This window comes from Sodalis sp. C49 (assembly GCF_046352915.1).
Lineage (GTDB): Bacteria > Pseudomonadota > Gammaproteobacteria > Enterobacterales > Enterobacteriaceae > Acerihabitans.
In genome coordinates this window covers 5411413-5469083 of the sequence record NZ_CP163303.1, presented here as the reverse complement: position 1 = coordinate 5469083, position 57671 = coordinate 5411413, and the positions used below count along the sequence as shown (strand labels likewise).

At 59.7% G+C, this 57671-nt stretch carries 52 protein-coding genes and 1 tRNA gene (1 of these 53 running past the window's edge); 27 read left to right on the top strand and 26 right to left on the bottom strand.

The window, feature by feature from the left end; all coding sequences use genetic code 11:
• The 4 genes from ABUK12_RS24775 to mepS all read left to right on the top strand — a co-directional run.
• Positions 1-663: the end of a mannitol dehydrogenase family protein gene (locus ABUK12_RS24775; RefSeq protein WP_410014301.1), read on the top strand. The gene continues 828 nt to the left of window position 1, outside the view; only the last 663 of its 1491 coding nucleotides appear in the window; its start codon lies off the left edge, out of view; its stop codon occupies positions 661-663.
• Positions 660-1640, top strand: a complete 981-nt coding sequence (locus ABUK12_RS24770) for a CobW family GTP-binding protein (protein WP_410014300.1) — start codon at positions 660-662, stop codon at positions 1638-1640. The genes ABUK12_RS24775 and ABUK12_RS24770 overlap by 4 nt, the downstream gene beginning before the upstream one ends.
• Positions 1641-1693: 53 nt before the next feature.
• On the top strand, positions 1694-2407 hold the full coding sequence (locus ABUK12_RS24765) for a phosphatase PAP2 family protein (protein WP_410014299.1): 714 nt from the start codon (positions 1694-1696) through the stop codon (positions 2405-2407).
• Between the two features lie 405 nt (positions 2408-2812).
• Positions 2813-3421 carry a bifunctional murein DD-endopeptidase/murein LD-carboxypeptidase gene (gene mepS / locus ABUK12_RS24760; protein ID WP_410014298.1) on the top strand — a complete coding sequence of 203 codons (609 nt, stop codon included), beginning with the start codon at positions 2813-2815 and terminating at the stop codon, positions 3419-3421.
• 352 nt (positions 3422-3773) lie between these two features.
• On the opposite strand, the gene ABUK12_RS24755 is transcribed toward mepS, so the two are convergent.
• Positions 3774-4604, bottom strand: a complete 831-nt coding sequence (locus ABUK12_RS24755) for a sugar phosphate isomerase/epimerase family protein (RefSeq protein ID WP_410014297.1) — start codon at positions 4602-4604, stop codon at positions 3774-3776.
• A gap of 168 nt (positions 4605-4772) precedes the next feature.
• Between ABUK12_RS24755 and ABUK12_RS24750 the strand changes: the two genes are divergently transcribed.
• The 4 genes from ABUK12_RS24750 (at position 4773) to yejF (ending at position 10366) form a co-directional block, all read left to right on the top strand.
• The gene (locus ABUK12_RS24750) at positions 4773-6593 is read left to right on the top strand and encodes an extracellular solute-binding protein (protein WP_410014296.1); all 1821 of its coding nucleotides are present in this window, start codon (positions 4773-4775) and stop codon (positions 6591-6593) included.
• Between the two features lie 66 nt (positions 6594-6659).
• Positions 6660-7754, top strand: a complete 1095-nt coding sequence (locus ABUK12_RS24745) for a microcin C ABC transporter permease YejB (RefSeq protein WP_410014295.1) — start codon at positions 6660-6662, stop codon at positions 7752-7754.
• Positions 7751-8773 (top strand): ABC transporter permease, encoded by a 1023-nt coding sequence (locus ABUK12_RS24740; RefSeq protein ID WP_410014294.1) that lies wholly within the window; start codon positions 7751-7753, stop codon positions 8771-8773. Before ABUK12_RS24745 ends, ABUK12_RS24740 begins: the two co-directional genes overlap by 4 nt.
• Before the next feature lie 3 nt (positions 8774-8776).
• Entirely contained in the window at positions 8777-10366 is a 1590-nt protein-coding gene (gene yejF, locus ABUK12_RS24735; protein WP_410014293.1) for a microcin C ABC transporter ATP-binding protein YejF, read from the top strand.
• A 24-nt stretch (positions 10367-10390) separates the two neighbouring features.
• Here the strand turns inward: yejF and ABUK12_RS24730 are convergent, their stop codons facing one another.
• From ABUK12_RS24730 to rsuA, 6 genes are all read right to left on the bottom strand, one after another.
• Positions 10391-10732 (bottom strand): YejG family protein, encoded by a 342-nt coding sequence (locus tag ABUK12_RS24730; RefSeq protein ID WP_410014292.1) that lies wholly within the window; start codon positions 10730-10732, stop codon positions 10391-10393.
• Between the two features lie 370 nt (positions 10733-11102).
• Positions 11103-12389, bottom strand: a complete 1287-nt coding sequence (gene efeB / locus ABUK12_RS24725) for an iron uptake transporter deferrochelatase/peroxidase subunit (RefSeq protein WP_410014291.1) — start codon at positions 12387-12389, stop codon at positions 11103-11105.
• 13 nt (positions 12390-12402) lie between these two features.
• Positions 12403-13542: an iron uptake system protein EfeO gene (gene efeO / locus ABUK12_RS24720; protein ID WP_410014290.1), complete on the bottom strand. Its 1140-nt coding sequence runs from the start codon at positions 13540-13542 to the stop codon at positions 12403-12405.
• Between the two features lie 37 nt (positions 13543-13579).
• Entirely contained in the window at positions 13580-14410 is an 831-nt protein-coding gene (gene efeU, locus ABUK12_RS24715) for an iron uptake transporter permease EfeU (protein WP_410014289.1), read from the bottom strand.
• A gap of 1821 nt (positions 14411-16231) precedes the next feature.
• Complete coding sequence (locus ABUK12_RS24710; protein ID WP_410016770.1) at positions 16232-17437, bottom strand: Bcr/CflA family multidrug efflux MFS transporter; 1206 nt, start codon at positions 17435-17437, stop codon at positions 16232-16234.
• Between the two features lie 70 nt (positions 17438-17507).
• Positions 17508-18218 carry a 16S rRNA pseudouridine(516) synthase RsuA gene (gene rsuA, locus ABUK12_RS24705; RefSeq protein WP_410014288.1) on the bottom strand — a complete coding sequence of 237 codons (711 nt, stop codon included), beginning with the start codon at positions 18216-18218 and terminating at the stop codon, positions 17508-17510.
• A 204-nt stretch (positions 18219-18422) separates the two neighbouring features.
• Here rsuA and ABUK12_RS24700 point away from each other — a divergent pair, with 204 nt between their 5' ends.
• Together ABUK12_RS24700 and rplY are read left to right on the top strand one after the other, a co-directional pair.
• On the top strand, positions 18423-20183 hold the full coding sequence (locus ABUK12_RS24700) for a DEAD/DEAH box helicase (RefSeq protein ID WP_410014287.1): 1761 nt from the start codon (positions 18423-18425) through the stop codon (positions 20181-20183).
• Positions 20184-20310: 127 nt separating this feature from the next.
• A complete protein-coding gene (rplY, locus tag ABUK12_RS24695; protein ID WP_410014286.1) occupies positions 20311-20595 on the top strand; it encodes a 50S ribosomal protein L25 in 285 nt (94 codons plus the stop codon).
• A 612-nt stretch (positions 20596-21207) separates the two neighbouring features.
• On the opposite strand, the gene yejK is transcribed toward rplY, so the two are convergent.
• Positions 21208-22215 carry a nucleoid-associated protein YejK gene (gene yejK, locus ABUK12_RS24690; RefSeq protein ID WP_410014285.1) on the bottom strand — a complete coding sequence of 336 codons (1008 nt, stop codon included), beginning with the start codon at positions 22213-22215 and terminating at the stop codon, positions 21208-21210.
• Positions 22216-22395: 180 nt separating this feature from the next.
• On the opposite strand from yejK, the gene ABUK12_RS24685 reads away from it, so the two are divergent.
• The 3 genes from ABUK12_RS24685 to ABUK12_RS24675 all read left to right on the top strand — a co-directional run bounded on the left by ABUK12_RS24685 (position 22396) and on the right by ABUK12_RS24675 (position 24574).
• Entirely contained in the window at positions 22396-22623 is a 228-nt protein-coding gene (locus tag ABUK12_RS24685; protein ID WP_410014284.1) for a YejL family protein, read from the top strand.
• Between the two features lie 20 nt (positions 22624-22643).
• Positions 22644-24419 carry an LPS biosynthesis-modulating metalloenzyme YejM gene (gene yejM, locus ABUK12_RS24680; protein WP_410014283.1) on the top strand — a complete coding sequence of 592 codons (1776 nt, stop codon included), beginning with the start codon at positions 22644-22646 and terminating at the stop codon, positions 24417-24419.
• 78 nt (positions 24420-24497) lie between these two features.
• Positions 24498-24574: transfer RNA gene (locus ABUK12_RS24675), tRNA-Pro, on the top strand.
• 109 nt (positions 24575-24683) lie between these two features.
• Here ABUK12_RS24675 and ABUK12_RS24670 read toward each other — a convergent pair.
• Together ABUK12_RS24670 and ABUK12_RS24665 are read right to left on the bottom strand one after the other, a co-directional pair.
• Entirely contained in the window at positions 24684-25625 is a 942-nt protein-coding gene (locus ABUK12_RS24670) for an SDR family NAD(P)-dependent oxidoreductase (RefSeq protein ID WP_410014282.1), read from the bottom strand.
• Between the two features lie 215 nt (positions 25626-25840).
• On the bottom strand, positions 25841-26686 hold the full coding sequence (locus ABUK12_RS24665) for a metal ABC transporter substrate-binding protein (protein ID WP_410016769.1): 846 nt from the start codon (positions 26684-26686) through the stop codon (positions 25841-25843).
• A gap of 283 nt (positions 26687-26969) precedes the next feature.
• Here ABUK12_RS24665 and ssuE point away from each other — a divergent pair, with 283 nt between their 5' ends.
• The 4 genes from ssuE to ABUK12_RS24645 all read left to right on the top strand — a co-directional run bounded on the left by ssuE (position 26970) and on the right by ABUK12_RS24645 (position 31133).
• The gene (ssuE, locus tag ABUK12_RS24660; protein ID WP_410014281.1) at positions 26970-27533 is read left to right on the top strand and encodes an NADPH-dependent FMN reductase; all 564 of its coding nucleotides are present in this window, start codon (positions 26970-26972) and stop codon (positions 27531-27533) included.
• A gap of 118 nt (positions 27534-27651) precedes the next feature.
• Positions 27652-28638: an ABC transporter permease gene (locus tag ABUK12_RS24655; RefSeq protein WP_410014280.1), complete on the top strand. Its 987-nt coding sequence runs from the start codon at positions 27652-27654 to the stop codon at positions 28636-28638.
• Entirely contained in the window at positions 28635-29477 is an 843-nt protein-coding gene (locus tag ABUK12_RS24650; RefSeq protein WP_410014279.1) for an ABC transporter permease, read from the top strand. Before ABUK12_RS24655 ends, ABUK12_RS24650 begins: the two co-directional genes overlap by 4 nt.
• A 6-nt stretch (positions 29478-29483) precedes the next feature.
• Complete coding sequence (locus ABUK12_RS24645) at positions 29484-31133, top strand: ABC transporter ATP-binding protein (protein ID WP_410014278.1); 1650 nt, start codon at positions 29484-29486, stop codon at positions 31131-31133.
• A 57-nt stretch (positions 31134-31190) separates the two neighbouring features.
• Here the strand turns inward: ABUK12_RS24645 and ABUK12_RS24640 are convergent, their stop codons facing one another.
• Genes ABUK12_RS24640 through ABUK12_RS24615 form a run of 6 tightly spaced genes read right to left on the bottom strand, consistent with a single transcriptional unit; the run spans position 31191 to position 38920 of the window.
• The gene (locus tag ABUK12_RS24640) at positions 31191-32003 is read right to left on the bottom strand and encodes an SDR family oxidoreductase (RefSeq protein WP_410014277.1); all 813 of its coding nucleotides are present in this window, start codon (positions 32001-32003) and stop codon (positions 31191-31193) included.
• A gap of 11 nt (positions 32004-32014) precedes the next feature.
• Positions 32015-33247 (bottom strand): acyl-CoA dehydrogenase family protein, encoded by a 1233-nt coding sequence (locus tag ABUK12_RS24635; RefSeq protein WP_410014276.1) that lies wholly within the window; start codon positions 33245-33247, stop codon positions 32015-32017.
• A gap of 9 nt (positions 33248-33256) precedes the next feature.
• Complete coding sequence (locus ABUK12_RS24630) at positions 33257-34609, bottom strand: LLM class flavin-dependent oxidoreductase (protein ID WP_410014275.1); 1353 nt, start codon at positions 34607-34609, stop codon at positions 33257-33259.
• On the bottom strand, positions 34606-35961 hold the full coding sequence (locus ABUK12_RS24625; RefSeq protein WP_410014274.1) for an LLM class flavin-dependent oxidoreductase: 1356 nt from the start codon (positions 35959-35961) through the stop codon (positions 34606-34608). The genes ABUK12_RS24630 and ABUK12_RS24625 overlap by 4 nt, the downstream gene beginning before the upstream one ends.
• Positions 35962-36003: 42 nt before the next feature.
• On the bottom strand, positions 36004-37266 hold the full coding sequence (locus ABUK12_RS24620) for an acyl-CoA dehydrogenase family protein (RefSeq protein ID WP_410014273.1): 1263 nt from the start codon (positions 37264-37266) through the stop codon (positions 36004-36006).
• Between the two features lie 49 nt (positions 37267-37315).
• Positions 37316-38920: an ABC transporter substrate-binding protein gene (locus tag ABUK12_RS24615; protein WP_410014272.1), complete on the bottom strand. Its 1605-nt coding sequence runs from the start codon at positions 38918-38920 to the stop codon at positions 37316-37318.
• Between the two features lie 299 nt (positions 38921-39219).
• Here ABUK12_RS24615 and ABUK12_RS24610 point away from each other — a divergent pair, with 299 nt between their 5' ends.
• The 7 genes from ABUK12_RS24610 to ABUK12_RS24580 all read left to right on the top strand — a co-directional run bounded on the left by ABUK12_RS24610 (position 39220) and on the right by ABUK12_RS24580 (position 47156).
• Positions 39220-40821: an ABC transporter substrate-binding protein gene (locus ABUK12_RS24610; RefSeq protein WP_410014271.1), complete on the top strand. Its 1602-nt coding sequence runs from the start codon at positions 39220-39222 to the stop codon at positions 40819-40821.
• Between the two features lies 1 nt (position 40822).
• Positions 40823-41608 carry a class II aldolase/adducin family protein gene (locus ABUK12_RS24605; protein WP_410014270.1) on the top strand — a complete coding sequence of 262 codons (786 nt, stop codon included), beginning with the start codon at positions 40823-40825 and terminating at the stop codon, positions 41606-41608.
• Entirely contained in the window at positions 41601-42812 is a 1212-nt protein-coding gene (locus tag ABUK12_RS24600) for an acyl-CoA dehydrogenase family protein (RefSeq protein WP_410014269.1), read from the top strand. Before ABUK12_RS24605 ends, ABUK12_RS24600 begins: the two co-directional genes overlap by 8 nt.
• 8 nt (positions 42813-42820) lie before the next feature.
• Positions 42821-43966: an LLM class flavin-dependent oxidoreductase gene (locus ABUK12_RS24595; protein ID WP_410014268.1), complete on the top strand. Its 1146-nt coding sequence runs from the start codon at positions 42821-42823 to the stop codon at positions 43964-43966.
• A gap of 27 nt (positions 43967-43993) precedes the next feature.
• Positions 43994-45571, top strand: a complete 1578-nt coding sequence (locus tag ABUK12_RS24590; protein ID WP_410014267.1) for a rhodanese-like domain-containing protein — start codon at positions 43994-43996, stop codon at positions 45569-45571.
• Positions 45572-45791: 220 nt separating this feature from the next.
• Positions 45792-46214: a DUF2000 domain-containing protein gene (locus ABUK12_RS24585; RefSeq protein ID WP_410014266.1), complete on the top strand. Its 423-nt coding sequence runs from the start codon at positions 45792-45794 to the stop codon at positions 46212-46214.
• 117 nt (positions 46215-46331) lie between these two features.
• Complete coding sequence (locus tag ABUK12_RS24580; protein ID WP_410014265.1) at positions 46332-47156, top strand: helix-turn-helix domain-containing protein; 825 nt, start codon at positions 46332-46334, stop codon at positions 47154-47156.
• A 99-nt stretch (positions 47157-47255) separates the two neighbouring features.
• Here ABUK12_RS24580 and ABUK12_RS24575 read toward each other — a convergent pair whose 3' ends face one another.
• On the bottom strand, positions 47256-47453 hold the full coding sequence (locus ABUK12_RS24575) for a hypothetical protein (RefSeq protein WP_410014264.1): 198 nt from the start codon (positions 47451-47453) through the stop codon (positions 47256-47258).
• A gap of 48 nt (positions 47454-47501) precedes the next feature.
• Positions 47502-47729, bottom strand: a complete 228-nt coding sequence (locus ABUK12_RS24570; protein ID WP_410014263.1) for a YgdI/YgdR family lipoprotein — start codon at positions 47727-47729, stop codon at positions 47502-47504.
• A gap of 272 nt (positions 47730-48001) precedes the next feature.
• Here ABUK12_RS24570 and ABUK12_RS24565 point away from each other — a divergent pair, with 272 nt between their 5' ends.
• Complete coding sequence (locus ABUK12_RS24565) at positions 48002-48889, top strand: class I SAM-dependent methyltransferase (RefSeq protein ID WP_410014262.1); 888 nt, start codon at positions 48002-48004, stop codon at positions 48887-48889.
• Positions 48890-48950: 61 nt separating this feature from the next.
• Here the strand turns inward: ABUK12_RS24565 and pagP are convergent, their stop codons facing one another.
• Positions 48951-49484, bottom strand: a complete 534-nt coding sequence (gene pagP, locus ABUK12_RS24560; protein WP_410016768.1) for a lipid IV(A) palmitoyltransferase PagP — start codon at positions 49482-49484, stop codon at positions 48951-48953.
• A gap of 478 nt (positions 49485-49962) precedes the next feature.
• Here pagP and ABUK12_RS24555 point away from each other — a divergent pair, with 478 nt between their 5' ends.
• On the top strand, positions 49963-50601 hold the full coding sequence (locus tag ABUK12_RS24555; protein ID WP_410014261.1) for a nitroreductase family protein: 639 nt from the start codon (positions 49963-49965) through the stop codon (positions 50599-50601).
• A gap of 109 nt (positions 50602-50710) precedes the next feature.
• On the opposite strand, the gene ABUK12_RS24550 is transcribed toward ABUK12_RS24555, so the two are convergent.
• The 6 genes from ABUK12_RS24550 to ABUK12_RS24525 all read right to left on the bottom strand — a co-directional run bounded on the left by ABUK12_RS24550 (position 50711) and on the right by ABUK12_RS24525 (position 55279).
• Positions 50711-51493, bottom strand: coding sequence for an anti-sigma factor family protein (locus ABUK12_RS24550; protein ID WP_410014260.1), 783 nt, complete (start codon positions 51491-51493; stop codon positions 50711-50713).
• Positions 51490-52011 carry a sigma-70 family RNA polymerase sigma factor gene (locus ABUK12_RS24545; RefSeq protein ID WP_410014259.1) on the bottom strand — a complete coding sequence of 174 codons (522 nt, stop codon included), beginning with the start codon at positions 52009-52011 and terminating at the stop codon, positions 51490-51492. Before ABUK12_RS24545 ends, ABUK12_RS24550 begins: the two co-directional genes overlap by 4 nt.
• Before the next feature lie 25 nt (positions 52012-52036).
• Complete coding sequence (locus ABUK12_RS24540) at positions 52037-53485, bottom strand: YncE family protein (RefSeq protein ID WP_410014258.1); 1449 nt, start codon at positions 53483-53485, stop codon at positions 52037-52039.
• A gap of 31 nt (positions 53486-53516) precedes the next feature.
• Entirely contained in the window at positions 53517-53957 is a 441-nt protein-coding gene (locus ABUK12_RS24535) for a DUF305 domain-containing protein (RefSeq protein WP_410014257.1), read from the bottom strand.
• A gap of 600 nt (positions 53958-54557) precedes the next feature.
• A complete protein-coding gene (locus tag ABUK12_RS24530; protein ID WP_410014256.1) occupies positions 54558-54881 on the bottom strand; it encodes a DUF202 domain-containing protein in 324 nt (107 codons plus the stop codon).
• Positions 54878-55279 (bottom strand): YidH family protein, encoded by a 402-nt coding sequence (locus ABUK12_RS24525; protein WP_410014255.1) that lies wholly within the window; start codon positions 55277-55279, stop codon positions 54878-54880. The genes ABUK12_RS24530 and ABUK12_RS24525 overlap by 4 nt, the downstream gene beginning before the upstream one ends.
• A 282-nt stretch (positions 55280-55561) precedes the next feature.
• Between ABUK12_RS24525 and ABUK12_RS24520 the strand changes: the two genes are divergently transcribed.
• Positions 55562-56089 carry a hypothetical protein gene (locus ABUK12_RS24520; protein ID WP_410014254.1) on the top strand — a complete coding sequence of 176 codons (528 nt, stop codon included), beginning with the start codon at positions 55562-55564 and terminating at the stop codon, positions 56087-56089.
• A gap of 88 nt (positions 56090-56177) precedes the next feature.
• On the opposite strand, the gene ABUK12_RS24515 is transcribed toward ABUK12_RS24520, so the two are convergent.
• Positions 56178-57461 (bottom strand): MFS transporter, encoded by a 1284-nt coding sequence (locus ABUK12_RS24515; protein ID WP_410014253.1) that lies wholly within the window; start codon positions 57459-57461, stop codon positions 56178-56180.
• Between the last annotated feature and the right edge of the window lie 210 nt (positions 57462-57671).

Genomic DNA, 57671 nt, shown 5'->3' with positions numbered 1-57671 from the left:
GCACAGTTTGTCCCCAACGTCGCGCCGTATGAAGAAATGAAGCTGCGCATGCTGAACGGCAGCCATTCCTTTCTGGCCTGGCTCGGCTATCTGGCCGGCTACCAGCATATCAGCGACTGCATGGCGGACCCGGGCTACCACGCCGCCGTGGCCGCGATGATGGCGCAGGAACAGGCGCCCACCCTGCGCCTGGGCACCGGGGAAGTGGACCTCGCCGCCTACGCCGCGCAGTTGCTGGCGCGCTTCGCCAATCCGGCGCTGAAACACCGCACCTGGCAGATTGCCATGGACGGCACGCAAAAGCTGCCGCAGCGCATGCTGGACCCGGTGCGCTGGCATATCGCCCACGGCGACGGCTATCCCCTGCTGGCGCTGGGCATCGCAGGCTGGATGCGTTATGTGGGCGGCCGCGACGATCTCGGCGCGCCTATTGATATCCGCGATCCGCTGAGCGATGAGCTGCGGCGCATCGTCGACCACAGCCCCGACGGCGAGCCGCGGGTGCTGGCGCTGTTGGCGCTGCGTTCGGTATTCGGCGCGGATCTGTCCGCCAGCCCCGCCTTTGCCGCCGCCGTCACCGCGGCTTATCTCGCGCTGGCGCGGGACGGCGCCAAAGCGACGGTGGCCGCCGCCCTCTCCCCGGCCGCCCGGGGACGACCATGACCGCCCGCACCACCCTGATTACCGGTTTTCTCGGCAGCGGTAAAACCACTACCCTCTTGCATCTGCTGGCGCAAAAACCGGCCGGCGAACGCTGGGCGGTCCTGGTGAATGAATTTGGCGAGATTGGCGTCGACGGCGCGCTCCTAGCCGACAGCGGCGCAGTGCTCAAGGAAATTCCCGGCGGCTGCATGTGCTGCGTCAACGGCCTGCCCATGCAGGTGGGATTAAATACCCTGTTGCAGCGCAACACCCCCGATCGGCTGCTGATCGAGCCGACCGGGCTTGGCCATCCCAAGCAAATCCTCTCTTTGCTCACCTCGCCGGTATATGAAAACTGGCTGACCCTGCGCGCCACCCTGTGCCTGCTGGACGCGCGCCAGCTCGGCGACGCACGTTACCGCGACAATGAAAACTTCCGCGACCAGCTGGCCGCCGCCGATGTCATTATCGCCAACAAGCAGGACAGCTACCAGCCGCAGGATCGCGTGCTGCTGGACGAGTGGGCCGCCGGGCACGGCGATGGACGCCAAATAGTCGACGCCGTCCAGGGCCGGGTGCCGCTGTCATTGCTGGACCTGCCGCGCCTGAACGCGCGCGAACTGCCCGACGGCGCCCACCATCACGCCCCCCCGGCGCCCAAGGCGGGACTCGCGGCGCTGCGGCTGCCGGGCAATACCGGCTGGCGGCGTGCGCTGAACCAGGGCCAGGGCTACCAGTCCTGCGGCTGGATTTTTGACGGCGCCACCACCTTCGATACCATCGGCCTGCTGGAGTGGGCGCGGCTGGCGCCGGTGGAACGGGTCAAGGCCGTGGTACGCATCCCCGAAGGCACCCTGCAGGTCAACCGCCAGGGCCAGGACTTGCGCATCGAGACTCTGCCCGCACCGCCGCCCGACAGCCGGATTGAATTGATCAATCCCGCCCCGGCGGATTGGAACGCGCTGCAAACGGCTTTGTTGAAGATTCGTTTAAATTAGCAGGAATACTATAATCACCTTAATTTAGTCACTTGTTTTATAGGTGCTGAGTCATGCGTCGCTTACCTGCCGTTATTTTGCTCAATATCCTGGGCATCGCGCTTTTTGTCTCATGGTACCTGCCTTCGCACCACGGATTCTGGTCGCGACTGGATACGGCGATCTTCCTGTTTTTTAATCATATCGCCGCCAGTAGCCATAGTTATGCCGTATTCCTGGCCGTCACCAACTATCGCGCGTTCGATATCACCTCCCTGCTGGCGATGGGCCTGCTTTACCTCCGCTGCCTGTTGCGCACCCCGCCGGATCGGCGCTATCAATTGATAAGCCTCGGCATCGTCATGCTGCTTTCGGCGCTGGTGCTTAACCAACTGGGGCACCTGCTGCCGGTCAGCCGCCCCAGCCCGACGCTGTTTTTCCAAAATGAGGACGGCGTGGTGCGCGTGTCGCAAGTTAGCCGCATCCCCACCAAGGACGCTTCCATGGATAGCTTTCCGGGCGACCACGGCATGATGCTGATGATTTTTGCCGCCTATATGCTGCGCTATTTCGGCGGCCGGGTGTTTGCCTGCGGCATGGCTATCGTGGTGCTGTTCTCCCTGCCCCGGGTGATGATTGGCGCGCACTGGTTCAGCGATATCGCGGTGGGATCGCTGTCGGTGGTGCTGGTCGGCCTGAGCTGGTGGCTGATGACGGATGCCAGCGATAAGGCGGTGAGCTGGTTTAACCAGCGCTTGCCGGGCGTGCGCGACCGGCGATATCAATAGGAATTAATTATAGCGGGGGCGGGCTGTGACGGCGTCCGGCGGTCGCCACGTTACGGGAAGGTTGCGGGATCGCCGGCCCACGGGCAACGACAATGCCCGCCCGCCGCCATTCCCGGCAAACGGCGGGGCTTTTTGATCCAATTCTTAACGTTTAATTTAATACTATTTCACATCACCAAAAGTTATAAAATAGTCGATAAAAGTCCTCGCTTTCCCTTATTCATTACGGTACCCTCGAATTCGCTGTACTTATACACTGATATTTTCCCGCTAATAAAAATGTGTGAGTAATACCACACAATGCAGGAATAACGGTTGGTCAATCAGTATTTGCGCATTATTCTCGATTCGCTCGGTATTTTATAGCGGCACCGTCGCTAAGGACTTTAAGGGATAACACTTATAATGGTCAAATCTCAACCTATTTTGAGATATGTGCTGCGGTTAATCCCCGCAGTGGCGGCGGCAGTTATGCTTTCCGCCTGTAGTTCTCATGGCAGTCAACAAACAGCTGAGATGCATGCAGTCAACGATAAAAGTGATTTTTTACTGCAAGCCTCTCAGGATCAATTCGAAGATATGGTCCGTAATGTCGATGTGAAGACAAAAATTATGGATCAATATGCCGTATGGAAAGGCGTCAGGTATCGCCTGGGCGGCAGCTCTAAACGTGGTATAGATTGTTCGGCTTTTGTACAGCAAACGTTTCATGAACAGTTTGGCCTGGAATTGCCGCGCTCAAGCAGCGAGCAGCAGGGTATGGGCGCTAAAATCCAGCGCACCAAGCTGCGTCCAGGAGATCTGGTCGTGTTCCATGCCGGTTCCACCGGGCGCCATATGGGGATTTACCTGGGCAACGATCAGTTTGTCCACGCATCCACCACCAGCGGCGTCACCATTTCCAGCCTATCGGAAACCTACTGGAACAAGCGTTATCGGGAAGCACGGCGGGTATTAACCGGCGGCGCCAAGGGGCAGATGACCACGGCAATGCGCGGCAACAGCAACTCCTGATAATTAACGGTTATTATTTAAATGTCCTGAATGCCGAACGAGATAAAAGCCGCCTGCCCGGGCGGTTTTTTTTTGACCATTATTAAAGATTTGTATATCTGTTTTTTTGCTTAATACATATTCTTCGAAGCTCATCACTATTCTCGCCGCTATATTCCCAGCTCCTTAACATATTTGCCTGCATGTTATCAACATATTAATTATTATAATCCGCGTCATTTGTCCGTTTGCCGTTATGCTACCGGCGGCCAGCCCGCCCGCGATTGCGCCATATCGGCTAATTATTAAGCACGATAATATATCAGTTAAGGCAATATATGGGCGCAACATCCCATGCCCGCGGGCACGCTAATTATGGCCGGCGCGCCGTTATCTCCCGTTCCAGCCACGCCAGCGAGGCAAACCCCTCGGCGGCGATGCGCTGCGGCGTTTCCCGCTGATACCGGTCGCTGAAAATTTCCAGCGACCAGATGCCCCGGTACCCTGCCGCCGCCACTTGGCGCGCAAAACCGGCGACATCCAGGATGCCCTGGCCCGGAAAACAGCGATGATGCCGGCTCCAGGCGTCTACCGGCTGCGACGGCCGCGGGCGCGGCGCGGCATCGGCCATCTGCACGTAAAAGATTTTTTCCGCCGGGATGTGCGCCAGGCCGTCGAGGTTATCCGCCAGGGCCAGGATATGAAAGCTGTCCAGCGCCAGGCCCAGGTTGGGCATGGCGACGGTGCTGACCCGCTCCCAGGCCTGGCGGTAATGATGCACATGGCGCCCCCAGGCCAGGGCCTCATAACAGATGGCGCAGCCATAACGCTGCGCCAACTCGGCCAGGCGCAGCAGATCGCCGTTTTGCGCCTCTTCGTCCGCCAGGGCATCCTGGTCCACCGAACTGCATACCAGCAATTGCCGGCATCCCAGTTCTGCCATGGCGTCAAACATGCGCCCGGCCTCGGCCAGCACGCCGGCGCGGCCGGCCGCGGGCGCCCCGTCGGCGTTGCGCAGCGGCTGCAGCAGCACCGCCTCAAGATCGAGCGCGTCGAGCAGCCGTTTAACGTCGCGCGCGGTACCGGGGAAGCGTTGCAGATCGTCGTCAAACAGTTCCACGGCGTCAAACCCCGCCCGGGCGATGGCCTCAAGCTTTTCCGGCAGGCTGCCGGCCATGGATAGGGTAGCAATGGACTTGCGCACCGTCGTCCTCCTGATTAAAGGGTGTATGGCTTAATAATCTGATTGATAATTTTGACATTAATGGCAAAAAAACCGTTAATGGCATTGTTTTAGGCATTAGTATAATAGACAGCCTTCAGCGGCTTGCCCTTTCAATACTATTTGGTGTTATCCCAGGAGCGTAACCTGATGTTTCCACGTGTTTGGATTGCGCTGATTCTCAGCGTCGTCTGCCTCGGCCCGCGCGCCGACACTATTGACACTATTAATGAAAGCTACGCTTTTGCGCTATTGGGCCAACCGAAATACCCCAGCGACTTCAGCCATTTTGATTACGTCAACCCCGCCGCGCCCAAGGGCGGCGCCATAACCCTGGCGGCCATCGGCACCTTTGACAATTTTAACCGTTTTGCCCTGCGCGGCTCGGCGGCGATGCGCACCGACCAGCTCTATGACGGTTTATTTATCACCTCGGACGATGAGATGGGCAGCTATTATCCCCTGGTGGCGGAATCGGCGCGCTATCCCAGCGATTTTTCCTGGATGGAGGTGTCCATCAATCCCCAGGCGCAGTATCACAACCATCAGCCCATCACCGCCCGGGACGTGGCCTTCACCTTCGGCAAATTCATGACCGAAGGGGTGCCGCAATTTCGTATTTATTACAAAGGCGTCACGGTAAAAGCCATCGCGCCGCTCACGGTACGCTACGAGTTTCCCAAACCCGATAAAGAGATGCTGCTGGGCCTGCTGACCTTGCCGATTATGCCGGAAAGCTATTGGCAGCATCACAAACTCGGCGACCCGCTGACCTCGCCGCCGCCGGCCAGCGGGCCTTACCGCATTACGTCCTGGCGTACCGGGCAGTATGTCACCTACTCGCGTGTCCGCGATTATTGGGCGGCCAACCTGCCGGTCAACCGCGGCCGTAATAATTTTGACAGCATCCGTTATGATTATTACCTGGACGACAACGTGGCGCTGGAAGCGTTTAAAGCCGGCGCGTTTGATTTGCGCATCGAAAGCTCGCCCAAGCTGTGGGCCACGCAGTACCACGGCGGCAACGTGGAACGCGGCTATATCATCAAGCAGGAAATACCCAACGATGCGCCGGTCGCAACGCCCTGGCTGGCATTTAATATCCAGCGCCCGCTGTTCGCCGACCGGCGGGTGCGCGAGGCGCTGACGCTGGCGTTTGATTTTGAATGGATGAACAAGGCGCTGTTTTACCAGGGGTACCAGCGGGTCGACAGCTATTTCATCAATACCGACTATGCGGCGCGGGACTATCCCGGCGTGGACGAACTGGCGGTGCTGGCGCCCCTGAAAGGCCAGGTGCCGCCGGAGGTGTTTACCGAACGCTACCAGCCGCCGGTATCGGACGGCAGCGGTTATGACCGCAAAAACCTGCTTAAGGCGCTTGGGCTGTTAAAGCAGGCCGGCTGGGAATTAAAGGACCAGCAATTGGTCAACGTCAAAACCGGCAAGCCGTTTGCCTTTGAAATGATGCTGATGAGCGGCAGCAACAGCAGCAATTACATCCTGCCCTTCCAGCACAACCTGCAGCGCCTGGGCATACAGATGACGCTGCGTCAGGTGGACAGCGCGCAGTTTACCAACCGTCTGCGCAAACGTGATTTTGATATGATGCCGTCAAGCTATGCCGCCTTCCCCTACCCCAGCGGCGATTTGCAAATCCTGTGGGGCAGCGCCTATGTGGAATCCAGCTATAACCGCCCCGGCGTCAAGGATCCGGCGGTTGACCGCCTGATCAACGAAATCGTGCGCCACCAGGGCGACGAAAAAGCGCTGCTGCCCCTGGGGCGGGCGCTGGACCGGGTGCTGACCTGGAATTATTTTATGATTCCCCAGTGGTTTTCCCACCAGACCCGTCTGGCCTATTGGGATAAATTCGCCATGCCGGCCGTTAAACCCACCTATGCGCTGGGTTTCGATACCTGGTGGTATGATGTCAACCGGGCGGCCAGGCTGCCCGCGGAACGACGCTGACGCCGGCCGCGGCCGCCCGGTGCGTCCTGCGTCTGACTATCGACAAAGCTCTAAGGGAGGAGCCGCTTGCTAACCTATTTGTTACGCCGTTTATTGCTGGTGATCCCGACGCTCTGGGCCATCATTACCCTGAACTTCTTTATCGTGCAAATTGCCCCCGGCGGACCGGTGGATCAGGCCATCGCCGCCATTGAGATGGGCCAGCAAAGCGGCTTCAGCGCCGGGCACAGCGACCCCGCCGCCCGCGTGCAAACGCTGCACGGCGGCCAGATCGGCGACAGCCAGTACCGCGGCGCGCGGGGCCTGGATCCGGAGGTGATTGCGGAGATTACCCGGCGCTACGGCTTCGATAAACCGCTGCATGAGCGCTATTTCACCATGCTGTGGAACTATGTGCGCTTTGATTTTGGCGACAGCCTGTTTCGCGGCGCCACGGTAATGCATTTGATCAGGGAAAGCATGCCGGTCTCCATTACCCTCGGCTTGTGGAGCACGCTTATCATCTATCTGGTGTCGATCCCGCTCGGCATCAAAAAAGCGGTGCGCAGCGGCAGCGCCTTCGACGTCTGGAGCAGCACGCTTATCATCATCGGCTACGCGATCCCGGCCTTCTTGTTCGCCATCCTGCTGATTGTGCTGTTCGCCGGCGGCAGCTATCTGGACTGGTTCCCGTTGCGCGGTCTGGTCTCGAGCCATTTCGACAGCCTGCCGTGGTATAAAAAAATCACCGATTATCTTTGGCATATCACGCTGCCGGTGCTGGCCACGGTGATTGGCGGATTCGCCACCCTGACCATGTTGACTAAAAACGCGTTCCTGGACGAGATCCGCAAGCAATACGTCACCACCGCGCGCGCCAAGGGGCTGACGGAAAACCAGATCCTCTACCGCCATGTGTTTCGCAACGCCATGCTGCTGGTGATAGCCGGTTTCCCCGCCACCTTTATCAGCATGTTTTTTACCGGTTCGCTGCTGATTGAGGTGATGTTTTCCCTTAACGGCCTGGGGCTGCTGGGGTACGACGCCACCCTGCAACGGGATTACCCGGTCATGTTCGGCACGTTATATATCTTTACCCTGATCGGCCTGCTGCTCAATATCCTCAGCGATATGACCTATACGCTGGTCGACCCGCGCATTGATTTCGAGGGCCGCCAATGAGACTGAGTTCCGTCAACCAGGCGCGCTGGGCGCGTTTTCGCCGCAACCGCCGGGGCTACTGGTCGTTATGGCTATTTCTGCTGCTGTTTATCCTGAGCCTCGCCTCGGAGCTGGTGGCTAACGACAAGCCCCTGCTGGTGCGCTACCAGGGACAATTTTATTCGCCGCTGCTGTTTAACTACAGCGAGACCACCTTCGGCGGCGAGCTGGCGACCAGGACCGATTACCGCGATCCCTATATCGCCGGGCGGCTGGCCGCGCACGGCTGGGCGATATGGGCGCCGGTACGCTATGACTACCGCACCATTAACTTCGCCACCGCCCGGCCCTTCCCGTCGCCGCCAAGCCGGCAGAACTGGCTGGGTACCGACAGCACCGGCAAGGATGTGCTGGCCAACTTATTGTATGGCTTCCGGCTGTCGATGCTGTTCGGCCTGGCGCTGACTCTGCTCTCAAGCGTTATCGGCATAATCGTCGGCGCCAGCCAGGGCTATTACGGCGGCCGGCTGGACCTGTGGGGACAGCGCTTTATCGAGGTCTGGTCCGGCATGCCGACGCTGTTTTTGATTATTTTATTATCAAGCGTGGTGCCGCCGGACTTCGGGTGGCTGCTGGCCATTACCGTGCTGTTCGGCTGGATGGGCCTGGTGGGCGTGGTGCGCGCCGAATTCCTGCGCGCCCGTAATTTCGACTATATCCGCGCCGCCCAGGCCATGGGGGTCAGCGATCGGATGATCATGCTGCGCCATATGCTGCCCAATGCCATGGTGGCGACGCTGACCTTCCTGCCCTTTATCCTGTGCGGGTCCATTACCACGCTGACCTCGCTGGATTTTCTCGGTTTCGGCCTGCCCATCGGCTCGCCGTCCCTGGGCAACCTGTTGCTGGAAGGCAAAAACAACCTCCAGGCGCCGTGGCTCGGCATTACCGCTTTTGTTACGCTGGCCCTGGTGCTGTCATTACTGATTTTTATCGGCGAAGCGGTGCGCGACGCCTTTGACCCCAGCAAGGCGCATTAACCTATGACCACGCCATTGTTAGAAATCAAGGAACTGAGCGTCGCCTTTCGCCAGGGCAATCAAACCCGGCAGGTGGTGGATAAGGTGACGCTGGCGCTTAACGCCGGCGAAACGCTGGCGCTGGTGGGCGAATCCGGCTCGGGCAAAAGCGTTACCGCCCTGTCGGTCCTGCGCCTGCTGCCCCAGCCGCAGGTGTGCTACCCCCACGGCGATATCCTGTTCGCGGGCAAGAGCCTGCTGCATGCCCCAGACGCAACGCTCAGGCGCGTGCGCGGCAATGACATCGCCATGATCTTCCAGGAACCTATGTCGTCGCTCAACCCGCTGCACAGCGTGGAAAAACAGCTGCTGGAGGTGCTGGCGCTGCATCGGGACTTGCGCGGCGCCGAAGCCCGCGCCGAAGTGCTGGCCAGCCTCGATCGGGTGGGTATCCGCCAGGCCAAATCCCGGCTGCGGGATTTCCCGCACCAGCTCTCCGGCGGCGAACGCCAGCGGGTGATGATCGCCATGGCCCTGCTCACCCGGCCCAAACTGCTGATTGCCGACGAGCCGACCACCGCGCTGGACGTAACGGTACAGGCGCAGATCCTGACGTTGCTGACCGATCTGCGCCGGGAGATGGGCATGGCGCTGTTGTTTATCACCCATAACCTGAATATCGTGCGCCGTCTGGCGGACAACGTGGCGGTGATGCAGGAGGGCAAATGCGTGGAAATCAGCGACCGCGACGCCCTGTTCAGCGCGCCGCAACACCCTTACACCCGCCGTCTGCTGGCGGCGGAGCCGGGAGGCGAGCCGCTGCCGGTGCCGCCGGGGGCGCCGGCGTTGCTGCGGGTCGCTAATCTGGGCGTGACCTTTTCCGGGCGCCAGGGGCTGTTTCGCCGCCAGGCGGGACAAAAAAGCGCCGTGCGCGGGGTGTCATTTAGCCTGCGGCGCGGCGAAAGCCTGGGCTTGGTGGGCGAATCCGGCTCAGGCAAAAGCACCACGGCGCTGGCGGTGCTGCGGTTGCTGAAATCCGACGGCGAGATCTGGTTTGACGGCCAGCCGCTGCATCAGTTTAACCGGCGCGGCATGCTGCCGCTGCGCCGCCGTATCCAGGTGGTGTTCCAGGACCCGAACTCGGCGCTGAATCCCCGGCTGACGGTGGCGCAAATCGTGGTGGAGGGGCTGCGCGTGCATCATCATTTTTCGCCGGAGGAACAGGACCGGCGGGTGATTGCCGCGCTAAGCGAAGTGGGGCTCGATCCCGACACCCGCCATCGCTACCCCGACGAATTTTCCGGCGGGCAGCGCCAGCGCATCGCCATCGCCCGGGCGCTGATTTTGCAGCCGGACGTGGTAATCCTCGATGAACCCACCTCGTCGCTGGACAGATCGGTACAGGCGCAGATCCTGCAATTGCTGAAATCACTGCAGGAAAAACACCAGCTGACCTACCTGTTTATCAGCCACGATCTGCAGGTGGTGCGGGCAATGTGTCATCAGGTGATGGTACTGCGGGAAGGGGAAGTCGTGGAACAGGGCGCCTGCCGGCAGGTGTTCGACGCGCCCTCGGCGGAGTATACCCGCCAGTTGCTGCTGGCGGCCGGGTAAGCGCGGCGCGCCCGGGTACTGGTCTTAAGAATAGTACGATGCCGACGCGGGCTCGGCGATGGCCACGCCCATGTTTTTCAGCCGGCACAGGCCGGTGCATTCATCGTCACGGTGCAAAAACAGGCAAGGCTGCCCTTCGCATTCCAGCACCGAGCAGGTGACCTGGATTTCCACCAGGGAACGCGCCAGTTCCCGCATCACTTCCCACGCCGTATCGCCTTCATGGCTTAACAGCGTCAGGCCAATCAGGTCGTTATCGTCGCAATCACCGGCGGATATCGGTTCGACTTTGATGCCGCTAAACCCATTCAGCCAGCGGTAATATTGTGGCAAACGATGCACCACGGATAACTGTAGATTTGTCACTCCACGTCCCCAGACGATTAAACTACTTAGTAACAATTTTATCACAATACTATAATATTAGCGTGACATTAGCAGTCAATATGTTCATAAAAACAGCATAGATAACTTTGAAATGAGAGACAGATCTCTTTTCGGCCTATATGTACCGCGTTAAACGCCGCAGCACAACTGTTTTTTATGCATTTGCATAACTTTAACTGAGCTTATTATTTACATTTTGCGAACAAAAAAATGCCATGGGAGGAAGGATAGGATGCGCTCCCGCCGTCGCGGCGGGTAAAGGGGACGGCGGTTCACAGGAAAATCGACATGCACGCCGGCGCAGGGCAGCCGCGCCGGCAAAGCGGCAGAAGGGGGAAAACCGCCGGCGTTATGCCAGCAGTGACTGCGCCAGATAGCCGTCCTGGCGCTCGACCCCCGGCAGGGCAAAAAAGTAGCCCCCGCCGATGGGCTGGATGTATTCTTCCAGCGCCTCGCCGTTAAGCCTGCGCTGCACTGCGAGAAACCCCTGCTCCAGATCCTGCTGGAAGCAGACGAACAACAATCCCATATCCAGCTGGCCGGAGCGGGAAACGCCCAGGGAATAGCTATAGCCCCGGCGCAGCATCAGGTTGCCTTGGGTGGCGGGCGTACGGGGATTGGCCAGGCGCATATGGGCGTCGAGCGGGATGACCTTGCCCTGCGGATCGCGGCTGTAGTCGGGCACGTCATGTTCATTGGCCATGCCCAGCGGCGCGCCGGTGCGCTTATCACGGCCGAAGATGGTCTGCTGCTCATGCAGCGGCGTACGATCCCAGGACTCGACGTGAAAGCGGATAATGCGCACCGCCTGGTAACTGCCGTTTACCGCCCAGGCGGGTTCATCCGTACCGGCGCCGACCCAGATCACCCGATCCATCAGGCCGGGGTCGCGGGTATCCGGATTGCCGGTGCCGTCCTTGAAGCCCAGTAAATTAATCGGTGTCTCCTTGCCCCGGCTGCGCGCCGCGCTGGCGGAAATAAAGCCTTCGCGCTTCCAGCGCACGCTCAGCAGATCCGGGGTATGTTTAATGATATCCCGCAGCGCATGAATCACCGTGTCGCTGCCGTTGGCGCAAATTTGCAACAGCAGATCGCCATGGCATAAATCAGCGTCCAGCGCATCGTTGGCAAAACGCGTCATCTTTTGCAGCCGCCGGGGTTTCAGCGCGGCGAGGCCGAAACGATCGTCAAACAACGAGTCGCCCACCGCCACCGTGATGGTCAGGTTATCCGGGGCGATATGCTCGCCCAGAATGCCGGAGTCCATCGGCGGCAATTTATCATCCACCGCCGGCGCCTGCCCGCCGGTGGTTAAAAATGCAATCCTCTCGGTCAGCACGCGAAACAACCGCCGCAGATCGTCCTTATCTCCGGCCAGCACGTCAAACGCCACCAGCATCATGGCCGCCTGCTGCGGCGTGGTGATGCCGGCCTGCCGGGGTCCGTAAAACGGCTGGCGCTGCCAGCGCTCGTCGGGTGACAAGGTGCCGGGGGAATGCTCATCGGGAGCAGGAGCCGGCGCCGCCGCCGCGCCGCGCAACGCCAGGGCGCCGCCGAGGGCGCCAAGCCCCTTCAGCCAGCGGCGCCGTGATGGCGACGCCGCCTTACCGCTGTTTTTATCTTTATCAGCACTCATCAGGCGCTCAACCCTACTCCAGCCCCAGCACGCCGCGCAGCAGCGCCAGATCTTCCGCCAGGGCGGTGATCGGGCCTTTGAGCGCGGTGCGATCGGCATCGGTCAGCTTGTCATAAGACGCAAAGCCGTCTTTATTACGGTATTTCATCAGGACGTTATCCACCTTGGCAAAGTTACCGTCAATTTTCGCCAGCAGCGGCGCATCGGCTTTTTGCAGCAGCGGGCGCAGCAGGTTGACGATTTTTTGCGATCCGTCGATATTGGCCTGGAAATCGGAAAGATCGGTACGGCTGTAACGGTCTTCCTCGCCGCTGATCTTACTGGAGGCCACTTCCTCAATCAGTCCGGCGGCGCCGCCGACCACTTTACTCGGCGGGAAGGTCAGGTCGCCGATGCGTTTTTGCAGATCCTGGGTATCTTTATACAATTGATCGGCAAACGGGGCGGTGCCGGCCGTGGTTTTATCGCTGAAGAGGATTTTTTCCAGCCGGTGGAAACCGGTGAATTTCGGGTCGGCGGATTTCTGCTCGAAATCATCTTCGCGGGCATCAATACTGCCGTCCAGATCCGAGAACAGTTCGGCGATAGGCTCGATACGCTCGTAATACACGCGGGTGGGGGCAAACAGCTTCTGCGCGGTGGCCAGATCGCCTTTCTTCACCGCATCGGTAAAGGTCTTGGTATGGGAGACAAGCTCGCCGACCTGTTGCAGCACATAGACTTTATAATCGGCAATCGGCCCCACCAGCGCCATGGCATCCGGTTTCGCCGCGCCCGCGCCGCCGTCCGCCGAAACCGTCAGCTTGCCCTTCGGATTGCTCAGCAGGCCGCAGGTCATATCGTATTCCCCCGGCTCCAGGGTGGCGGTCATCTTCTGGGTAAAGCCCGGCGCCACGTTCTCGCGCTCCTCGACCACCATCACGCCCTTGAGGATTTCCCACTCCAGCCCTTTCTGGCTGGCGTTATGAATAATAAACTGCGTTTTGCCCGGTTTAACGTTCAGCGCCATCGGATCGCACTGCTTATCGTTAACGGTAATCTTGACCTGAGGAATATCGGCCGCCAGCGCGGGCCAGCCCCATGCCGACAGCACCGGCGCCACCAGTAAGGCGGCAGGAAGAATGCGGCGACGGAAGCGTTGCATATTGGACATTTTTTTTACCCTGAATAGTGGAACAATTTAATGGATTTTATCCGGCGACACGTGTCGTCCGGTTGCCCCGCGCAGGCAGGAAAAACATCACCAGGGCCGGCACCAGGTATAACAAATACACGGCCACTTCACTGACGGTGGGCGCTTCCTGATAACCCAGCAGCCCCTCAAGCAAGGTGCCGAACAACGATTGGGTGGATAGGGTGGCGCTGAAATCAAATGCGATTGCCTGGAAACCATTCCATAATCCCGCTTCGTGGAAAGCGCGAATTGCCCCGGCCGCCAGCCCCGCGGCCACAAACAGAATAAACAGGCTGGTCCATTTGAAAAACTTCTCCATGCGCAGGCGGATGCCGCCGTAATACATCAGCATCCCCAAGACGATGGCGCAGGCCAATCCCAACACCGCGCCGATGGGCGCCTCGATGCCTACGTCCTGCTGAAACGCCGCCAGCAAAAAAAACACCGATTCCAACCCCTCGCGGGCCACGGCAAAAAACACCATGCCCACCAGCGCCCAGCCCTGCCCGCGGGCATTGCTGAGCGCCTGATCGACGGCGCTTTCCAGCTGGGCTTTAATCGAGCGGGACATCTTGCGCATCCAGAACACCATCCAGGTCAGGATGAGGACCGCCAGCACCGCCACGATGCCCTCGAACAGTTCCTGTTGCTTTTGCGGAAATTCGCCGGTGGTTTCGTTAATGACGACACCCACCGCCAGGCACAACAGCGCCGCGCTTAGCACGCCCACCCACACCGCTTTTAGCCAGCGGCCGCGGCCGGTCTTTTTCAGATAGCCGGCGATAAGGCTCACGATCAGCGCCGCCTCGAGACCCTCACGCAGCATAATCAGAAAAGGCACAAACATACCCATCACCTCGATGCTTTTGGGGGCGAGAAAAAGTAAAGAAACGTCAATTAAAACGATATTGATTATCATTACGAGGAAAAGAAAAACAAGCGCAGATTTGCGACTATTTGTAACCGATGCGCTACAAAAGGTTTCAGGATAAATAAAAGGTAAAGGGGGCGTCAGGGGTTAAGTGGTCTCGGTGAGGGTTTTGTTTGCTGTGCCTTGGTTTGCCTTATGGCAGGGTTTATGTCGCCTCGGCGAGGGTTTCGCTTACTGTGTCTTGTCTTGGCTTGTGGCAGGGTTTATGTCGCCTCGGCGAAGGTTTCGCTTGCTGTGCCTTGGCTTGCCTTGTGGCAGGGTTTATGTCGCCTCGGCGCGGGTTTCGCTTACTGTGTCTTGGCTTGCCTTGTGGCAGGGTTTATGTCGCCTCGGCGCGGGTTTTGCTTGCTGTGCCTTGGCTTGCCTTGTGGCAGGGTTTATGTCACCTCGGCGCGGGTTTCGCTTGCTGTGTCTTGGTTTGCCTTGTGGCAGGGTTTATGTCGCCTCGGCGCGGGTTTCGCTTGCTGTGTCTTGGCTTGCCTTGTGGCAGGGTTTATGCCGCCTCGGCGAAGGTTTCGCTTGCCGTGCGTGAGATGCTCATAGGTATTGCCGGGTGCCGGCAAGCGACAAAGAGGCCGTACCGCGACGGCCTCCTTGACCTCCGCGCGTCCGGCAGATCGTGCGCCGCTGCGCGGTTCCCGGCATCACGCATCCCGGCTTTGGGACCGCACGGGACGCGCTCCCGGCGCGGCCCTTAGCTTTCGCCGCTCCCGGCGGCTCATCCAGCCAAGATGCGCGCTGCCGGCGCACTCTATGCCGGCACCACGTCAACACCATCGTCTGTGGGTAAAATAGCGTTTTTGGTAGTAAGTGATATGCACGTACCGGGAAAAATATCGTTATTAATTTTGGGTTAACTTAGACTAGCTTGGCTTAGTTTAGCTAAGATTCGCGGCCAGCTACCTACTCTCACTGTGGCGGGTTTATGCCCGGCTACGTGGTTGTATGGTTGCATGACTGTAATTGCCGACGGCATGACATACTGGCTATATGACCGCTGACTATGTGAATGCTGGCAGCATTGCATGATGTATGACTGATAATTACCCGCTGCCGACTGCATGTATATTTGCATGTATGACTGACCTGTCGCGGTGCCTTTTGCATTGCGCAATGATTAGCCGCTTCTCTGTCTGCTGTACCACCTTCCACTAAACCCAAAGCGGCGCCGATGCCCTATACATCACAGCGCTGGCCGCGACAGATATCCCGGCATAAAGCGCGCTGACGGCGCCGGTGGCCCCGGCATGAGCCGCCGGGAGCGGCGAAAGGCCCGTTGCGCCGGGAGCGCATAACGGGCCGGTGCATCACGGGGACATTGGCGGCGGAAGGCATCGCGCAGCGACGCGCGACCTGCCGGGCGCGCGGAGGTCAAGGAGGCCGTCGCGGTACGGCCTCTTTGTCGCTTGCCGGCATCCGGCAATACAGATAACAACCTCACGCACGGCAAGCGAAACCTTCGCCGAGGCGACATAAGCCCTGACGCACGCTAACGCAAAGCAGGCGAAAACCTCGCCGGGGCGACATTTATCTTCACGGAAGCCCAAGATTGCCAGGACGGCGATCATTAAACCTACACAAGATGTGTAAAAGGGAGAGCGTGCCAATGGGGTCGAATCGGCGTGGTGTTCCCGCCCGACAGAGCACCCCATGGCACGGTAAGCCCGCCAACACCAAACCCAAAACAGAAGTGTTAAGGGAGAACGTGCCAACGCCCGGCGTGTGAAAAGGAAAACGCTATGACGCGGTACGCGCCGCCCGCCGCGGACGGCTGGCATACAGATAACACAACATCGCGCTGATGGTGCAAAACGCCATGGACAATACCATCGGCCAGGCGCTGGAAAACGTCGCCAGCGACAACAACGCACCGATTACCGCGCCCACGCCGAACCGCAGCGTTCCCGCCAGCGACGAGGCGGTACCGGCCATATGCGGAAAATCATCCAGGATCACGGCCATGCCGTTGGACGTCACCATCGCCACGCAGCCGACAAACACCGCCACGCCGATAACCAACGGCCAGAACCCCAGGTTCATGCCGCAAACGATCAACAGCCAGATACCCATCAGCAACTGGATAAACAACCCGAAACGGAACATCTTCTGCGCCCCGAAATGCCTCACGCTCCGGCTGTTGATAAGCGTCATGATAAACAAAAACAAGACGTTAAGGGCAAAATAATAACCGAAATTCTGCGGCGAAACGCCGTTAAGATTGATATAGACAAACGGCCCGGCGCTCAGGAACGAAAACATCCCGGCAAAGGAAAAACCGCTGGCCAGCATATAGCTGAACACCCGCTTATGGCGAAATAACGCGCCGAAGTTGCCGATGGTGGTGCGCAGATTAAACTTTTGCCGCCGCTCCCTGGGCAGCGTTTCCCGGATATACAGCATCACCAGCACGGTGGCCACCAGCGCCGTCAGGCTCATGATCCAGAAAATGGCATGCCAGTTAAACACCACCAGCAGCACGCCGCCGATGATGGGAGCCAGCAGCGGCGCCACCGTCATCACCAGCACCACAAACGACATCATGCGTGAAAAATCATCCTTGGTGAACATATCGCGCATCAGCGCATTGATCACCACGCTCGCGGCGGCGGCGGACAGACCATGCAAGAAACGCATATTGATCAGCTGCTCCACCGATTGCGACAGCGCGCAAGCCGCGGCGGCGACGGCAAAAAAGAACGTGCCGAACAGAATCACCGGCTTACGGCCCAGGCTATCGGCCAACGGCCCGTAAAACAGCTGGCCGATGGAAAACCCCAGCACATAGGCGCTCAGGGTCATCTGCACGCTCCCCGCGCCGACGCCGAACTCCGAGGCAATCAGCGGCATGGCCGGCAAATACATATCGATAGCCAATGGCATCAGCATCGACAATAAACCCAGGATGACGATTAAACCGATATGGGATGTCCGGTCTGCTTGCACGTTGTACGACTCCTCGTTCATGCCTTTATCAATCCTGCACGGCCGGCGGACCCACCGCCCGCCGTTGTTGTCACGGACGTGCCGGCGCGCCTATGCCGGCGATTTCATCGGCGGTCAGTGCGCGGTATTGGCCGGGTTCCAGATCCGCATCCAGCACGATGGCGCCGACACGTTCGCGATGCAGCGCCACCACATGGTTACCCACCGCGGCGAACATTCTTTTCACCTGATGATAACGCCCTTCGCTGATGGTCAGGCGCACTTCACGCTCGGCAAGTTGCTCAAGCTGTGCGGGCCGGGTCGGCAGTTTTTCGCCGTGAAGCATCACCCCTTCGGTAAACTGACGCGCGATATCCCCGTCCAGCGGATCCTCAAGCGTCACCAAATAAGTCTTTTCACAGTGATGTTTAGGCGAGGTGATCCAGTGGGACCACTGGCCGTCGTCGGTCATCAACACCAGGCCGGTGGTATCGATGTCCAGGCGTCCGGCGGCGTGCAGCTTGTCCGGCACCGGTTCGTCCATAAAATACAGCACGGTGGGATGATCGGGATCGTCGGTTGAGCACACATAGCCCTGGGGTTTGTGCAGCATAAAATAGCGCGGGGCAAGTATCTGGTGCAGGACCCGATCGTCAAAGCGCACTTCATGTTGCGCCAGCAGTTGGAACGCGCCCTGTTTCACCGTATCACCATCGACGGTCACCCGCTTGGCGCGCAGTTCCCGTTGCACCAGCGCCCGGCTGATACCTAACTGTTGAGATAAAAATTTGTCCAGTCGCATTAACGTCGTTTTGCCTGTAATCTTGGAAAGCGCCCGGCAACGATGCTCCACCCGCCCGGTAAGGGAGGCGCGCGGCCGGACCAAATGGCCCGAATCCGCTATCGTGCGGGAAAGGCGGCGAATGCCGCATATGCTTATAAAGTGAAATCACAGTATAACGGGGCTTGCCTGCCGAGCATAGCCGACAACGAGATTCATTTAGAGATGTCCTTCACCCTACGTCCTTATCAGCGCGACGCGGTCAACGCGGCGGTGGATCATTTTCGCCGCCACGACGAACCGGCGGTGATCGTGCTGCCCACCGGCGCCGGCAAAAGCCTGGTGATCGCCGAGCTGGCGCGCCTGGCGCGCGGCCGGGTTCTGGTCCTGGCCCACGTCAAGGAACTGGTGGCGCAAAACCATGAAAAATTCCAGGCGCTGGGACTGGAGGCGGATATCTTCGCCGCCGGTCTGCAGCAGCGGGACAGCCGGGGCAAAGTGGTGTTCGGCAGCGTACAGTCCGTTGCGCGCAACCTGGATCAGTTCGACAGCGCGTTCTCATTGCTGATTATCGATGAATGCCACCGGCTCGGCGACGGCGACGACAGCCAATATCAGCAGGTCATCCGCCATCTGCGCCTCGCCCGGCCGGCGCTGCGCATCCTGGGGCTGACCGCCACGCCCTTCCGCCTCGGCAAGGGATGGATATACCAATACCACCATCACGGCATGGTGCGCGGCGACGAGCGCAGTTTCTTCCGCGACTGCGTCTATGAGCTGCCGCTGCACTATATGATCAAGCACGGCTTCCTGGTGCCGCCGGAGCGCCTGGATATGCCGGTGCTGCATTACGACTTCAGCCGCCTGTCGCCCAATATCAACGGCTACTATGCCGAGTCGGAGCTGAATACCGAAGTACGGCGGCAAAACCGCATCACGCCGCTTATCGTCGGCCAGATACAGGAATACGCGGCGGATAAGCGCGGCGTGATGATCTTTGCCGCGACGGTAGAACATGCCCGCGAAGTCCTCGGCCTGCTGCCGCCCGCGCAGGCGGCGCTTATCAGCGCCGAAACGCCCCAGGCGGATCGCGACCGGCTGATCGACGCCTTCCGCCGGCAATCGCTACGCTACGTGGTTAACGTGGCGGTGCTGACCACCGGTTTTGACGCTCCCCATGTGGATATGATCGCCATCTTGCGGCCCACCGAGTCGGTCGGCCTGTACCAGCAGATTGTCGGGCGCGGACTCCGGCTCTATCCCGGCAAGACCCGATGCCTGATTCTCGACTATGCCGGCAACGGCCACGATCTATTTTCCCCCGAGATAGGCCAGGCCAAACCGGCCGGAACCGGCACGCCGGTCCAGGTATTCTGCCCGCTCTGCGGCTTTGCCAATATGTTCTGGGGCAAAACCACGCCGGAGGGCGAAGTCATTGAACACTACGGCCGCCGCTGCCAGGGTTTCGAGGAACAGGAAGATGGCGAACGCCGCCAATGCGATTTTCGCTTCCGCTGCAAGATCTGTCCGGACTGCGGCGCCGAAAACGATATCGCCGCCAGGCGCTGCCACGAATGCGATAAAATCCTGGTGGATCCGGACGATATGCTCAAGGCGGCGCTGCGGCTCAAGGACGCGCTGGTGCTGCGCTGCAGCGGCATGACGCTTGACTGCGGGGGCGACGGCAAAGGCGAATGGCTGCGCATCACCTACCATGATGAGGACGGCGCCGAGGTCGCCGAGCGTTTCCGTCTGCATACGCCGCCCCAGCGGCGGGTGTTCGAGCACCGTTTTCTGCGCCTGCACCAGCGGGCGCCGGGGGTGCCCTTTCCCTGGCAAACCGCCGCCGATATCCAGCGCGCGGCGGACCGGCTGCGCGCGCCGGATTTTGTCGTCGCGCGCCGCCAGGGCGCGTTCTGGCAGGTAAGGGAAAAGATTTTCGACTACCAGGGCCGTTATCGCCTGGCCCACGAATTGCGCGGCTGACGGGGTTTATTTGCCCCGCCGGGGTATTTCCGGTAGAATTCCGCCCGCTTTACTTTAAAGCACGTCTATCCAACCTGCTGCTGGGTCGCCTGTAGCGGGGTTACTTTTTTAAGTATCGAGAAAATACATGTTAATTATTAATGCAGAAGTGCGTAAAGATCAGGGTAAGGGTGCGAGCCGCCGCCTGCGTCTAGCGAATAAGTTTCCTGCTATCGTTTATGGTGGCACCGAAGCGCCGGTCTCTATCGAGATGGACCACGAAATCGTGCTGAATACCCAAACCAAACCGGGTTTCTATAGCGACGTATTATCACTGGTTATCGACGGCGCCGAAACTCAGGTTAAGGTTCAGGCGGTACAACGCCATCCGTTCAAACCGAAACTGACTCATATCGACTTTGTCCGCGTTTAATCGCGACTAACCGATACGATAAAAGGACGCCGCTTACGCGGCGTTTTTTTTTGCCCCATGGCGCGGTAGGCCCGCCAACACCGGACTCATAGCAAACGTGTTCAAGGGAGACCGTGCCGATGGGGTTGAATCGGGCGTGGTTTTCCGCCCGACCGAAGCCCCATGGCGCGGTAGGCCCGCCAACACCGGGCTCATAGCAAACGTATTCAAGGGAGACCGTGCCGATGGGGTTGAATCGGGCGTGGTTTTCCGCCCGACCGAGGCCCCATGGCGCGGTAGGCCCGCCAACACCGGGCTCATAGCAAACGTATTCAAGGGAGACCGTGCCGATGGGGTTGAATCGGGCGTGGTTTTCCGCCCGACCGAGGCCCCATGGCGCGGTAGGCCCGCCAACACCGGGCTCATAGCAAACGTGTTCAAGGGAGACCGTGCCGATGGGGTTGAATCGGGCGTGGTTTTCCGCCCGACCGAGGCCCCATGGCGCGGTAGGCCCGCCAACACCGTACTCACAGCAAACGTATTCAAGGGAGACCGTGCCGATGGGGTTGAATCGGGCGTGGTTTTCCGCCCGACCGAGGCCCCATGGCGCGGTAGGCCCGCCGACACCGTACGTTAGCTTCCGCCGTTCTGGCGACGGGTAAGCTGATCGCGCAGGTTCGGCGGCGTACCTTTGATGGTCAGGGTATCGGTGGCGGGGTCCCAGAAAATACGCTCGCCCAACAGCTGCGCGTCAAAATTCAGCGTAACGCCGCCGCCGCTGCCGGCATACTTGGTCAACTGGCGCAGGGTGCCGCGGTCGGCCGGAAAACTCTCCTCCAGCTCATACCCCGCCCCGCTGGCAAACGCCTGAAAGGTTTTATCGCCCACCGGCGGCAGGGTCCCGGACAGCTCGGCCACCGCGATCTCCTCGCCGGACGACAGCTGATCCTTACAGTAGCTGTATACCTGCTGGCGCACATTCTGCCGCTCGCTTTTATCAAGCTGGGCATCGGCGCAATAATCATCCACCGCCTGCAACAGCCCGCGATTCTGCGCTTTGGCGTCCAGCCCTTCGCTGGCGGCGAGGAAATCCATAAAAAAGTCGGACACCTTACGGCCCACTCGTCCCTTCAGGAACGTCAGATAGCGCGCAGACTGCGGATTGGTATCCCATTCGGTCAGATCGATACGCGCCACGATATCCGCATGGTTTATATCCAGATAATGGGTACTGCTGATATCAAGCTGTTCATTCACCCGCATACTGCTCAGGCTGTTCAACACCGCGATCAACAGATATTCCACCGCCAGGTAGCGGTACTGACAAAACAAAACGACGCCGCCCTCGGCAAAAGGATATTTGGCCAGTTCGTCGCGCAGCCTGCCGGTGGCGGCGCGGGTAAACGCCAGGAAGTCTTCATCGCCCTTACGGCAGCTGCGCAGCGCCGACGCCAGCTCGCTGCCTTCGTTAAACAGACCATAGGCTTTGTTTTTCGCGCTATATACCCGGTGCAGTTCCGCCATCATCTCCGCCACCGCCGCGCTGGGGGACAAAAGCGAATCGCGCAATACCAGTTCCAGCGTTTGCTCGTCGCGTTTGATAAGCTGATGCAATGCTATCTGGTCAATATCCAGACTCATGATTTATTCTCCTTCGGGCCAGGTGCGTATTCAAACACTGAATAGCCCGCAGCTCAACCGGTGTTGCGCTGGCACAGCACATTGCGCAGGGGCGCCCCGGCTGAAAAGCGATAAAAAAGCGGAAAAAGCGGAGTTGATACGGTAAGATAGCGGACTTTAACAGATTACTAAGAATATATTATGCCGCAAGCATCCCGTTATAGCGACGAAGAGGTTGAAGCATTGCTGGGCGAACTGTCGGCGGTGCTGGAAAAGCACCGTACGCCAACCGATTTGTCGCTGATGGTATTGGGTAATATGATTACTCATGTGATCAACACCAGCGTGGCGCCGGAACAGCGCAAAACCCTGGCAAACTCCTTCGGCGAGGCGCTGCTCTCCTCCGTCCGGACTCACGATACGCATTAATGAGCTGCCAAGACTGATTTATGGTGACAAATAGCCAGCGCTACCGTGACAAAGTTTCCCAAATGATCAGTTGGGGTCACTGGTTCGCCCTTTTCAACATCCTGCTTAGCCTTGGGCTCGGCAGCCGCTATCTTTTTGTCGCCGACTGGCCCGGCTCGCTGCTGGGCCGCGTTTTCGCGTTCACCAGCTGGCTCGGCCACTTTAGTTTTATCGTTTTTACCCTTTACCTGCTGATTATCTTCCCGCTGACCTTTGTAGTGATGTCGCAGCGACTGCTGCGCTTTCTGTCGGCCATTATCGCCACCGCCGGGCTGACGCTGCTGCTGGTGGATACCGAGGTATTTACCCGTTTCCACCTCCACCTTAATCCGGTGGTCTGGGAACTGGTGGTCAACCCCGACGAAGGTGAGCTGGCGCGCGACTGGCAGCTGATGTTTATCGGCATCCCCATCATCTTCCTGGTGGAAATGCTCTTCGGCACCTGGTCATGGCAAAAGCTGCGCAGCCTTAACCGGCGTAAAATCGGCAAGCCCGTGGCTATCGTGCTTATCTGCGCCTTTTTCGCCTCGCACATTATCTATATCTGGGCGGACGCCAATTTCTACCGGCCGATTACCATGCAGCGCTCCAACCTGCCGCTATCCTACCCCATGACCGCGCGCCGCTTCCTGGAGCGGCACGGCCTGCTGGATGCGCAGGAATACGAGCGTCGCCTGGTGCAGCAGGGCAATCCCGAGGCGGTGGCGGTGGAATACCCGTTAAGCCCGCTGCAATTCCAGAATAAAGGCAGCGGATATAACCTGCTGATCATCGCCACCGGCGCCCTGCGCAACGATACCGTCGACCAACAGATGCCGACGTTAAAGCAGTTCGCCGCCGACAACGTGCGTTTCACCAACCATTTCAGCACCGGCAATCATGCGGATACCGGGCTGTTCGGGCTGTTTTACGGCATTTCGTCTTCTTATATGGACGGCATCCTGGCGGCGCGCAAGACCTCGGTATTATTCGATGCGCTCGGCAAGCAGGGCTATCAGCTGGGCCTGTTCTCATCCAACGGCTTCGGCAGCCCGCTGGACAGGCAGGCGCTGCTGACCGATTTCAGCCTGCCGGAGCCGGTCAGCCAGCCCGACAGTCAGACCGCCCAGCAATGGCAACAGTGGCGCGCGGCGTCCACCGGCGATGCGCCCTGGTATTCTTACGTGGAATTCAACGGCACGGATATCAACGCCGGCCTGAATAACAAGCCCAACCTGGCGGAGCATTACCAGCAGGGCGCTCAGCGCCTGGACGGCTATATCGGCCAGATTATCGCCACCCTGCGCGCCAGGGGAGACCTGGAGCATACGGTGGTGGTGATTACCGCCGCCAACGGGCTGGAGCTCAACGATCGCAAGAACGGCCATCGGGAAGCCGGCACACGCCTTAACCGATACCAGCTGCAGGTGCCGCTTATCATCCACTGGCCGGGCACCCCGCCGCAGGTGGTGACCAAGCTGACCTACCACAACGATGTCACCGCCACGCTGATGCAGCGCCTGTTGCATGTCGCCACCGATGCCAGCGACTATACCCAGGGCGAGGATCTGTTTGCCCCAAGGCGGAGCAACGATTGGGTGGTCAGCGGCGATAACGGCACGCTGGTTATCAATACGCCGACCCAGAGCATCGTGCTGCAAAGCAACGGTGATTACCGCACCTACGATCTCAATGGCGACGTTATTCATAACGCCAAACCGCAGCTGGCGCTGCTTTTGCAGGTACTGACGGACGAAAAACGCTTTATTGCCAATTAACTGCTTAAATCTAAAGCAGTCAATTCAATGGGCTATTGCAATCAACGCAGGACAAGGTAGTATAGGCGCCCATGCAGTCGGCATGTAGCGCAGCCTGGTAGCGCACCGTCATGGGGTGTCGGGGGTCGGAGGTTCGAATCCTCTCATGCCGACCAATCATCCTGAAGAAAACCAACCACTTGTGGTTGGTTTTTTTTTCGTCTGAAGCGTGGTTGAAAAGCCAGGCGGCGGCTTAAGCGCGGGCGCCGGGTCTGGCGCGGGTCTTTATAAACATGATTGCCTGCCCTCCTCGTCTTCCCGTTTCATTCTCGCGCGAATGCCACCCTCAATGCGCAGGGTCTCCGCCATAGGCTCATAGATAGCCCCTTGCGTAGCGGCCACCGGCGGGGCTTTATGAACTTCGCGGTCGGCGATGTCCGCTGACAGCCGCTCGGTCAAATCCGGGAACAGATGATGGGAAATATTGGAGGAACCGGCCTTCCAGCCGACGGGCGTTTCTTCCTGTGGATTGACGCAGGCCCCGACGATGGCATCCACCACCAGCGCGGGATCGTCCATCGCCGCCATGCGCGGCGCATGGCCGCTGTAATTGGCGGCATGCAACCACCAGGGCGTATCCACCGCCCAGGGCATTATGGTCGCCACCTTGATATTGGCGGCGCTGCCATCCAGACGCAGCTCTTCGTTGAGCGTGCGGCTGAGGCTCAGCACCGCGGCCTTGGAGGCGGCATAGGATGCCTGATAGGCCAGGGGCACTTCGCTGTCGATCGACCCGGTGTTTATCAGGGTGCCGAACCCCTGCATGCGAAATTGCCGGATTGCCGCGTGGGCGCCAAACAGGAGCCCTTTCAGGTTAACGTCGATAATGCGCGCATGATCCGCCGGCGGAATATCCCAGAATAGTCCCAGGGCGCCGATACCGACGTTATTGATCCAGATATCGATGCCGCCAAACCCTTCCAGCGCCGCCTGGGCCAGATGCTCGACGTCGGCGGCGTCACTGACATCGGTCCGCACCGCCAGCGCCGCGCCGCCGGTGGACCTGATGTGTGCGGCCAGATCTTCCAGCGCCGCCTCCCGCCTTGCAGCAAGCACGACGTTCGCGCCCAGTTGCGCGAGTTTAAGCGCCGTTCCCCGGCCAAAACCGCTGGATGCGCCGGCGATGACGACGGTCTTCCCCTTGAGATCGTGCTGGTGTGCTGACATGATGGATATCTCCATTTAATTAGCGCGCTTACCCAAAATGGGGAAATCCATCTCCCTGACCTGGAACCCTGGCCAGGGGACATAGTGCCGCGCGGAAGGCTATACCGATAGGTTCGCAATGGAATACGTCGGGATAGCCTCAATATAGTTGAAGATACTGCAGCGGGCAAAACCGTGGTTGTGACGCCCACCGCCGCCACGCGGCGGCGCTAGGGTTATTGCATGCTGGCGGCTATCGTCTCGACATTGTGTTTAAAGGCCGCCTCGTAGGTCGTCGCGGGCCCGCCGGCTTTCGATAACGATTCCGGATACAGTTCGCCACCCGGCTGCGCGCCACTGGCGGCCGCCACCTGCTTCACCAGGCGCGGGTCGGTTTGATTTTCAATAAAGTAGGTTTTGATATGCTTTTCCTTAATCTGCCTGATCAAGCCGGCGACGTCGCTGGCGCTGGCTTCGGCTTCAGTGGAGAAACCGACCGGGGCGAGGAACTCCACGCCATACTCGGCGCCGAAATAACCAAAAGCATCGTGGCTGGTAATCACTTTACGTTTGTCCGCCGGGATGGCGGCGAAGGTGCTTTTTGCCCAGCTGTCCAGCTTTTCCAGTTTTTGTATATAAGCGCTCCCTTGCCGGCGAAAATAATCCGCATCCTCAGGATCCGCGGCAATCAACGCCTGCATAACATTGCGGGCATAAACTGCGCCGTTTTTGGCGCTGTTCCATGCATGAGGGTCGGTGACGGTTTTGCCTTCCTCTTCCATGTTGCGCGTGTTTACGCCCGTGGACGCGGTAATGATCTTGCCCTTATAGCCTGACGCCGTGATCAGGCGATCCATCCATCCTTCCATCCCCAGGCCGCTGACAAACACGACGTCGGCTTTATTTAACGCCTGGCTGTCTTTTGGCGCCGGCTCAAAACTGTGGGGATCGCCATCCGGGCCCACCAGGCTGGTCACGGTGACATGATCCCCGCCAACCTGTTTTACGATATCGGCCAGTACGGAAAAACTGGCTACCGTATCGACCGTTTTGGCCAACACGGCGGGGCTCGACACCATCATGGCCACCGCTAATGGTAGGGTTAAACGATTCAATTTTCTCTCCTTGCTGATAAACGCGCGCTATAAACGCCAGTTATTGTTACTTTATAACATAACATGTAGCGCGATTTGCTGGCAAGACTTAACGCCGGCGGTCATCATTTATTCAGCTATAGAAAGCCAAAAAAGATATTTTTATTTTTATTACATGCGTAATAAGGTGGTTGCGCATATGTAATGGCGCTGTATTTATTTTGAGATATTTTGTATTGGCAGAATATGATGATTGTTTCAAGGAGCTGTAATGAATGTTATTACCCTGGCCGGTAGTCCGCGTTCGCCCTCGCGTTCGGCGGCGCTGTTGACTATCGCCCAGCGCTGGCTGGAGGGACGGGGTATTAAGGTTACCCCCTGGAATGTGTTTAATTTTAACGCGGAAGATTTGCTGTACGCGCATTTCGACAGCCCCGCGCTCAATGACTTTGTCAGGCAGCTTGCCGGAGCCGATGGCGTGATTATCAGCACGCCTATTTATAAAGCCTCGTTCAGCGGCGCGCTGAAAACCCTGCTGGATCTGCTGCCGGAGCGCGCGTTCGAGCATAAAGTGGTGCTGCCGCTGGCCACCGGCGGCTCGGCAGGGCATATGCTGGCGCTGGATTATGCCCTCAAGCCGGTGCTTAACGCGCTGAAAGCCCAGGAGATCCTGCACGGCGTTTTCTCAGAAGACAGCCAAATCACCCGCTACGATGGCGATCCGTTGTTAAGCGCCGCGCTTGAAGGCAGATTGCTGGAATCCCTGGAGACCTTTACCCGCGCACTGGAAAGGCAATCGCAATTCAGCCCCTTGCATATCTCATCAGCCTTGTAGGCCTCGGCAGCGGCCGCCGGCAAGGGGCGGCGTGGAGAATAAGGTGACCCTAATGAAATCGGCTTGGTTAGATTACGCTAAACACGCCATATCCTTATTTTTAACGGGAGGATAAGCGATGCAGGGGAGAATTGGCTATATAGGCTGGCGGCTGTTCCAGATTTTGCCCACCACGTTTACCATTGTGCTGTTGGCCTTTGTGTTAATGAAATTAGCGCCCGGGGATGTTATTGATGTCGTGGCGGGAGAATCTGGCGGCGCCACGCCGGAATATATGGCGGAAATGCGTGAATTATATGGGCTGAATATTCCGATCTGGCAGCAGTTTATTCATTATCTCGAGTCGCTGGCGCATTTCGACCTGGGCTATTCCTTTCGGGAAAACATGCCTGTTGCCGACTTAATCCTCAGCCGGTTGACTGCGACCATTTCCCTGTCTTTAACGGCGATTATTTTCGCCCTGTTGGTTGGCGTGTTGCTGGGCATTATTGCCGCGCGCTACCGCGGTTCCTTCTTGGACGGGCTGATCTCGGTTTTTTCCACCATCGGTTTTGCCACGCCTTTATTCTGGATTGGCTTGTTGCTGATCGTCGTATTTTCCATTAATTTGCGCTGGTTTCCGGTGAGCGGCATCGCCACCGTCGGCGCCGACTACGCCAGTCAGGTCTATTACCTGCTGGACGTAGCAAGGCATTTGATCCTGCCGGCGTTATCGCTGAGCCTGTTCTTTCTGTCGATGTATGTCCGCATCACCCGTTCCTCAATGCTGGAAGTCTATGGACAGGACTTTGTGCGCACGGCCAGGGCCAAAGGATTAAGCGAATGGCGGGTAATATTCGGCCATATCCTGCGTAATGCCGCGCTGCCGATTATTACCATTACCGGCCTGGAAATCGGCGGACTGCTCAGCGGTTCGGTGGTGGTGGAAACCGTCTTCGGCTGGCCGGGTATCGGCCGGCTGGCCTACGACGCGGTATTTTCCCGCGACCTCAACCTGCTGCTGGGCATTTTCTTGCTCAGCTCCTTTCTGGTGGTGCTGATGAATCTGCTGGTGGATTTGATCTATGTCGCGCTGGATCCGCGCATCGGGAGACGCCGCCCATGATATCTCGCGGTTTTCGCGCGCGGCTGGCCCGCTCATATTCCACGCAGATTGGCCTGCTGTTATTGTTGCTGATCCTGTGCGGCGCGGCGGCGGCGTCCTATTTTTTCCCCGGCGACCCGCGCAATATGGTCGGCAGCCCGACGATTTGGCCCGGCGCCGATGCCCGGTTTCCCCTCGGTACCGACATGATGGGCCGCGATATGCTTTCCGGCCTGCTGTATGGCGCCCGCACCTCGCTGATGATCGGCCTGTTCGCCACCGCGCTTTCCGTGGTGCTCGGTATTGTCATCGGCGTGATCGCGGGTTATTTCGGCGCATCCTGGGTTGACGATATCCTGATGCGCCTGACCGAAGTGTTCCTGACCATGCCGCGCTTACTCTTTGCCATCGCCCTGGTGATGGTGCTGGGTCCCTCGACATTCAGCATTTCCCTGGCGCTGGGCGCGACCTCCTGGCCGCAAATCGCGCGCCTGGTGCGCGGCGAGGCGCTGCGCGTGCGCGAAATGGAGTTCGTGCGCGCCGCCGCCACCATCGGGCTTGGACACCTGCGCATCATCACCCGCCATGTCTTGCCCAACAGCATCGCGCCGGTGATGGTGGCCTCGTCGGTACTGGTGGCGCAGGTTATTTTATCCGAGGCGTCGTTATCCTTTCTCGGGCTTGGCGATCCCAGCGTGGTGACCTGGGGGGGCATGGTCGGCTCAGGGCGCGAGGTGCTGCGTACCGCCTGGTATATGACCGCCCTGCCCGGCCTGGCTATTTTCGTGACCGTTATGGGCTTTATGCTGATCGGCAACGGCCTGAACGATATTTATAACCCACGCCTGCATAGGAAGTAGATTACGATGGCAACAGAAGAGAAACCGACCGCCGCCGTCGACGGACCGATACCGCTCAAGCTACTTGACGTGCGGGATTTACGTATTGGTTTTAATGGCGAAGAGATTGTGCACGGCATTTCTTTTCATATTAAGCCGCATGAAAAGGTCGCCCTGGTGGGCGAGTCCGGATCGGGTAAAAGCGTGAGCGCCATGAGTTTATTACACCTGATCCCCGGCGCCAGCGTGTCCGGACAGGCGCTGTACGGCAATACCGATCTGCTCAAGCTGCCCGAGGCGGACGTACGCGCCGTCAGCGGCAAGGATATTTCGATGATTTTCCAGGAGCCGATGACGGCGCTTAATCCCCTGCATCGGGTCGGGGAACAGATTGCCGAAGTTTACCGGCTAAAGCGGCGGATGGGCCGTAAGGACGCCTGGGAGCATGCCGTGGCCCGGCTCGCGGAAACCGGCATCGCCGAGCCGGAACGGCGCGCCAATGCCTATCCGCACCAGCTTTCCGGCGGGCAGCGCCAGCGCGCCATGATAGCCATGGCGCTGGCCGGCGAGCCCAAACTGCTGCTGGCTGACGAACCGACCACCGCGCTGGATGTGACCCTGCGGCTGCAAATCCTTGAACTGTTGTCCGCTTTGCAGCGCAAGAACGGCTTATCCATCCTGCTTATTACCCACGACCTGCACCTGGTGCGCCGTTTCGCCGATCGGGTCATTGTCATGGAAGCCGGCAATATCGTGGAAGTCGCCCCGACCGAACAGCTGTTCCAGGCGCCAAAACATCCCTACACCCGTCAGTTGATCAACAGCCGTCCGCAACGGGACATCGGCGCCGTCGCCGCAGACGACGCCGGGCAGCACCCGCGCCTGGAGGGCAAAGACCTGCAGATAAGCTACCCGGTTTCGCATCCGGGAATAGGCAACTGGTTCCGGCGCCACCGATTCCAGGCGGTCAAAAATGCCGACTTCGTGTTGCGGCGCGGACAAACCCTGGGCGTTATCGGCGAGTCCGGTTCAGGCAAAAGCACGCTGGCCGCCGCGGTGCTGGGACTGATGGATCATGAAGGCTCGCTGCTTATCGACGGCATGTCGTGGCAGCAGGCCAATGCGCACTCTTCCCTGGCGCGCCGGTCGCAACGGCGCAAAATACAGGCGGTATTCCAAGACCCCTTCTCTTCCCTGTCCCCGCGCCTGAATATTGCCCAGGTGGTGGGCGAAGGCCTGCATTTCCATCATCCCGAACTGTCGGCGCGGGAGCGGGAGCGGCGTATTACCGCGATCCTCGGCGAGGTGGGTCTTAACGAAACCCAGTTTCCGGGGCTGCTGCACCGGTATCCCCATGAATTTTCGGGCGGCCAGCGCCAGCGCATCGCCATTGCGCGGGCGCTGATTATCAACCCCGATATTCTGGTGCTGGACGAGCCTACCAGCGCTCTGGACGTTACCATCCAGCGGCAAATCATTACCCTGCTGCAGCGACAGCAGCGCGCGCATGGTCTGAGCTATCTGATCATTACCCATGATGTGGCGGTGGTGGCCGCCATGGCGCACCGGATTATCGTCATGAAGGAGGGTAACGTGGTCGAGGCGGGGGACGCCATGACCCTGCTAAACGCCCCGGTCCATCCCTATACGCGCAGCCTGATCCTGGCGGCGGCCTGATACCCCGGCACGCGCAGGCGCCAGGGGCGGGCGCCTGCGCCGCTGGCCGGCATACGCCTAAAAAACGGGATGCTGCCCGCCGTCCACGGCGATAAACGCGCCGACCACATAACTGGCGCGTTCGCTGGCCAGGAACAACACCACGTCGGCAACCTCCTCGGGACGGCCGAAACGGCGCAAGGGCAATCCGTCGCTGAGCCGGCTTAGCGCCTCCCCGGGCGTTATCCCCAGGCGCCGGGCTTCATGATCGACGGTCTGATCAATGCGATCGGTTAGGGTATATCCCGGATTGACGGCATTAAGCCGGATGCCGTAACGCGCGTAATACTGTCCCAGTCCCAGGGTGGACAACAGCAGCGCCGCATTGGCCGCACCACCCGCCACATGCGACGGATGCGGCACCCGCGCGCCGGTGCCGATAATATTGACCACGGCGCCTACCTGGCGCGCCGGCGCGCCGGCGCCCGCGGCCTGCGCCACCCAGCGTTTGAGCACCGCGTCCTGGGCGTGGATATAGGTATAATATTTGGCGTCCATGGCGGCATGCCAGGCGGCGCTGTCGAGGGATTCCGGCGGGTTGCGGCGCGCGGCGCCCGCGCTGTTCACCAGGATATCAATCGGCCCCAACTGCCGGGCCAGCTGTTCGACGGCGGCCTCCGCCTCATCGCTGTGGCTAAGATCGGCACGCGCCACGGCAATCTCCGGCCCGTCATCCGCCAGCGCCAGCCGCGCCTGCGCCAGATTGCGCGTATCCCGCGATACGATGCCCACCCGCGCGCCCTCGCGCAAAAAAGCCCGGGCGACGGCCAGGCCGATGCCTTTGCTGCCGCCGGTGACCAGCACCACTTTCCCCGCTAATCCGAGTTCCATAACCCCGCTCCTTAAATTTTTGTATTGATCGGCGGCAGTATGCCGTTTAAATAAAAATCCCCCACCGCCCGCGCCTTATACGCCACGGGATCGTGGGTGGTATGGGTACGCGCGTTGCGCCAGTGTCGGTCAAGGTTAAGCGCCGTCGAGGTCGCCGAGGCGCCGCCAAGACGGTAGATCATTTCGCTCACCCTGACGGCGGCCTCGGAAGTGGCGTATTTCGCCTCCGCCACCGCAATCGACGCCTCCCCCAGCAGGCGATCGCTCGCCTCGCTGCCGGCCCATTGTGCCGCCAGGGCGTGGTCCAGCGCTTGCGCCCCGCGCTCAAGCAGGGTTTCCGCACCGTGCGCGATAATGGCCATTTCACCGACGGTATGCAGCACATACGGATCGGCGGTGGCGCCGCTGACGCCGCTTTCGCGCAGCGCGCGCGCCTGGTTACGCCCGTAAGCGCAGGCGTCCTCCAGGGCCGCCCGGGCGATGCCGGCGTCGATGGCGGCATGGATCAGCTGCGCGAATCCCCCTTCATGGGTGCGGCGCTGGCCATAGGCGGGAATGCGTAAGATCTCCCCCTCGGCGATAAGCACATTGTCAAACACCGTGGTGCCGCTGGCGGTGGTGCGCTGTCCCATGCCGTCCCAGTCGTCGCTGACGGTCACGCCGGGGCGATCCACCGGGACGAACACCGCCGCCCGGCCCCCCTCCTCATGCACCGCCGTGACCAGAATAAGGCTGGAGAACAGACTGCCGGTGCTGTAATACTTGCGCCCGCGCAGGCGCCACTCCCCATTTTCCCGCGTCAGCCGGGTGGCCACGTCGCCGATAAAGGCGCCGTCACGTTCGGCGGCGGCGTTGCCCATCATTGCCCCCCGCAGCACCCGATCGAAGTAGTGCCGCTGCTGCGCGGCGCTGCCATATAACCGCAGTTTTTCCAGATTGGCGAATTGCGGCGCGATCGCCTGGGCGATATTGGGATCGCCCGCCGCCAGCAGGCATATCACGCGGGAAAAAGTCGTCAAGTCAGCTTCCAGGCCGCCGTATTCCCGCGGCACCCGCATCGACAGCAGCCCGCTTTGCCGCAGCGCGCGGATTTCCTCGTGGGGCAAGGCCCGCTGGCTATCGCGCCGCGCCGCGCCGGCGGCGAAACGCAGCCTGAATTGCTCCGCCGCCGCGATAAGCCCGGACATATCGTCTTCTCGCCCGCCTGGGCGCAAGGCGTGTTGCTGGTCATGGTCTGTCGGCATACCTGTTCCTTAATAATGATCGCGCGCCGCATAGCGACTGGCCGGGCGCGCCAGACCCATAATCTCCCGGGTGGTCGCGCCCTGATAGCGCCGGCGATATACCCCGCGCCGCTGCAGCTCGGGCACCACCAGGTCGACAAAATCCGCCAGGCCTCCGGGCAGCCAGCCCGGCATGATATTAAACCCGTCCGCGCCGCCCTCCTGGAACCAGGCGGTCATCATATCGGCGATATCCGCCGCGGTGCCGGTAAGCACCGGATGGCCCCGGGCGATGGCCACCTGCAAATATAAATCACGGATGGTGAGGTTATCGCGCCGGGCGATATGCCGGAGCAGCGCGATCCTGCTGTTGGCGCCCTCCCCGCCGGCCGCCGGCAGGTCGGGCAACGGCCCGTCCAGGGGATAACCGGACAGGTCGATGCCGCCCAGATGGTGCTCAAGCTGCGCCAGGCCAACCTCGGGGTGGATAAGCGATTGCAGATAATCGAATTTTTCCTGCGCCTCGCCCCGGGTGCGGCCCACCACCGGAAACAATCCCGGCAAAATACGCAGCGCGCGCGCCGATCGCCCCGTCGCCCGCGCCTGGCTCTTTAACTGGCCATAAAACGATTGCGCGTCCGCCAGGGTGGTCTGCGCGGTATAGATAACCTCGCCCACACTGGCGCCGAGCGCCATGCCGGCCACCGATGAACCGGCCTGCACCAGCAGGGGGTGGCCCTGCGGCGGCCGGGCGATGTTCAGGGGACCGCGCACGCTGAAAAATTCGCCCCGGTGGTCCAGGGCATGCAGTCCTTCCGGCCGGAAATAGACGCCCGCGTCCCGCTCGGCCACGATGGCATCATCATCCCAGCTGTCCCACAGGCCGCGCACCACGTCGACAAACTCCCCGGCGCGGCGGTAGCGCTCCCCGGCGGGCGGGATGGACCCGGCGCCGAAATTTTCCGCCTCCGCATCGCTTGAGGAGGTGACGATATTCCATCCCGCCCGGCCGCCGCTCAGGAAATCGAGCGAGGCGAATTTGCGGGCGATATGGAAAGGCTCGTTAAAGGTGGTCGACGCCGTGGCGATAAGCCCGATATGCCGTGACGTCTGGCTCAGGGCCGACAGCAGCGTTAAGGGTTCAAAATGCGCCTTTGGCCCCCGCCCAAGGCGTTCGGCCGAACGGTCGCGGATGGCCAGGCCGTCAGCGAGGAAGAACAGGTCGAACAGACCGCGTTCGGCGATCTCCGCCACCTGCCGGTAGTGGGCGAAATCCATCGGCCCCAGGGGATTAACCTGTTGGTGGCGCCAGCTGGCCAGATGCCGGCCGGTCATCTCGACAAACACGCCGAGGTTCATTTCATGCCGCGCCGCGCCGCTCATGCTGGCGCTCCCGTCGCCCGGCCGGCATAACGGTTGGCCGGCCGCGCCAGCCCCAGATGGTCGCGCAGGGTAGCGCCGGTATACTCGTGGCGAAACAAGCCGCGCCGGCGCAGTTCCGGCACCACCTGGTCGATAAATTCCAGCAGGCCGCCGGGCAGCCAGGGCGCCATGATATTAAAGCCGTCCGCCCCGCCGCCGGTAAACCGTTCCTCCAACTGGTCGGCAATTTGCGCCGCCGTGCCGAAAATCGCCCAATGGCCGCGCGTGCCGGTGACATGCCAGTAGAGCTGGCGGATGGTCAGATTTTCACGCCGGGCGAACGCCGCCAGCAGCCCCTGCCGGCTCTGGTTTCCCTGCGTCGGCGGCAGTTCCGGCAGCGGCCCGTCGATGGGGTAGGACGACAGATCGACGCCGCCCAGGTGGCGGGCCAGGACCGGCCAGCCGATTTCCGGGTCGACCCATGACTGCAATTGCTCGAATTTTTCCCGGGCATGAGACTCGGACTCGCCGATAATAGGGAATACGCCCGGCATGATTTGCAACTGATCGGGATGGCGCCCGTAAGCCGCCATCTTCTGTTTAACGCTGCGGTAAAACGTCCGCGCATCCTCAAGCGTTCGCTGGGCGGTAAAAATCACCTCAGCCCGGCGCGCGGCCAGGTCCTGCCCGTCGTGCGACGACCCCGCCTGCACCAGCACCGGCTGCCCCTGGACCGGGCGCGAGATATTCAGCGGGCCCCGCACCTTAAAAAACCGCCCCTGGTGATCCAGCACATGCAGTTTGCGCGGGTCGAAAAAATGCCCCGTCGCTTTATCATTGAGCAGCGCGTCGTCTTCCCAGCTGTCCCATAATCCCTGCACCACGTCCACGAACTCCTGGGCGCGCTGGTAGCGCAGGCCGTGCTCCATCACCTCGTCACGATTAAAATTCAGCGCCTCGCCCAGCGTCCAGGAGGTCACCACGTTCCAGCCCGCCCGTCCCCCGCTGATATGATCGAGCGAAGCGAACTTGCGCGCGACATTGAACGGCTCGTTATAGCTGGTGGAGGCGGTGGCCACCAGCCCGATTTTTTCGGTTACCATCGCCAGGGCGGACAGCAGGGTGAGCGGTTCATAGTTCACCGTGCGCGTCGTTCGGCCGATATATTCGTCCTCCTCGTACTGGAAAGTCATCTGATCGCCTAAGAAAATCATATCAAACTTGGCCGCTTCGGCCCGGCGGGCCAGCAGTTTGAAATGCTCCAGGTTCATGCCGGCGTTAACCGGGGCGTCGGGATGCCGCCAGGCGCCGATGTGATGGCCGACATCCTGTAAAAACGCGCCCAGGCGCAGCTGTTTTTTCTGTTGTGTCAAGGTTAGCGCTCCGCTTGTTTACCCTGCTTCCACCCGCCCCCATCAGTCATACATGGTGATGGGGGGCGGCGTCTGGTTAAGGTAATAATTGCCGACCACGCGATAGCGGTGATTGATCGGGTCGTGGGTGGTATGGGTGCGTGCGTTGCGCCAGTGGCGGTCAAAGTTGTTCTCACGCAGCGTCGCGGAAGAGCCGCCGACCTCGTAAATCAGCTCCGCCGCCCTGAGGGCGGCGCCGTTGCAGACGATTTTCGCCTCGGCCGTGGCGATGGAGCCGTCTATCAGCTTCTGCTCCAGTTCATCCCCGGTCTCGCCGCCGTGCCAGGCGGACGCCGCGGTGTCCACCAGCGCGGCGGCGCGCAGCAGGGCCGCCTCGGCGCCATGCGCGTGGGCGATGATATTGCCGATGGTATGCTGGACAAACCAATCGTCGACGGAGCGCTGTACCCCGGAATCGGCGCGCGGCCGCGCGCCGCGATGCGCCCAGGCCACGGCGTCGTCCAGAACCGCCAGAGCGATGCCCACCTCAATGGTGGAATGCAGCATTTGCGTGGCCGCCGGCTGGTAGTTGCGCTTTTTGCCCTCGTCGCTGGTGTAGAACATCACCTCCTCGTCCGCCACCGCGACATCCAGGAATTCGGTGGTGCCGCTGGCGGTTAACCGTTGCCCCATGCCGTCCCAATCGTCGTGCTGCACAATGCCCGGCCGGGCGCGGGGCACAAACGCCGAAACTGTGTCGCCGCGATCATCCTTAGCGGTAACCCGCAGTCGATCCGCCATCAGGCCCCCGGTGCTGTAGAATTTTTTACCGCGCAAACGCAGCCCCTGCGGCGTTTGCACCAGCCGGGTGGTCATCTCCGCCACGAACTGCCCGCCGCGTTCGCCGGTCGCGCCGCTGATTAAATCGCCGTGCAGCAACCCGTGGAAATAACGCGCCTGCTGGGCGGCGGTGCCCGTCAGGCGAATACGCTCCACCGAGGTGAAATGCGGGATCAGCACCTGGGCCACGTTGGGATCGCCCTTCGCCAGCAGGATGACGATGCGCGCCAGTTCCGCATAAGACAGTTCGGGCCCGCCATAGGCCCCGGGCACCCGCGCCGCGCCGATACCCGCCCGCAGCACCCAGTCCAGTTCCGCATGGGGCAGAATACGTTCCTTGTCCCGTCTCGAGGCGTCGGCCGCCAGCCTGGCGCCGAGTTCCGCCGCCCGGGTTATCACATCGCCGGCGCGGGTATCAATCCCGGCGACCGCTTCGGCAAATCGGCCGGCCGGCCCGGCGTCGATGGTGGAAGAAGATAAAGACATAAAGACCCTCGCTTGGGACCGTTAAGTGGTGGCATCAACGCCGTCGCCATCAGGGCTGTTCGGCGATCCAGGCGTCGCGAAAACCGGAGTGCGCGCCCGCCGGGGAAAAATCCAGTCCGTGCAATTTACGGTTGTATACCGTGAAAAAAGGCGCTTCCATTACCGGAAGCAACGGTAAATCAGTCAGGGTTTGCCGTTGAAACTGACCGATAATGGCGATGCGCCGTTGTGGATCGACCTCATTTTGATAGGCGGCTATCAGCCGGTCCGTTTCCGGGCTGGAGTACGCGAACGCATTGGCGTAGGGCACCCCCGGGGATTGTGCTTTGGAGTCAAACACCCGCGTCAACCCCATTTGCGGGTCGAGCATCACGCCGAAGCCCTGGAAAATAATATCGAAGTCATAGTCCGAATAGACTTTTTTCAGGAACGTGGCGTTATCCAGCGGTGAGAACGCGATATCGATACCGATCTTGCTGAATTCCTGGCGCAAAAACTCTCCCGCCAGCAGGAACTGGCCGGAGCTGGGATCGGTATACAGACGCAGGGTGAAACGCTTGCCGCCGGCTTTCACCGGATAACCCGCCTCGTCCAGTAATTTACCCGCTTTCGCCACGTCGTAATCATAACGGGGAATATCGTCCGTATAGAACCGGGTCAGGGATGCGGGCACCACGCTGTATTCCGGCTTGCTTTGCCCATACCAGACGGTATCGATTAACCGCTGGCGATCGATGATATGGGCGATAGCCTGCCGCACTTTCACATTGGATAAAACAGCCGATCGCAGGTTAAAGCCTATAAAATAGGTCTGCGCGGCATAGGCATAGCCGCGGGATTCAAATTTGAGCTCGGGATTTTTTTTCAGGCGCGCTATATCGGAAAAGGGTACGCCGGCATAGGGAATATAGGATACTTCCCCCGATTCCAGCGCGCCGCTGCGGGCGGCCGCGTCCGGGATAAACCGGTAAATGACCCGATCCAGATAAGGTTTGCCCTTATCCCAATAATCGGGATTTTTCTCCAATACCACATATTGCCCCCGTTTCCATTCTTTAAAGCGAAAAGGACCGGTGCCGATGGGCCGCGCATTTTCCGGGTTCTTGCGAATATCGCTGCCGTCGAAAATATGTTTCGGCACCACTTGCGATTCCGCGCCGTCCAGCGCGCTTAATATCACCTGCGAGGGTGAGCTGAGGCGGAATATGGCCGTATAGTTGTCCGGGGTCTCCACATCTTTTAATGCCGAGAAGGTCGATCGCCCGCGCGAATGCACTTTTTTCCAGACTTCCAGCGCCGAGTATTTTACATCCGCCGCGGTAAAGGGCTGCCCGTCGTGCCATTTAACGCCCTGGCGCAGGTGAAAAGTGATGCTCAATCCGTCCGGCGCCACTTCCCAGGAAGTCGCCAGGCGGGGCTGGGGCTGAAACCTGTCGTCGTAATACACCAGGCCGTCAAATATATTGGCTGAAATCACGCGATTGGCATATTGGTTGTTATAGGTCGCCGTCAGCGTGACCGGCTCGGGATAAATAGCGGCAATCAGGGTTCCTCCCCTGACGGGCGCCGGTTCCACCGCCCCGGCCGCGCCCAGAAAACTGGATGCCAGCAGGAGCGCTCCCACGGATAAGGCGGACAGGCATGATCTTAACATCTGTTTAAACCTTTTATTATAAATAATGGTTCCGGATCTGTGCAGGCGATGTTTTTCAACAGCGGAGAAAGTCTATCCCGGCGAAGATAACTTAATTAAATATCAATAATTGCTGTTTATAGACAACTTTGTGCTATCGAATTTATTACTGAGCTGGTTCTAAGTTAATTCAAAAAAAGCATTGGCTAAAAGCAGCCTTAATTTATATTTTAGGGTGTTTCCAAATTGTTAATGAAAGAAAGTTTTTTTATTACCACACGCCGGACCAGATAATTACCGAGGATGTAAGGTCATCATTTATGCCTATTTTTCAGCTGCCTTTGCCAAAAATCATTTTTGCCGCTATCGGCATCAGTTTTACCCTGCCCGTCTGGCCCGCCCTGGCCGCCGGCGGTAATCTGGTCGCCCTGGTGCAACCCGAGCCCGTTGCGCTGAACACCGCCTTTAATACTAATTTTCCTAACGGCGTGGTTTCCAATAATATCTATGAAGGCCTGGTGTCCTATAACCAGGAGATGCAGCCGCAGCCCAGCCTGGCGACCTCCTGGGAAGTGGCGCCGGACGGATTGAGCATCACTTTTCACCTGCGCCAGGGCGTTAAATGGCACGACGGGCAGCCCTTTACCGCGGCGGATGTAAAATACTCGGCGCTGGAATTATGGAAAAAAGTCCATCCGCGCGGACGCACCACGTTTGCCGCGCTCAAGGATGTGGAAACGCCGGATGACCATACCGCGGTGTTTCGCCTCGAACATCCCTCTCTGGTGATCTTAAGTTCGCTGAACGCCAACGAGGCGCAGATTTTACCGGCGCATCTGTTTGCCGGCACCGACGTGCGCACCAGCCCTTATAATGCCAAACCGGTGGGCACCGGCCCCTTCAGGTTTGTGCAATGGCAGCGGGGACAATATATTGCGCTGGAACGCAACCCCGACTATTGGGACAGCGGCAAGCCCAAGGTCGATAAGGTTATCTTTAGCATTATCCCCGACGCGGGATCGCGCGCCGCCGCGTTGGAAACCGGCGACGTGCTGTATGCTCCCTATGATTCGGTGCCCCTTTCCGATGTAAAGCGCCTTAGCCAGAACCCGCAGTTGGTGGTGACCAAGCAGGGCTACGATTCGTCGGCGGCCTATACGTTTTTGGAATTCAACCTGCGCAACCCCATTTTGGCCAACCTGAAGGTGCGCCAGGCCATCGACCGGGCAATCGATAAACAGGCGCTGGTGGACGTGGTCTGGTACGGCCTGGGTAAACCCGCCACCGGTCCCGTTCCCTCGTCGCTGAAGCGTTTTTATACCATCGACGGCGTGCCGCAGTATGCCTTCGATCCCGCCGCCGCCGAGAAGCTGCTGGACGAAGCGGGCTACCCGCGCAAGGCCGGCGGCGTACGTTTCCGCCTCGCCATCGACTATTTCCCGGTCAACGACGGTTTCAAGAATCAGGCGGAATTTATCCGCCAGAGCCTGAGCAAGATAGGCATTGAGCTGACGGTGCGTAACCAGGACCTGGCGACATTTATCAAGCGCATCTACAGCGATTACGATTTTGATATCGAGACCGGCCGCTGGGTGCCCATGATGGACCCGCAGATCGGCGGCCTGCGCCACTACTGGAGCAAAAATATCGCCCAAGGCACGCCCTGGTCCAATGCCTCGAATTACACCAATCCCAACATGGACCGGATTATCGAGCGGCTGCAGGTGGAAATAGACCCCGGCAAGCGCGCGGGCGAATTCCATGAATTCCAGCGTCTGGCCCAGACCGACCTGCCGGTTATCCCCCTGGTGGAACAGCAGAATTTCACCGTCTACAGCACCCGGCTTCACGGCGTGAGCACCGCGCCGGACGGCGCCTTATCGTCGCTGAAAGATGTCTCTTTGCAACCTGAAGGAAAATAATATGAGTTTGTTCTCCGCCAACGATCCCGGCGCGACGGCCCGGCACGAGGCGCGGTTGGATCTCGCCGCCGCGCACCGTCTCGCGGTCTGGCACGATTTCAGTGAAGGCATTTATAATCATTTCACCCTGGCGGTGCCGGGCAGCGACGATCGCTTCCTGCTGCCGCCTTTCGGCCTGCATTGGTCGGAAGTGCGGGCCAGCGAGCTGATGACCATCGGTTTTGACGGCACGCAGCTGGACGGGGAAGGCATCATCCAGCGTTCCGCTTACTGTATACATGCGCCGATCCATGCCGCCCATGCCAAACACCAGGCGGTGTTCCATACCCATATGCCCTATGCCGGCGCGCTGACCCGGCTGGAAAGCCAGCATCTGCTGGCGCTCGGCCAGACCGAGGCGCTGCTGCTCGACCAAATCGCCTACGACGAGGGTTACGACGGCCTGGCCCGCGATCCGCGGGAAGGCGAACGGCTGGCGGCGATCCTGGGCGAAAAGACCATTCTGTTTATGGGCAATCACGGCGTACTGGTGACCGGGCGCTCCACCGCCGAAGCCTACGATCGGCTGTATACCCTGGAGCGCGCGGCGCGGGTGCAGCTGTTTGCCCTGTGGACCGGCCAGCGACTGCGGGGATTGAGCGCGGAGCAGGTGGATAAGGTACAGGACCAGATTCATAACACCCCACTGCACGATGCGCCGGGCGCGCAGTACAAACCCGGCTATCAGCTGCATTTCGACGCGCTGCGGCGTCTGCTTGACCGGCGCGAGCCCGACTATCGTGACTGACCTGGCCTCAGGGGATGATGCCCCGCTAACTTTTTCCCGGCTACTGGCGGCGGCCGGGCAATTCAGCGCCCAGTTCAGCGCCGGCGCCGCCCGCCGCGACCAGGAGCGGCTGTTGCCCAAGGCGGAAATCGCCGCGCTGGCCTCCTCGGGCCTGCTGGCGGCACGGGTCGCGCGCGCATACGGCGGCGGCGAGGTCAGCCTGACCCAATGGGTGCGCCTGATGCTGCCCCTGGCCAAAGGCGATCCGAATATCGCCCAGGCCATCCAGCCCCACGCCTGCGGCATCGAAAAGCTGCGCATTTACGGCACCCCGGCGCAGCAGCGGCGCTACCTCGGCGCCATCGGCGACGGCGCCCTGATCACCAATGCCTCCGCCGAACGCCATACCGGCGCGGTCGGACAAATCGCCACGCGCCTGGTCCGGGAAGGCGCCGGCTGGCGTTTGGACGGCACCAAGCACTATGCCACCGGCAGCCTGTTCGCCCACTATTTTTATGTCCTGGCCAATGATGACCAGGGCGGCCGGGCGCTGGCGCTGCTGCCGGCGGACAGGGCCGGCGTCCATATCCAGGATGACTGGAACGGCATGGGGCAGCGGACCACCGCCAGCGGCAGCGTGACTTTTACGCATGTCGTGCTGGCCGACGACGAAATCCTGCCGCTGCCGGAATGGAAAACCCGCCGCACGTATGAAGGCGCCTTTGCCCAACTGCTGCACGCGGTAATCGATACCGGCATCGCGCTGGCCGCGCTGGAGGATGCCGCCGATTACGGCCGCAACCGCGCCCGGCCCGTCAGCGACGCCGGGGTTGACCGGGCCGGCGATGACCCGTATGTCCAGCAGGCGGTGGGAGAAATGTCGGTGCTGGCTCATGGCGCCGAAGCCATGGTTGGGCGCGCCGCCGGCGTGCTTGAGCAGGCCATGGCGTTATTCTGGCGCGGCGCGGACGCCGAACGCGCCCTGGGCGAGGCCTCGGTCGCCGTCGCCGAAGCCAAGGTCGCGGCCGAACAGGCAGCCCTGCGCGTGAGCGAAATGCTCTACCGCGTCGGCGGCGCCGGCGCGACGATACAGCCGCTGAACCTGGACCGGCACTGGCGCAATGCGCGCACGCATACCACCCATGATCCCATCGCCTACAAAACCAAGATCATCGGCGATTTCGTGCTAAACGACCGTTTGCCCCCGATCGGCACTAAAATTTGAGGTTACCTATGCATTATCCCGTTTTGCCGCCGCTCCCGCCGGACAGCCCCCTGGGCATAGCCATGAAACAGCCGCTGATGCTCGGGCTGTTTTTACCCATCCATAACGGCGGCTGGACCATGTCGTCCTATCCCCGGGGCACCGACTGGACCTTCGATTACAATGCCGCGCTAACGCGCCAGGCCGAGGCGCTGGGATTTGAACTGGTGTTCGGACCGGCGCACTGGTTGCCAAAGGGCGGGTTCGGCGGAGAAATCCGCTATCGCGAAACGGCGCTCGACACCCTGATGACCGCGGCGGGCCTGGCGGCCATTACCGAACGCATCCTGCTGATTTCCACGGTGCATATTTTTTATGGCCCCTGGCATCCCCTGCATTTGGCCAAGTTCGGCGCGACGCTTGATCATATGTCGGGGGGCCGCTGGGGCCTGAACGTCGTCACCGGTTTCCGTAAAGACGAATGGGCCATGTTCGGCCAGGAGCAGCCTGGCCACGACCAGCGCTATGCCCTTGCCGACGAATATGTTTCGCTGCTGCAGCAGCTTTGGGCCGGCACGGAAAACCTGGATTACCACAGCGACCGGTGGCGGTTGAACCAGGCGTTTGTCACGCCCAAACCCCGTTATGGCCGGCCCGTGATAGTCAGCGCCACCAGTTCGGCCGCCGGCATCGCCCATGCGGTACGTCAGGCTGACCTGATTTTCGTGACCAGCCCCGCCGGCGCGTCGTTCGAGGCGGCCATCGATGCGCTGCCGGATATTACCCGCCAGGTCAGGACGGCGGCACAGGCAATCAACCGCGACGTGCGGATCCTGGTCAATCCGATGATTATCGCGCGCGATACCGAAGCCGAAGCGCAGGCGGTATATCAGGCGATCATCGCCCAGGCCGACCATGGCGCGGTGGACGGATTTTTCCATACCCACGCTACCGGCGATAGCCGATCCTGGCGCGGCCACCAGCGGGATGAGCGTATTGTCGGCGGCAATATCCAACTGGTGGGCACGCCGGAGCAGATCACCGAACAAATCCTCCGGCTCAAGGCTATCGGCTGCGACGGACTGCAACTGTGTTTTGTCGACTATCAACCCGAGCTGGCTTATTTCGGCCAACGGATCCTGCCGCTGCTAAAACAGGCGGGCCTGCGTTATTAACGCATTATTTCTTCATACAGGCATTTTATGACACGACAACATGACGCCGGGCGGCCCGTTGCGCTGGCCACCCTGCTGGACTGGCTCGACGACGGCGAAGAGCTGGCGTTTATCGATATCCGCGAAGAAGGCCCCTATGGCGAGGGTCATCCGCTGCTGGCGGTTAACGTTCCCTACAGCCTGCTCGAAACCGCCCTGCCCCCGCTGGTGCCCCGCGCCGGCACGCGTTTGGTGCTGCTGGGCGACGACGAGGATGTGACGGCGCGGGCCATAACGCGCTTATCCGCCCTGGGATATGACCGGCTTTATTTTCTGGCCGGTGGAGTACAGGCCTGGGAGCGCGGCGGTTACCCGCTATTCAAGGGCGTCAACGTGCCCTATAAAGCCTTTGCCGAGTTTGTCGAACACCTGCTGCATACGCCGGATATCGCCCCGGACGAACTGGCGCGCCTGATCGAACGCCAGGAGGATTACGTCCTGCTGGACAGCCGCACGGTAGAGGAATACGACCGCTTCCATGTGCCCAGCGCCATCGCCGTACCCAGCGCCGAACTGCTCTATCGCTTCGAGGACCTGGTGCCTTCGCCCGAGACGCTGGTGGTCATCTCCTGCGCGGGCCGCACGCGCGGCATCATCGGCGCGCAGACCCTGATTAATGCCGGCGTGCCTAATAAAGTGGTGGCGTTGTCCGGCGGCACCCAGGGATGGCGGCTGGCCGATTTGGCGACGGTAAGGGACGATGCCCGCTACTTCCCGCCACTGAGCAAACGGGCGCAGCAATCATCCCGCGCACGGGCGGACGCGCTGGCACAACGTTACGGTGTAAACGTTATCGACGCGGCCACGCTCGGGCAATGGCAATCGGACCCGGAGCGCACCACCTATCTGTTCGATGTCCGTAATCATGACGAATATCAGCGCGGCCACCGGCCCGGCGCCCGCTGGGCGCCGGGCGGACAGCTGGTACAGTCGCTGGACAAATGGGCGGGCACGCGCAATGCGCGCATTGTGCTTAATGATAATGACGGGGTGCGCGCCACCACTACCGCCCATTGGCTGCTGCAGCTCGGCTGGGAGGCGGTGGTGCTGCCCGGGTTCGATGCGGCGAACGCCTCATCTTCCCCCAAGGCGCCCTTGGCGCCGCCCCCCGTTCCGGTTATCGACGCGGCGGCGGCCAGGCAAAGGCTGGACGCCGGCGCCCTGGGCCTGAGCGCCGATCGCAGTTGGGAATACCGCCGGGCGCATCCCGCCGGTACGCGCTGGGTCAACCGTTCGCGGATCGCGGCCGACTTGCCGCCGGCCGCCGAGATCCTGGTGTTTGCCGGGCAAGGGCCGCTGGCCGAAGGGGTGGTGCGTGATTTAATCGATGCCGGATTTGATGCCAAACGCGTGTCCGGAAAGCCGCAGGATTGGCAGGCCGCGGGCTTAACGGTGCAAAGCAGCCCGCAGAATCCCCCTGAGGGCCAACAGATTGATTATCTGTTCTGGCTGCACGATCGCCATGACGGCAATGCCGCCGCCAGCGCCGCCTACCTGGCCTGGGAGGCCGATCTGCCGCGTCAGGTGGCCGATCCCTTAGCGGCGCATTTTGCCATCCGCCGCTAAGGGACCGGCCTGTCGCGCCGCACGCCGGCGCGACAGCCAATTTTACCCGCACAGTTGCCGATTAACGGCGCCGGACCCCACGGCTTATTGCCCCATGCCTTGCAGCGCGTGGCCACAGGATCCGCCCACCCAAGCGCCGCTATCCTGCAATAGCGTTCAAGACGGCGACGACGGGCCGCCGCATTATAGCGCGGTATTTTTATTTCATGGAGTTCCAGGCATGTCCGAAGCAACCAAAATACCCGAACGCTGCGTTATCGTGGTCGATAGCGAACTGCCCGCGGGCAGAGCGGCAAACGCCGCCGCCGTCATCGCCCTTACCGTTGGCCAGCGCCATCCGGCGCTGGTCGGCTTGCCCCTGGTCGACGCCAGCGGGTGCGAACACCCCGGTCTTATCCCCATCGGCATTACCGTTCTGGCGGCCGATCGCGCCACACTGTCCGCCCTGAGAGACAAAGGCGCCGGGTCGGGCTGCGACATCATTGATTTTCCCGTCCAGGGCCAGCAGACCACCGACTACGCCGCTTTTCGCGAGGCGGTTGCCCACGTGGCCACCGAAGAACTACAGTATGTTGGCCTTGCCCTGGTCGGCGAGCGCAAGCCCATAAGCAAAATCGTGGCCAAACTCGGGCTGCTAAAATAGCCGCAGGCATAAACGCCGGGGCGGCGCGGACCCTGCGTGCCGGCGTTGCCTGGGTTCTTCAAAGTGATGTAACCTAACAGAGGAGTGTTTGCGCCCCTTGCCCCAGAGGATGTCCCCATGCCGTTCAACCCTTCCGACGTCAATGTCTGGCGGTCGCCCGACCTGAAGGCCGAGCTGCTGCGCGGCACATTTGTTGATTTTTCCTATGATGTGCATACCCATGATACGGCCTGTTTCGCCCTGCTCACTGAAGGTAATATCCGCATCCGCACGCGGGGCAATGAATTTATCGCCCGGCGCGGCGATCTGTATGCCATTGACGCGGACGAACCCCATGCGGGCTGGCCCGTCACCGCGCAGGGGTGGAGCCTGCGTACCCTGTATGTGGATATCGCTTATCTGCATCAGCTGGTTGACGAGCGCGGCGCCAGGCATGCCTTGACGATTTCCGGCCCCATTATCAGGGATCCCGAGATTAACGCTATTTTGTATGCGCTACACCGCAGCTCGGAGACCCAGGGATCGCTGTTATTTCGCGATCAGGCTTATCTGGCGTTTTCCGACACGCTGATGAAGCGTTACGTTAAAGACGCCGCCAAATCGCCGGACGGCGGACCGGAGCTTGGAGCGGTGCGGCGGGCGCGGGCGTTTTTGGATGAACATTTGGGGGATCGCGTCAGTCTGATGGATATCGCCGTCCAAACCGGCATACCACCGTTTCGCCTGCTGCGCGCGTTTGAGCGCGAATACGGCATGACGCCCCACGCGTACCAGCGCCAGGCCCGGGTGCGCTATGCCATGCACCTGATCCGCCACAGATGCCCTCTCAGCCAGGCGGGTATTTTATCCGGTTTTGCCGACCAGGCCCATTTTACCCGCTGGTTTCGGCGCTTTATGGGGGTAACGCCCGGTCAATATCAAAAGGCCCTGCACGGCGTTTAGCGGTGAGAATGACCTGGCTGTCAAAAGGACCGCGCGCTTGCCGATGACCTCTTTCGCCGGCCGGGCATGAAATACCGCTTTCACCATCGGATCGTTCGCTTAAATAAGTCTGGGCGAGTGATCTTTAATACCAAAGCGATCGGGTAAATGATCGTGAAAATTGATGGTTGCTTTATTTAATGGTATTTCTGGAATTAACTCATTACCGGCCCTTATGGCTGGATTTGCCAGGCTGATTTCCTGGCGGATTAAAACGGCGTTAGCGCCAGCAGGATAACATTCTGCTATTGCGGCCATAAAAAAACCCCAGCAGGGTGGGGTTTCGTCTCTGCGCGATGTTATGCGTCAGTGTTGGATTTCCATCATTTCCTTAACGTCACTGCGATTGATCTGCTGCTTGGTTCCATTAGCATCTTTGTAGCTTATCATACCGGTCTGGTCATCTACCTTCGGTTTGCCTTCACTGACAATGGTGCGTCCGTCGTTGGTATGCATGGCATAATTATTATCGGCGCAACCCGCCAGCAGGATGGTGAACATACATGCGGATAAAGCATATAAGCTTTTTTTCATAACGAACTCCTTTTGTTAGGCCTACTAAAGGTTTAGCACAGACAAACCAAGCCGCAAGTCGGAACGCATCTTTCGTCCTGTTTATACCCTGCCCCGGCGCGGCCGGCCCCACGGTCGAATCCGCGCCTACGCGCCGCGGGGCGCGGCCTGCGCGTCTTTTATGATGCCGCTCACGTTATGTTATCTGGAACATTGTCCTTTTTTACAGCGCTACTATGCTTTCTGATTTCTGAGGGCGCCAATGCCTTTTTATCTACCGGCGGATCCGGCCTATGTCGAAAAAAAAGCTTTTTTTCTCTTCCACCGCTGAAATGACCTGTCTGTTTCGGGCCAAATCTTTTGGCGAAACACGTCAACACTTTAAAGGCGACGATTTTATTGCGGTAATGATCTGTTATGCATTGAACTCATTTTTATCGCTGATGCATAAATCTTTTTTACTTAACGACGAGATGTTTAATGCCTCGGTACCGCCCGGCGCTTATGAATATATTTTAGGCCGGACAAACTTCCTGGATAACATTTTCATGACCCTGCCCGCGGACTGTAAACAGGTCTTTATTCTTGGCGCCGGTTTTGATTCCAGGTGCTGCCGCTTCCAGCAACAACTCAGGCACTGTCAGGTGTATGAAGTCGATCATCCTGATATGCAGCAACAGAAACGCGCTATTTTCAAAAAAATAGATATTGATTTTCCGGCCAACGTTCATTTTATCGCCATTGATTTTTCCCGGCAACGCATAAACGAAATATTGACACAGCTTGCAATTCCACGCGGCGAAAAATGTTTTTTTGTGCTGGAAGGGCTGACCTATTATCTGGAAGCGGAACAGGTCGAGGCTATTTTTACCGCCATTAGCCGGCACGGCGGTCCGGGGAGCCAGGTATTTTTTGATTATGTGGATACCGCAGCGATTGCCGGAGAAAATAGCCAATATGGTTTGCAAGAATGCGTGACGGCAGTCAGGAAACTCGGTGAAGCCTGGACGTTCGGTATAGAGGCTGATAAAGCCGCCCAATTCCTGGCGCCGTTTCATTTTGACATCATCGAACAATTGACGTCGCGTGAAATGGAGGAACAATATTTTACCGATGAACACCATAACCGGCTGGCAAAGACCATGAGTTCGCTGACGCTGGTACGCGCCCAACGGGTGTGAACGCGTCTATCGCCCCGGCTCCTCCTCCCTCACCCGGCGGGGTGGTCAAAGACGCCGTCGGTTAAAAACGCCAGCGCAGCCAGGCAAAAACAACATTGCCGTTATTGCGCGAACCAGGAATATAGGTGCCCTGGAAGGTAATAGTGTGATAGCTGACCGACGCCAGCGGCAATAGGGCCGGGATGGGATAATAACGCCAATTATGCCGGGCCGTGACCCCAAGCGTGAAGCCCGCTCCCAGCCTGAAATCGTTATCGGCAAGGGGCCGCCATTGCGATTCCCAGGCATAGCCGGCGAAAGGTTCCCAGCGGTTAAAGGAGTCCTTAAAAGCCATGGCATAGAGTGCGTGCCAATTATCCCGTTCGTCCAGTCGTGAAATGCCATATCCCAAACCCCAGGGACGCTCATTATAACGCCGGATATGCTCGTCATCATAAAAATAGCGATTATGCCAGGTTATTACCGGCACATAAATATCCTGGTCGGGTGAGGCGTTCCATGTCTTAGCGATATTGGCGGTAAAATTCCGCCATAAACCCTTATTCTTATCCAGCGTAGGATCATGACAGACATTTACTGCCAGCGCCTCAGGCATTATACCCAAAGCCAGTAGGGGAATTGCCGCCCATTTAAATAACCACATCAGGTTACTGCTCCCTGAAAGCAATACACCACATCATCATTTATCATCATTACCGCACACTATTACACGTAGGACTTATACCGGTTGCCGGGAGGATCCGGTGTTATACATTTCGGAATCGCAGGTTATGCCACACTTTGTATAAATCAAATATAAACAAAAATAAAAATGCGGATGGCCATGCGGACGTTATTATCCGGCGTGGACTGCCGGTAGGGATGAACCCGATAACAGCCTGCGCCTCTTGCGCAATGCCATTGCGGTAACATCTGAATGTTCGGCACGCGGCATGGTTTTGCCGGGGCGGTGATGCTGCTATTATTTAGCCGGCTCGCCTTTTGCCGCTAACCCCGGGATTGCCGGGGCCGACACTACGCCGCAAGCCCGGGCGCAATCCCGGCATGCACATTCACACCTGAAGGAAACCAAGATGACCACCGTTAATGAAAGATTGGCATGGCGCTATGCCACCAAGAAGTACGATGCGACGAAAAGCGTGCCCGCCGAAAAGCTTGAACGTATCATTGAAGCTGTGCGGCTGGCGCCTACCTCAAGCGGGCTGCAACCCTTTGAGCTGTTCGTGGTCAGCAACGCGGATATCCGCGCAAAGATTCGCACCGTGGCTTGGGATCAGGCGCAGATTACCGACTGTTCGCACCTGCTGGTTTTCGCCGCCTGGGACGACATCACGCCCGATCGCGTTAATATGATGTTCGACCTTACCAACGACGTGCGGGGTTTTAAAAACGAAGGTTGGGAAAATTATCGCCAGATGTTGCTGGGTATCGTCGCCGGTCGGGGCACGGAGGCTAACTATCAGGCGGCCGCGCGGCAAGCTTATATCGGCCTGGGCGCGGCCTTGATAGCCGCGGCGTTCGAAGAGGTTGACGCCACGCCGATGGAAGGATTCGATCCGGCGGCGGTCGATGACATCCTCGGTTTGCCGGCGAAAAACCTGCGTAGCGTGGTTATGCTGCCCCTCGGTTACCGGGCGGCCGAAGGTGACTGGCTGGTGAACCTGAAAAAAGTCCGGCGCAGCCGCGATAGCTTCGTCACTGAAATAAAATGAACCGGACATTATTGGTTTCAGCGGCGAGGTGATCGCCACTGCTGCTCATGGCCGGCGGCGATAAGCGACGGCCAGGCAGAATCCTGGCATTAGTCAGGCACGGCCGTCCTTAGAGCCTATGGGCGGCGGTATAGGCGGCGATGGCATTTTGCACCGGCTGCGCGCGGCGGCTGTTTACCGGACTGACCACGGCGTAGCTGTATTTATTGTCGCTCCAGTACTGCGCCAGCAGGTTGCCGGCCTCGCGTTTGCCGCTCTTCAGGCCGTTGCTCCCCGATGGCCGGATATAATAGGTCACCCGCACCCCCTGGCTATCCTGATAAACGATTAACGCCGACGGACCGGTATCCGTCGCCATCAGGCGCCCCCCGACCAGGGTGAAGCCATATTCCTCCAGGTTGGGCGGCATGGCGCCATTGATAAAATAGCGGCTGACCCAATTGTCCATGTCACCGCGGTTATCGGCCACCACGTCCAGCACCGGCAGTTTATCCTGGCTGAACAGCTGGTAGGCATGTACCGCGTCCTCCATCGGCAAGGCATGGCGCTGCATCTCCAGGTCCCGGAACTGCCAGCCGGCAATACCGCCCGCGCCCAGGGAAAAAAGCAGCGTAAAGGCCAGCGCCAAGCGCGTCTGTCGCCGGGACTGGATGCGGCGGCGGATTGCCTGCGCCTGCACAAGACGGGTCTGGAGGTCCGGCGCCTGCGTCAGGGATTCGTCATGGGTCAAGGCGACCCGCAGCCGCTGGGTTTCAGTTTGCCAGCCGGCGACCCTTTTCGCCGCCTCGGGATGCCGGGAGAGGTAGTGCTGGACCCACCGGCGCTGCGGCTCATCGAGCTGGTTGTCCACATAGGCGTGTAAATCATTTTCAGTGGGCGTCCGGGTCATCATTTTAATCTCCTTAACGACGGATTAACGGGCGCGGCGGTGCCTTCCGCCAAATCGTGCAATTGCCTGCGCGCGCGCGACAGCCGCGACATCACGGTACCCAGGGGGATGTCCAGGGCCTCGGCCACTTCCTTATAACGCAAACCCTCGACGGCGACGAGCAGCAGGATGGCCCGCTGATCGGTGGGAAGCGAGGCGAACCCCGCCAGCACGCCATCCGTCAGCGCCAGGTCCTCCGGCGAGGCGGCATATTCCTCCTCTCCCTTAAACAGCGATAACAGACGTAAATAGCGTTTTTTGCGGCGCTCCCCGTCGATAAACTGCCGGTACAGAATGGAGAACAGCCATACCCGCAGGTTGTCCTCATGTTGCAGGGCCGCATAGGCGGTTAACGCTTTTTCCAGGCCGGACTGGACCAAATCGTCAGCCCCGGCGGGATTGCGCGTCAGCCACAGGGCAAAGCGCCGCAGCTGCGGCAGTACTTCCCTTATCTGGCGATCGGTAAGCCCGGACATGGTCATCAGCTTCCTTTTATGACATGGCGCGTTACAACGCCTGGATTTGCACCGGCGCGCCATAGTTTTCGGCGGTCCCTTTCACCACCACCAGATAGCGGCGTTCCGCCTTGCGGTCCTGGCGGACGACCTGGCGAATCGGTCCGATAGCGTTAACAATCGCCGCGCCCGCGGGATTGGTCATAAACGCGCTTAACGGCTGTACCCCGCCGCCGCCGTCGGGGCGCGTGGCCAATGCCAGCAGATAAGCCTGTTTGGGCTCCAATCCGGTCACCGCCGCCTGCAACACCTGCGTCAGGCCCTGGTCAAACAGCGATACCGTGGTCGGTGCCGGCCCCCCCGCCGCGCCGACGCGCCGCAACGCCAGATGCGTGGCCTTCCCGGCCACGCCCAGGGTTTGTAAACCGGCCCTGCCGTCCCCCTCCGGCACCGCGTTGGGCACATAAGCCAATGCCTGCGGCGCCTGGCCGATGGGAATGGTGGCGGTAACTTTATTGCTTAACGTATCGATAACCGCCAGCGCATCGTCATTTTCCAGGCCGACATAAACCCGGCTGCCGTCGGCGGACGGCCAGACGCCATGGGGTAAATTGCCTACGGCGATAGTAGCCGCCTGGGTGAAATCATCGGTGCGGAACACTTTTACCTGGTTGAGTCCGCCAACGCTAATATACGCGAAGGTGCCTTTGGCATTATGCGCGATATTGACATGATTGGTAATAGGTCCGGTATCCAGCGTTTTCAGCAGCTGAAAAGGCGGCTGCGCGGCAAACACCTGGGTTTTCCCCGAGTCCTTAAGGGTAAACCACACCTGTTTGCCGTCGGGCGTGGCCGCAATATTCGGGCAGAACGGGCTGGCCTGTTTCACCCGTCCGACAATGGCGTGATCGGCCACGGAAACCACCACTGTTTCAGGATTAAAGGATGAACAGATATAGCCGTATTTGCCGTCCGGCGAAAAAATCTGCATGCCCGGCCCGGCCGGCACCTTGATACGCAGCTTTTCCTCATAACTGGCGGCGTCCAGTACGGCAATATAATCTTCGCCGCGCACCGTGACCCACACTTCCCGGCCGTCGGGGGTAAAAAACGCCTCATGGGGCGCCCGCCCCAGATAGGTGGTGTGTTTCACCTGGTTGGTGGCGGTAGCGATAAAGGTCACGGAATTGGTGCCGATGGCGACCACCGCCAAGGTTTTACCGTCCGGAGAAAAGCCCAGCCCGTGCACCAGCACCTGGCCGCGATACAGCGGGCTGAGGTTGCCCGGCTGCGGATCGCCCAGGCGAATGACCCCCAGCAGGGTATTGTCCGCCGGGTCGGTGACCGAAAGGGTATTGGAAAACTGTTCGGCGGCGTAGACCCGGTCATGATGGCTGACGGGGATATCGGCGCTTGCGGCGGCGCGCGGCGCCTGCCCTGCCCAGCCGGACAGCGGCGCGGTAAGCAGGGTCAGCGATAGGGCCATAAAGGATGATTTCATGATGGTTGTCCTTTCAGTGGGAACTATGACGTTAATGTCCGGCGCGCGCGCTGCCGGCAGGGATGAGATCTGGCGCCGGCGCGCTTGCCGGCAACGGGTCCCCCAGCGCCTGGCGCATGGCGGTGATTTCCTGCTGCTGGGTTATGATAATTTCCTGCGCCATGCGGCGCAGCCGCTCGTTACGGCCATAACGCAGCTCCGCCTGCGCCATGGCGATAGCGCCCTGGTGATGGGGCGTCATCATGGCGACAAAATCGCGATCGACGTCGCCGCTGGGCGTCAGCGTCATGGCGGTCATCATTTGCGTCATCGCGGCATCATTCTCGCGCAGGAAAGGCGCTTCAGTGGCCGGCCCAGCCGTATCGGCGCCCGCCGTCGCGGCATAACTATCACCATGGGCATGGGCGGCGGTCATTAGCAGGGCCGCAAGTATGCCGGCGGCGGACCACCGGCAGCGTGGGGTGAAAGGCATCTTATCTCCGTCAAAGCGGTGCATAGGTACGGATAAGACGCGCGCGGATACGGATTATTCCCGGATGCGATTTTTTTTGCCGCCCGGCGGGACGATAGCGGCTACGCGCAAGATTGCCCGCGGGCCGGCCATTAACCCCATTTTGCTTATTACATAAGCAAAATGGTTGTTCAGTCACACTCGTTTCATCCTGTTAAGGCCACAATGATGACAGGTGAAAGGGAGGTGACTTATGCAAACTAACGACATTACTTTTCTCGCAGCGCTCGCCGTGATTATTATTGGTTTTGTTTCGTTTATGTATGCATGATCGGAGAGGATGACTGGACGATAGAGACAGAGAAGCGCACCGACAACCTTTGCTGTACTCCCTCTTGCGAGGAGGTAAGTGGCCGATGCGCTTTTCTGAGGAAAAAAGCCCCGTCACCGGGGCCGTCAAAAAATGACGTTATCCTTTCCGGCGCTTATCTCCGGCGCTCATGACCCGGGGCCAAGGCGTTAGCTCTGTAAAGGATGATGTGTATATTAAGATTATTCTTAAGACCCTGCAGTGATAAACATCACAGTTCCATAGCATTGCTGGTTATTATGGTTTTTTCCTCAGCCCAGCGCCGACAGCACGGTCATGACACTGACCGACAACACGGTCAGCATGGTCAGCGCCATCATCCAGCGGCCTTGCCCGGCCGAACGCGTCAGACGGCCATATCCCCACAGCCACATCATGCCCGCCAGGATTAACAATAGCGTTCCGCCGGCCAGCAATAGCCGGTTGCCGCCCGTCGCCGCCGCGCGCAGCAGCAGCAAGGCGTTAACGGCGGCGACGAAAGCGGTGCGCGACCAGGCCAGGCAGGTACGCTCAGGCTGCAGGCCGGGGTCCGGCGGCGGTGCGCCGCCGGCGCCGGGCAAGAGAGGTCCGCTCATGGCATCAGGATTAGCACGGTCAACGCCAGGGCCACGGCCGCCACAAACAGCGCCATCATCAGCAGCAGAGGGGTCTGCGGCAGGGAGGCGCCGGTGCGCATGGCCAGCTCGCTGGCCGCCCAGCGGCGGTACGCCATGATGCCAAGGCTTGCCGCCATGACGGACAGCAGCACCGCCAGGGCCGCGCGCACCTCATGCGTTCCCAGGCCCAGCGCGAATTGATCGATGCCCACCGCGCCCGCCAGAAAAGCCAGCGCCGTGCGAATCCATGCCAGGAAGGTGCGCTCGTTGGCCAGCGAAAAACGGTAGTCCGGCGGTTTACCCTGCTGCCACCAGCGGCCGCCGCCCTGGGAAGGGAGGGTTTGCGAAGGCGCTTGCTTATCGGTTTGATTGTCCATAACGGCCTGTTAACGGCGCGCGGCGCCGACGGTAAAAAAGTGGTGGAATCGCCCGGGAACAAGATAGCCCAAACCGGCCGGAACCTGAAGCGACACTTTATCCGCGCATGGGTTTTTCCCCGGCGTTTTGCCGGTCAATAAGACATTCACCGCCGCCGTCCTTGCGCAAACGGCGTCATTAGGCCGTTATTTAAGTCATGTGTTCCATTATCATCATTTTCATCTTTCCCTTTTTCCGCGGGATTTCCACAGTGTTCCCCCATGACAGGAGTACCATCGGTAATGAATAATGCTTATTTAAACACACGCTATACCCGTTACGATCATTCGCCGGCGTTTTATCAGGGGAATATCGACCGCTCGTCAATCAACGCACGCTACAACTTCGCCCCCCCCTCCATTCCTTATGGTCCTTATGGACGCACGTCCATCAACTCCACCACGTTTCCCCTTCCTGAAACGGTGAGCAACACGCCGCTGGCCCTCTCTTCCCCCGCGCCCGTGAAGAACGGCATCGCCGGGGCCACGCAGACCGGCACCGGCGTGAGCGCGGGCAAAGCGTCCGCCGCCCGGATCGTGCCGGCCGGCAATCCGACGAAAACCTATCCGCGCTATAAAGCGCCGGTCAATACCAGAAATGCGTCCATGTCCGGCCCGGCGTCATTCACTGAGTATGGCCGCGGCCCCGTACGCGGGGCGGTTGCTCCCCTCTCCCCGCATGACGAACCGCCGCCGCCCTACGCAAAAAAACCGCCGCGGGATAATGCCCTGTCAGGCTGCCTGCCCTGGAGACGAAGTGATAAAAAATAGCAACGTCCCGGCCGGACTGCGGCGCGGGACGTCATCTTTCGCTACAGGGACGTAGGTCCGTCCCGGCATAGTGATTGTCGTTATACCGCTAGACCACAGGCGTTGGCTGCAGCGCCGTTTTATCGGGACGCCCTTTTACCACGGTCCAGACGATAATCATCGCCGTAATTTCGAATATCGACAGCATCAGGAACAGCGGCGAGAAGCCGATAATGCCCACCAGCGCGCCGACCACCAGGGTAAACAAGGTCGAACCGCCCCAGCCTATCATGCCGGTCAGGCCGTTGGCGGTGGCGACTTCATTGCGGCCGAAGAGATCCGAGGACAGCGTAATCAGCGCGCCGGAAAGCGTCTGATGGGCAAAACCGCCGAAGCACAGCATGGCGATGGCGAAATACGGGCTGTGATATAAACCGATAAGCCCGGGGCCAATCATGCACAGCGCGCCGACGGTCACCACCAGCTTGCGCGACACGATAAGCGTAACGCCGAAATGTTTCTGGAAAAAGCCCGGCATATAGCCGCCGAGGATACAGCCCACATCGGCAAACAGCAGCGGCATCCAGGCAAACATGGCGATATGCTTTAAATCAAAGCCATAGACTTTCCATAAAAATAACGGTACCCAGGCATTAATCGTGCCCCAGGCCGGCTCGGCTAAAAAGCGCGGAATAGCGATACCCCAGAATTGGCTATCCTTGAGTAATTGGCTTACCGGTACTTTTTGTGTATTGCTGCTGTGATGGCGGGATTCCTGTCCGGCATAGATATATTCGCGTTCTTCAGAGGAGATATTTTTATGTTTATCCGGGGTATTATATAATTTGTACCAACCCACCGCCCAGATTAAACTCACCCCGCCGGTTAACAAAAACGCGAAGTTCCAGCTGTGCACCATAATCGCCCAGGCCACCAGCGGCGGCGCCAGTACGCCGCCGACAGCGGCGCCGGCGTTGAACCAGCCCACGGCGACAGGACGTTCCCTGGCCGGAAACCATTCGGACGAGGCTTTGAGGCCCGCCGGGATCACCGCGGCTTCCGCCATGCCCAGCGCGCCGCGCAGGATACCCAGCGCCACCCAGCTGCCGGCGAAGGCGTGGGCCATATTCAGCACCGCCCAGGCAATGGCGAACAGCAGATAGCCCAACTTGGTGCCCAGCAGGTCCAGGATGTAGCCCGCCACGGGTTGCGTCAGGGTGTAGCAACCTTTGAATATGGCGTCGATATAGGAATATTGCTGCACGGTAAAATGCATCTCTTGCATGATGGTCGGCGCCGCCACTGCCAGCGAATTGCGCGCCAGATAGTTAAGCACGGTGGCCAGCATCACCATTCCGATCATATACCAACGTAAGTTTTTTATTATCCTCATCTTTTACCATCCCAGAGAAATGAAGTGAATATTGAGAGCGCAACTTTGATGATCACAAAAAGAAACAAAAATTCATTTAAATTGAAATACCGTTTCTATTTGACGCGGAGTATATTATCGCCTTTTAGCATTTGGCGTGATTAACCTCACAGAAACTTGAGATTAGGTTTTTTTTCAGCACTTTTTTTTAGTTTTAAAAAAATATTTTAC

Excerpts from the sequence above, each read along its gene's own strand:
- ABUK12_RS24565 (WP_410014262.1), top strand. The coding sequence starts at position 48,002 with ATGTCGAAAAAAAAGCTTTTTTTCTCTTCCACCGCTGAAATGACCTGT.
- ABUK12_RS24700 (WP_410014287.1), top strand. The coding sequence starts at position 18,423 with ATGTCCTTCACCCTACGTCCTTATCAGCGCGACGCGGTCAACGCGGCG.
- ABUK12_RS24520 (WP_410014254.1), top strand. The coding sequence starts at position 55,562 with ATGAATAATGCTTATTTAAACACACGCTATACCCGTTACGATCATTCG.
- ABUK12_RS24765 (WP_410014299.1), top strand. The coding sequence starts at position 1,694 with ATGCGTCGCTTACCTGCCGTTATTTTGCTCAATATCCTGGGCATCGCG.
- ABUK12_RS24545 (WP_410014259.1), bottom strand. The coding sequence starts at position 52,011 with ATGACCATGTCCGGGCTTACCGATCGCCAGATAAGGGAAGTACTGCCG.
- yejF (WP_410014293.1), top strand. The coding sequence starts at position 8,777 with ATGACCACGCCATTGTTAGAAATCAAGGAACTGAGCGTCGCCTTTCGC.
- ABUK12_RS24610 (WP_410014271.1), top strand. The coding sequence starts at position 39,220 with ATGCCTATTTTTCAGCTGCCTTTGCCAAAAATCATTTTTGCCGCTATC.
- ABUK12_RS24595 (WP_410014268.1), top strand. The coding sequence starts at position 42,821 with ATGCATTATCCCGTTTTGCCGCCGCTCCCGCCGGACAGCCCCCTGGGC.
- ABUK12_RS24655 (WP_410014280.1), top strand. The coding sequence starts at position 27,652 with ATGCAGGGGAGAATTGGCTATATAGGCTGGCGGCTGTTCCAGATTTTG.
- efeU (WP_410014289.1), bottom strand. The coding sequence starts at position 14,410 with ATGTTTGTGCCTTTTCTGATTATGCTGCGTGAGGGTCTCGAGGCGGCG.
- yejM (WP_410014283.1), top strand. The coding sequence starts at position 22,644 with ATGGTGACAAATAGCCAGCGCTACCGTGACAAAGTTTCCCAAATGATC.
- ABUK12_RS24620 (WP_410014273.1), bottom strand. The coding sequence starts at position 37,266 with ATGTCTTTATCTTCTTCCACCATCGACGCCGGGCCGGCCGGCCGATTT.
- ABUK12_RS24515 (WP_410014253.1), bottom strand. The coding sequence starts at position 57,461 with ATGAGGATAATAAAAAACTTACGTTGGTATATGATCGGAATGGTGATG.
- ABUK12_RS24540 (WP_410014258.1), bottom strand. The coding sequence starts at position 53,485 with ATGAAATCATCCTTTATGGCCCTATCGCTGACCCTGCTTACCGCGCCG.
- ABUK12_RS24750 (WP_410014296.1), top strand. The coding sequence starts at position 4,773 with ATGTTTCCACGTGTTTGGATTGCGCTGATTCTCAGCGTCGTCTGCCTC.
- ABUK12_RS24530 (WP_410014256.1), bottom strand. The coding sequence starts at position 54,881 with ATGAGCGGACCTCTCTTGCCCGGCGCCGGCGGCGCACCGCCGCCGGAC.
- mepS (WP_410014298.1), top strand. The coding sequence starts at position 2,813 with ATGGTCAAATCTCAACCTATTTTGAGATATGTGCTGCGGTTAATCCCC.
- ABUK12_RS24590 (WP_410014267.1), top strand. The coding sequence starts at position 43,994 with ATGACACGACAACATGACGCCGGGCGGCCCGTTGCGCTGGCCACCCTG.
- efeB (WP_410014291.1), bottom strand. The coding sequence starts at position 12,389 with ATGAGTGCTGATAAAGATAAAAACAGCGGTAAGGCGGCGTCGCCATCA.
- ABUK12_RS24640 (WP_410014277.1), bottom strand. The coding sequence starts at position 32,003 with ATGGAACTCGGATTAGCGGGGAAAGTGGTGCTGGTCACCGGCGGCAGC.
- ABUK12_RS24550 (WP_410014260.1), bottom strand. The coding sequence starts at position 51,493 with ATGATGACCCGGACGCCCACTGAAAATGATTTACACGCCTATGTGGAC.
- ABUK12_RS24740 (WP_410014294.1), top strand. The coding sequence starts at position 7,751 with ATGAGACTGAGTTCCGTCAACCAGGCGCGCTGGGCGCGTTTTCGCCGC.
- ABUK12_RS24555 (WP_410014261.1), top strand. The coding sequence starts at position 49,963 with ATGACCACCGTTAATGAAAGATTGGCATGGCGCTATGCCACCAAGAAG.
- ABUK12_RS24670 (WP_410014282.1), bottom strand. The coding sequence starts at position 25,625 with ATGTCAGCACACCAGCACGATCTCAAGGGGAAGACCGTCGTCATCGCC.
- ABUK12_RS24615 (WP_410014272.1), bottom strand. The coding sequence starts at position 38,920 with ATGTTAAGATCATGCCTGTCCGCCTTATCCGTGGGAGCGCTCCTGCTG.
- ABUK12_RS24635 (WP_410014276.1), bottom strand. The coding sequence starts at position 33,247 with ATGCCGACAGACCATGACCAGCAACACGCCTTGCGCCCAGGCGGGCGA.
- ABUK12_RS24650 (WP_410014279.1), top strand. The coding sequence starts at position 28,635 with ATGATATCTCGCGGTTTTCGCGCGCGGCTGGCCCGCTCATATTCCACG.
- ABUK12_RS24685 (WP_410014284.1), top strand. The coding sequence starts at position 22,396 with ATGCCGCAAGCATCCCGTTATAGCGACGAAGAGGTTGAAGCATTGCTG.
- rplY (WP_410014286.1), top strand. The coding sequence starts at position 20,311 with ATGTTAATTATTAATGCAGAAGTGCGTAAAGATCAGGGTAAGGGTGCG.
- ABUK12_RS24630 (WP_410014275.1), bottom strand. The coding sequence starts at position 34,609 with ATGAGCGGCGCGGCGCGGCATGAAATGAACCTCGGCGTGTTTGTCGAG.
- ABUK12_RS24570 (WP_410014263.1), bottom strand. The coding sequence starts at position 47,729 with ATGAAAAAAAGCTTATATGCTTTATCCGCATGTATGTTCACCATCCTG.
- ABUK12_RS24525 (WP_410014255.1), bottom strand. The coding sequence starts at position 55,279 with ATGGACAATCAAACCGATAAGCAAGCGCCTTCGCAAACCCTCCCTTCC.
- yejK (WP_410014285.1), bottom strand. The coding sequence starts at position 22,215 with ATGAGTCTGGATATTGACCAGATAGCATTGCATCAGCTTATCAAACGC.
- ABUK12_RS24580 (WP_410014265.1), top strand. The coding sequence starts at position 46,332 with ATGCCGTTCAACCCTTCCGACGTCAATGTCTGGCGGTCGCCCGACCTG.
- ABUK12_RS24605 (WP_410014270.1), top strand. The coding sequence starts at position 40,823 with ATGAGTTTGTTCTCCGCCAACGATCCCGGCGCGACGGCCCGGCACGAG.
- pagP (WP_410016768.1), bottom strand. The coding sequence starts at position 49,484 with ATGCCTGAGGCGCTGGCAGTAAATGTCTGTCATGATCCTACGCTGGAT.
- efeO (WP_410014290.1), bottom strand. The coding sequence starts at position 13,542 with ATGTCCAATATGCAACGCTTCCGTCGCCGCATTCTTCCTGCCGCCTTA.
- ABUK12_RS24770 (WP_410014300.1), top strand. The coding sequence starts at position 660 with ATGACCGCCCGCACCACCCTGATTACCGGTTTTCTCGGCAGCGGTAAA.
- ABUK12_RS24645 (WP_410014278.1), top strand. The coding sequence starts at position 29,484 with ATGGCAACAGAAGAGAAACCGACCGCCGCCGTCGACGGACCGATACCG.
- ABUK12_RS24585 (WP_410014266.1), top strand. The coding sequence starts at position 45,792 with ATGTCCGAAGCAACCAAAATACCCGAACGCTGCGTTATCGTGGTCGAT.
- ssuE (WP_410014281.1), top strand. The coding sequence starts at position 26,970 with ATGAATGTTATTACCCTGGCCGGTAGTCCGCGTTCGCCCTCGCGTTCG.
- ABUK12_RS24665 (WP_410016769.1), bottom strand. The coding sequence starts at position 26,686 with ATGATGGTGTCGAGCCCCGCCGTGTTGGCCAAAACGGTCGATACGGTA.
- ABUK12_RS24575 (WP_410014264.1), bottom strand. The coding sequence starts at position 47,453 with ATGGCCGCAATAGCAGAATGTTATCCTGCTGGCGCTAACGCCGTTTTA.
- rsuA (WP_410014288.1), bottom strand. The coding sequence starts at position 18,218 with ATGCGACTGGACAAATTTTTATCTCAACAGTTAGGTATCAGCCGGGCG.
- ABUK12_RS24535 (WP_410014257.1), bottom strand. The coding sequence starts at position 53,957 with ATGCCTTTCACCCCACGCTGCCGGTGGTCCGCCGCCGGCATACTTGCG.